Genomic DNA, 55,797 nt, shown 5'->3' on the forward strand with positions numbered 1-55,797 from the left:
ACCACGATCCAGGACCGCGACTATGTGCGGAAAGACAAGAACCGGCTCATCCCCGAGGACAAGGGCCGGCTCGTCACCGCGTTCCTGACGAACTTCTTCCGCCGCTACGTCGAATACGACTTCACCGCCGATCTCGAGAACGAGCTTGACGAGATCTCAGCCGGAGACCGGGATTACAAGGAGGTGCTTGCCCGCTTCTGGCGCGACTTTACCGCCGCCATCGCAGAGACCGCCGATCTCAGGATCGGCGAGGTGCTCGAGAAGATCGACGAGTTCCTCGCCCCGCACCTCTATCCCCCGCGCGCCGATGGATCGGACCCGCGCGTCTGCCCGACCTGCGGCGAGGGGCGGCTCAACCTCAAGACCGCGCGCTCCGGCGGCGCCTTCATCGGCTGCTCGAACTACCCGAACTGCCGCTACACCCGCGCGCTTTCGGCGGTGAACGGCGAGACCGAGGCGGGCGGCGACCGGGTACTCGGCGAGGACGTGAACGGCGAACCGGTCTCGCTTCGCATCGGCCGCTTCGGACCTTATGTCCAGCGCGGCGAGGCGACCGAGGAGACACCGAAACCGCCGCGCGCGAGCCTGCCGAAGGGCTGGTCGGCCGAAACGCTCGACCTCGAGCGGGCGCTGATGCTTCTTGACCTGCCGCGCCCGATCGGACCGCATCCCGAGGACGGCGAACTGGTCGAGGCCGGGATCGGCCGCTACGGGCCTTACGTCAAGCACGGCAAGGTCTATGCCAACCTGCCCGATGTCGAGGAGGTCTTCACCGTCGGCATGAACCGCGCGGTGGAAGTTCTGGCCCAGAAGGCCAGCCGCGGCCGCGGAAGCTCCGCCCCCGCCCCGCTGCGCGAGCTTGGCGACCACCCCGACGGCGGCGCGATCCAGGTCATGTCGGGCCGCTACGGGCCTTACGTGAAATGGGAGAAGGTCAACGCCACCCTGCCGAAGGAGATGGTGCCTGAAGCCGTCACCTTCGACGAGGCGCTAGCGCTGATCGCCGAGAAGGCCGCCAAGAAGGGCGGCGGGCGCAAGAAGGCGGCACCGAAGAAGGCGGCGACGGCGCGAAAAGCACCCGCGAAGAAGTCCTCCGCCAAGGCGACGACCACGAAGAAGAAGGCGGGCGCGGCGAAAGCCGGCTGAGGCCCGGCTCGCGCCGTCCGCGCGTCCGGGCGACCGGCGACCCCGTATCGATTCAAGACTATGTGATTTGTCGAACCTGCCCGGCTCTGGCACCAAGTCGCCGGAGCAGGCCATCGGGAAAGACAAACACATGACAACAAAGACGATTTCGCGGCGCCAGCTTCTCGGTTGCGCTGGCGCCGCCCTGATCGTTCCGGCCGTGGCAAGAGCCGAGCCGGACAGCGCCCGGCGCAACGTCTCGAGCTTCGTGCGGCAGGACTGGCGCGACCATTTCGACGATCTTGGGAAAGCGATCATCGTCGCCGACACGGTCTCCCGCAGCCTCCACTTCTGGAGCGGGGACGGCACCGATTACCGGATCTATCCGACCTCGGTCCCGCGCAGCGACGAACTGACGCGGCGCGGCTACACGAAGATCGTGCGCAAAAAGGTCGGCCCGGACTGGACCCCGACGCCTTCGCAACTCGAACGGTTCCCCGACTGGCGCTACATGCCGCCGGGGCCGGAAAACCCGCTGGGCACGCACGCGATGTATCTCGACTGGCCCGCCTATCTGATCCATGGTACGCACGACACCCGCAAGATCGGCCGGCGATCGTCAGACGGTTGCATCGGGCTTTACAACCCGAGCATCGCCGAACTGTTCGAGATCACGCCGGTCGGAACCCAGGTGCGTCTGATCTGAGCAATCCGGCGCGGCCAGATCCGCCGCTTCTGCGCCCTTGCTGCGGCGCGGCGATTGACAGCGCCGCGCCCGCGCGCCACAACTTCGGCAACGAAAGTTCGGGGAGCGACCATGAAGAAAGTCTATGGCACAGCGAAGGAGGCCCTCGACGGGCTTCTCTTCGACGGCATGTTCATCGCGTCGGGCGGCTTCGGCCTCTGCGGCATTCCGGAGCTTCTGATCGACGCGCTGGTCGAGAGCGGCGTGAAGGACATCACCATCGCCTCGAACAACTGTGGCGTGGACGGCTTCGGGCTCGGCAAGCTGCTCGAGACGCGGCAGATCAGGAAGATGATCTCGTCCTATGTGGGCGAGAACGCGGAGTTCATGCGCCAGTACCTCTCGGGCGAGCTGGAGCTGGAGTTCAACCCGCAAGGCACGCTCGCCGAGCGCATGCGCGCGGGCGGCGCGGGCATTCCGGGCTTCTACACCAAGACCGGCGTCGGCACCGTGATCGCCGAGGGCAAGGAGCACAAGGACTTCGACGGCCAGACCTACATCCTCGAGAAGGGCATCGTCGCCGACCTCTCGATCGTCAAGGCCTGGAAGGCCGACGACACCGGCAACCTCGTCTTCAGGAAGACCGCGCGCAACTTCAACCCGCCGGCGGCGACCTGCGGAAAGATCTGCGTCGCCGAGGTGGAGGAGATCGTGCCGCGCGGCTCGCTCGACCCCGACTGCATCCACCTGCCGGGCATCTATGTGCACCGGATCATCCAGGGCGAGCACGAGAAACGCATTGAACAGCGCACCGTGCGCAAACGGGAGGCCGTGTGATGGCTTGGGACCGCAACCAGATGGCCGCCCGGGCGGCGCAGGAGCTGCAGGACGGCTGGTACGTCAACCTCGGCATCGGCATTCCGACGCTGGTGTCGAACTACATCCCCGAAGGCGTCGAGGTGACGCTGCAATCGGAAAACGGCATGCTCGGCATGGGCCCCTTTCCTTTCGAGGGCGAGGAGGATCCCGACCTGATCAATGCCGGCAAGCAGACGATCACCGAGCTCGCCCGCACCTCCTATTTCGACAGCGCCCAGAGCTTCGCGATGATCCGCGGCGGCAAGATCGCGATGGCGATCCTCGGCGCGATGGAAGTGGCCGAGAACGGCGATCTCGCGAACTGGATGATCCCCGGCAAGCTCGTGAAGGGCATGGGCGGGGCGATGGACCTCGTCGCGGGCGTCGGCCGCGTCGTCGTGGTGATGGACCACACCTCCAAGCACGGCGAATCGAAGGTGCTGAAGGCATGCACCCTGCCCCTGACGGGCAAGGGCGTCGTGGACCGGATCATCACCAATCTCGGCGTTCTCGACGTCGTTCCCGGTGGTCTGAAGATCGTCGAGATGGCCGAAGGCGTGAGCGAGGCTGACCTGCGCGCCGCGACCGAGGCGACCATCGTCGGCTGAGACCCCATCGCACGGCCGGGCGCAAGGCCCGGCCGTCCGGTTCCGTCAGTCCTCCGCCCGGCCCGCGAGGGCCGCGAGCATCGCCTCGGCGGCCTTTGCGGGTGTCGCACGGCCCTCCTCGACGGCGCGGCCAAGCTCGGCCATCCGCCCCCGCGCAGCGGGATCGGCGGTCAGCCGCGCAAGAAGCCCCTGCTGCACCTCCTCCTCGAACCAGTGCCGGGCCTGCTCGGCGCGACGGCGGTCGAAATGGCCATGCAGGCGCCGCCATTCGACGAGCACCTGCATCTCGTCCCAGGCGGCCTCCAGCCCCTCCTCCTCCATCGCCGAGACGCACATCGCCTTTGGGAAGCCCTCCGGGTCGCGGGCCCGCTTGCGCATGAGCCGGAGCGCCCCGGCATAATCCGCGCAGGTCCGCCGCGCCGCCGATTTCAGCTCGCCATCGGCTTTGTTCACGAGGATGAGGTCGGCCATCTCCATGATCCCGCGCTTCACGCCCTGCAACTCGTCGCCACCCGCGGGGGCGAGGAGAAGGATGAAGAGATCGGCCATCTCCGCGACCAGCGTCTCGGACTGGCCGACGCCCACGGTCTCGATCAGCACCACGTCGAAGCCCGCCGCCTCGCAGAGCGCGGCCGCCTCGCGGGTGCGGCGGGCGACGCCGCCAAGATGGGTCTGGCTCGGCGAGGGCCGGATGAAGGCAAGGGGGTCGCGCGACAGCCGCTCCATCCGCGTCTTGTCGCCGAGGATCGAGCCGCCGGAGCGCGACGACGAGGGATCGACCGCCAGAACCGCGACCTTGAGCCCCTGCCCGGTCAGCATCGTGCCGAACGCCTCGATGAAGCTCGACTTGCCGACGCCCGGCGTGCCCGAAAGCCCGATCCGGAGCGCCTGCCGCCCGCTGCCGAGCGCGTCCAGAAGTGCGGCCGCCGCGGCGCGGTGATCGGCGCGGCCGCTCTCCACCAGCGTGATCGCGCGCGCCAGCGCCCTCCGGTCGCCCTGGGCCAGCCGGCCCGCAAGTTCGGTAATGTCCATGTTACGGTTCCGGCGGCCTTTTGCTGATCCAACGCGGTCGTGAATTGACCTCTCGGTGGTTTTCTTGCCTGCTTGGCGGCGCCGATGTCCAGTGGCTCGGCGCGAAAAAACGACGAGCGGTGCCATGAGGATCCTTCTCCGTTGCCTAGCCGGGGCCGCGCTCGCGGTGGCTCTGGCGCCCGGCCTTGGTCATGCCGGGCCGAAGGAGAGCGCCATCTTCGACCTCACTCTCCGCGGCCTCCCGGCCGGGTCGCTCTCGGTCAGCGGCACGATCACGGGCGCGCGCTACGCCGCCTCGGGCGTGCTGCAATCGGGCGGCTTCCTCGCGCTGGTGAAGCGGATGCGCTACGACGCCCGCGCGAAGGGCATGGTGCGCGACGGCGTGTTCACGCCCACGCGCTACGAGGAGGATGCCGACACCGGAAAGCGCCAGTCGCAATCGGTGATGCGCTACGAGAACGGCGTGCCGCAGGTGAAGGTCCACAAGCCGCCGAAACCGCCGCGCCCGGACGACATCGACCCTGCGACCCAAGGCGGCACGGTCGATCCGCTGACCGCGCTCTATGCCGCTTTGCGCGACGTACCGGCGGCCGAGGCCTGCAAGCTGAAGCTCTTCCTCTTCGACGGGCGCCGGCGCAGCCGGGTCATGCTGACCGATCCCCGTCCCGTCGAAGGCGGCCTCGCCTGCACCGGGGAATACCGCCGCCTTGAAGGCTTTTCCGAAAAGGAGCTGGCCGAGAAGGTCCGGTTCCCCTTCACGCTCCACTACGCCCCCCTTGGCAACGGGCATCTCCGTGTCGTCGAGATTTCGATGGACACGCTCTATGGCAAAGGCCGGCTGAAACGGCGATAAGCGCGATGTGCGCGACCGGCTCCCCATAGACGCGGCCCTGCCCGGGCTTGTCACCGCCCTTGGGGCGGAGGGCCGCGCCGTGCTGATGGCGCCCCCCGGCGCCGGCAAGACGACGCGGGTACCGCTCGCGCTTCTCGAGGCCGGTCTGACCGCAGGCCGGATCGTCATGCTGGAGCCGCGCCGGCTCGCCGCCCGCGCCGCTGCCGAGCGCATGGCCGAGACACTCGGCGAACGCGTCGGCGAGACCGTGGGCTACCGCATCCGCGGCGAGGCCAAGATTTCCGCCAAGACCCGGATCGAGGTTGTGACCGAGGGTATCCTGACCCGGATGATCCAGTCCGACCCCGAGCTTGCCGGCATCGGCGCGGTGATCTTCGACGAGTTCCACGAACGCTCGCTCAACGCCGATCTCGGCCTGGCACTCACCTGGGAGGTGCGCGGCGCGCTCCGGCCCGACCTGATCCTCGTGGTGATGTCGGCGACGCTCGACGCCGGCCCGGTCGCCGCCCTTCTCGACGATGCGCCGACCGTGACCTCCGAGGGCCGCGCCTTCCCGGTCGAGACGCGCTGGCTCGCCCGCCCGGTGGACAAGTCCATGCGCTTCGAGGCCGCCGTCGCGGGCCTTGTGACGGAAGCCGCCGCCGAGACCTCGGGCGGCATCCTCGTCTTCCTGCCCGGCGAGGGCGAGATCCGCCGGGTCGAGGCCGCACTCGCGGGCCGCCTGCCGGGCGACTGCGTGGTGCGGCCGCTCTTCGGCGCGATGGAGTTCGCCGCCCAGCGCACCGCGATCGCGCCCGCCGCGACGGGCCGCAAGGTGGTGCTCGCGACCGCGATCGCCGAGACCTCGCTGACGATCGAGGATGTCCGCGCCGTGGTCGATGCCGGCCGCGCGCGGCGGGCGCGGTTCGATCCCGGCTCGGGCATGTCGCGGCTCGTCACCGAACGGGTGACCAGGGCCGAGGCCGAGCAGCGCCGCGGCCGCGCCGGCCGGGTCGCCGAGGGCACCTGCTACCGGATGTGGACCAGGGGCGAGGAAGGCGGCCTCGCCGCCTTCCCGCCGGCCGAGATCGAGGCGGCCGACCTTTCCGCGCTCGCGCTCGAACTGGCGCTCTGGGGTTCGGACGGGGCGGACCTCGCCTTCCTCACCCCGCCCCCCGCCCCCGCGCTCGCCGAGGCGCGCGCCCTTCTGGCCGCCCTCGGCGCGCTCGACGACGCCGGCCGGATCACCGCCCACGGCCGGGCGCTCGCGGCGCTGCCGCTGCATCCCCGGCTTGGCCACATGCTGATCACCGCCGGGCCGGAGGCGGCGGTGCTCGCCGCCCTTCTCGCCGAGCGCGATCCCCTGCGCGGCGCCCCGGCCGACCTCGCGCTGAGGCTCGCCGCGATCCGCGATCCGAAGGGCTACGAGGCCGACCACCCGCACCGGGTCGACCGCGGCACCGTGGAACGCATCCGCGCCGAGGCGAAGCGGCTTGCCCGCATGGTCGCGCCCGTCGCGGAAGGCTTCAGCCCGGCCGAGATGGCGGCCCTCGCCTATCCCGACCGGATCGGGCTCCGGCGCAAGGGCGACCAGCCGCGCTATGTGCTCTCCGGCGGCAAGGGCGCGATCGCAACGGAGGGCGATCCGCTCGGCGCCGAACGGCTTCTGGTCGCGACCGATCTCGACGGCGACCCGCGCGAGGCGCGGATCCGCCAGGGCATCGCGATCCGCGAGGCCGCTTTGCGCCGCCTCATCGCCGAGCGGATCGGCTGGCATGATGTCTGCGAATGGTCCCGCCGCGAGGGCCGCGTCACCGCCCGGCGGCAGGAGCGGATCGGCGCGCTCGTCCTCGACGACCGCCACTGGCCCGACGCACCCGCCGAGGCCACCGCCCGCGCCGCACTCGACGGCCTCCGCCAGATCGGGCTGCCGTGGAGCGAACCGGCCCGCCGCTTCCGCGCGCGGGTGGAGCTTCTGCGCCGCGAGGGCGCAGAGCTGCCCGACTTCTCCGACGCGGGCCTCCTTGACCGGGCCGAGGACTGGCTCCTCCCGCACCTCAAGGGCAAGCGCACGGAAAACGACCTGCGCAACCTCGACCTGACGGAGCCGCTGCGCCACGCGCTCGGCTGGGACGGGCTGCAACTCCTCGACCGGCTCGCCCCGGCGCAGTTCGAGACGCCGCTCGGCCGGCATGTGCCCATCGACTACGAGGGCGATCATCCCTCGATCTCGATCCGGCTTCAGGAGATGTTCGGCGTGACCCGGCACCCGACCGTCGGCCCGAAGCGCCTGCCCCTGCGCATCACGCTGCTCTCTCCCGCCCAGCGCCCGGTCCAGACCACGCTCGACCTGCCGGGCTTCTGGGCCACCTCCTATGCCGATGTGCGCAAGGACATGCGCGGCCAGTATCCCAAGCACCCCTGGCCCGAGGATCCGACCGAGGCCGAGCCCACGCTCCGCACAAAGCCGCGCCGGGGCTGACCGCTATCGGGCTCAGGCCGGACCGAGCCGCCGCCGGTTCAGCGCGTGCCAGAGCAGGCCGAGGAGAACGAGGTTGGCGACACCGGCAATCGCCGCATTGGCGAAGGGCACGGTATAGGCGCCGGTGAGGTCGTAGAAGAGCCCGCCCTGATAGCCCCCGACCCCGTGGCCGAGCCAGGCGAAGGCGAGGATGACGCTCATCGCGGTCGCCCGCCGCGCGGCCGGCGTGAGGAGCCGCGTCGTCGTCAGCACCCCGGTCATCACGCCGCCATAGCCGAAGCCGTAGACCGGCGCGAAGACGAGGAACGTGTAGAGATCGCCGATCTGGACGAAGCCGAAGACCAGCGCCGTCTGCCAGGCCGAAGCGGCCATATAGGCGCCGAGCGCGCCGATCATGTCGGCGAGGCGGCCGAAGGCGACCCGGCCCAGGGTCGCCGCCACCAGCGTGAGGAAGAGCACCCCGCCCGCCTCGGGTGCGGAGATGCCGCAGCCCTGGATATAGGGCACGAGATGCATGAGCGGCACCGACATCAGCGTACAGCAGAAGAGGGCGGCGGCGCTCAGCCACGGCACGACGACGAAGAGCGGCAGCGGCATGTTCTCCGCCGCCTCGGCCTGCCCGGGCAACCGGGCGGGCGGCGCGCGCAGGAGCGCCGCGAGCGGGAGGAGGATCGCGAGCGATATTGCCCCCGAAGCGGCGAGCGCGCCGCGCCAGCCGAGCCCCTCGATCAGGTAGACTGTGAGGAACGGCACCACGCCCTGCCCCACGCCCTGCCCCGCCGCGACGATGCCGATCGCAAGGCCGGAACCGACCGCGAACCAGTTGCCGGTGAGCGCGACGAGGGGCCCGGCCAGCGCACCGCCGCCGAACGCCCCGGCGAGGAAGAAGACGACGTAAAACTGCCAGAGCGCCGAAGCCTGCGCCGCCAGAAGCATCGCCCCGCCGACCGCCACCGCGCCGACAAGGGCGACCCGCCGCACGCCGACCCGGTCGGCGAGCGGCCCCATCAGGAGCCCGCCGAGGCCGATCCCCACGACGCAGGCCGAGTTGATCAGCGCGATCGACCCGCGCGCCCAGCCGAACTCCGTCTCCAGCGGGATGACGAAGACCGAGAGCCCGTTGGCGAGCTGCCCGACGGCGACGGCAAGCATCGCGGCCGAGGCGGCTGCGATCACCCAGCGATAGACGGGCTGCGGCGGCGACTTGGCGGACAAGGGCATTCCTCCCTCGCGACCCAAGGGGCGAAGCTTTCATGTTACCAGCGGACCAGCCGGTTGTCACAATGCGGCGACGGTTCCACGATGGGCGCGCGCCCAACGGAGCCGTTGAATACGGATTTCAGAATGATAAGTTGGCGTGCCAGGCGATGCGGGCTCGGGGAATCATGCAACTCTATCTGCCGATCGCTGAAGTCTCGGTGAACTCGTTCCTTCTCTTCTCGATCGGCGGAGTCGTCGGGCTTCTCTCGGGCATGTTCGGCGTCGGGGGCGGCTTTCTGATCACGCCGCTTCTCTTTTTCATCGGCGTGCCGCCGGCGGTCGCGGTGGCGACCTCGGCCAACCAGATCGTCGCCTCCTCGGTCTCGGCGATCCTTGCCCATATCCGGCGCAAGACCGTCGACTTCCGCATGGGCTGGACGCTGCTCGTCGGCGGCCTCGCGGGCTCGGGCCTCGGCATGGTGGTGTTCAACCACCTGAAGGCCCTCGGTCAGGTCGATCTTCTGGTGCGGATCTTCTACGTCGTGTTCCTTGGCGCCATCGGCGCGCTGATGTTTGTCGAGAGCCTGCGGGCCATCCGCCGCGCGAACAAGCCCGGCGCGCTGCCGACGCGCAAGAAGCACAACTGGGTCCACAGCCTGCCCCTTAAGATAAAGTACCGCACCTCGGGTCTCTACATCTCGGTGATCCCGCCGCTCGGCGTCGGCGCGGCGGTGGGCTTTCTCGCCGCGATCATGGGCGTCGGCGGCGGCTTCATCATGGTGCCGGCGATGATCTACCTTCTGAACATGCCGACGCGGGTCGTGGTCGGCACCTCACTCCTGCAGATCATCTTCGTCTCGGCCTTCACCGCCCTCATGCACGCGACGACGAACCACACCGTCGACATGGTGCTCGCGGTGATCCTTCTCGTCGGCGGCGTGATCGGCGCGCAGATCGGCGCCGGAATCGGGCTGAAGCTGAAGGCCGAGCAGCTCAGGATCCTGCTCGCGGTTCTGGTGCTCGCGGTCTGCGTCAAGATCGGGCTCGAACTCGTGATGAGACCCGACGAGCTCTATTCGATGACCTGGAGCGCGAGCGACTGAGCCTTCCGCCGGAACCGCGTTCAGCGTCCGAGTTTTTGCCGCCGGATCTTCATCCTCTCATGCGCTTCGGATGTGCCGTCGTGGAACGAGCCGAACCACTTGTCCCACGGCATCTCAAGATTGCCGTAGTTCACCTCGAAATAGCGGTGGTGCATCTGATGGTGAAACGTCCCGAGCGCAAGACGCTTGCGGTCCCTGACGAGCAGGTTCTCGAATCCGGTATGAGAGGTCGCCGCCGTCAGCGACTGGTGCTGCATGTGAAACAGGATGTGCAGAGGATGCGCCGGGATCAGGAAATGGATCAGGATCGAAGAAAAGAAGATCAGATGCTCGACCGGGTGCATCGACAGGCCCGACCAGGGGCCGACATTGACATTGCGGTGATGCAAGCTGTGGGCGATCCGGTAGAGCGGTCCCCAGTGCAACGCCCGGTGGACCCAGTAGAAGTGAAACGAGATCCAGACCGGGGTCAGGAGAAAGAGCGCAACGAACCACAAGGGATGCGCTGACCAGGCCAGCACCGGCGCCCAGCCGTTGGCCATCGCCCAGAACATCAGCACCTCGTAGGCGGTCCAGAAGCCGACGCCGCTCGTCAGGGTCCAGAACATGTTGTCGCGGACCTGCCCGCCGAAGCTGAACTGCCGCCCGGACCGAGCAAGCTCGCGCGGGTCGAACTTCAGGCGATCGCCCTGCCGACGGAGGGTGAAGAAGAACAGGTGAAGCCCCCCCGCCACGAGCGCGATCAGGACGAAGTTGCGCAGCCAGATTCCGGCGATCCAGCCCGGTGCCAGTGTCCGCGCGACCTCGAGCGACGGCTGGAACCAGGCCCAGGAAACCAGCGCCACGCCGACAAGGATCGAGTTTTCGGCAAGCGCCAGCCAGCGCACCGCAAGCCAGCGCAGCATCCGCCCCGGATCGGGCGGCAAGGTGAAGAACGGCGAGACCCGGATCGGCACTTCGGGCACATGGTGCCAGCCCTTGAGGGCGGATCCGGAAGGATCTGTTCGCTCTGACATCGGCAACTCCCTGTTACGCGGACCGATCATGCGTCCAAACGATTCCCTTTAAAAACAGCTTTAATCTGCCATATAATTCTGAAAATCAGAGGATACGGCATGCAAGGAGACCTTCGGCTGTCGCTGCGCCTGCTGCGCGCCTATCTCGCCGCGACTGAGCATGGCAGCATCACCGGGGCAGCGGCGGCGCTGCATGTCGCGCCCTCGGCGGTCGCGACCGCCATCGACAAGGTCGAAGCCGAGTTCGGCACGGTTCTCGTCACCCGCAACCGTGCGAAGGGCATCGCGCCGACCACCGCCGGGCGGGCACTGGCGGCGCGGATCAAGGCCCTTCTGGACGAATACGACGCAGTGATGTCGGAGGGTCACGCGCTCGGCGCCTCGCTCGCGGGCGACCTCCGGATCGGCTACTACGCCCCGGTCGCCCCAGCTTTCCTGCCGGAAATCCTGCAGCCGCTCATGGCCGCGAGCACCGGCCTGAGGGTCGATCTGCGGGACTGCGACAATGACAGCGCGCAAGCCGGGCTGATCGAGGGACGGCTCGACGTGATCCTGTTCGCCGGTGGCGAGGTCCGGCCCGGCATCGAGACCGAGGCGCTTCTCGACATACCGCCCTACATCCTCGCGCCGGTCGCTCATCCGCTGGCGCTGCGGGGCGAGGCGACGCTTGCCGACCTGAACGGCGCGGATCTGGTGCTGCTCGACCTGCCGCTTGCCGGAGCATATACGCGGCGGCTCCTCGAGACGGGCGGGATTGCCCCCCGGATCGTCGCGACGTCATCCTCGACGGAAATGATCCGCAGCCTTGTCGGCGCGGGGACCGGACTCGCGGTTCTCAACATGCGGCCGAGGACAAGGTCCAGCTATGGCGGCGCCGAGCTCGCGGAGGTGCCGTTGCGGCCGCCGCTGCCGGGTCTGACGCTGATGGCGGGGCGGCTGGCAGGCCGCCCGCGCCGCGCCGTCACCGTGTTCCTGGACGCCGTCCGCGCCTGGTTCGCCGGTCCGCAGGCGGCAGAGCTCGTGGTGCGCGAGGCCGGCGCTCAGGCCCCGAGGCAGTAGCGCAGGATCGCCTTCTGGGCGTGAAGCCGGTTCTCGCTCTCGTCGAAGATCACCGATTGCGGGCCGTCCATCACCTCGCTCGTCGCCTCCTCGTTGCGGTGCGCCGGCAGGCAATGCATGAAGAGCGCGTCGGGCTTGCCCTCTCCCATCATCCGCGCGTTGACCTGGTAGGGGCGAAGCTGGTTGTGCCGACGCTCACGGGCGCTTTCGGGATCGTGCATCGAGACCCACGTATCGGTGACGATCGCATCGGCACCCTCGGCCGCGACAAGCGGGTCGCGGTGGATCTCGACGGTCGAGCCCCTGGAGCGGGCGAAGGCGACCGCCTTCGGATCGGGATCGAGCGTCTCGGGGCCGGTGAAGGTGAGGTCGAAGCCGAACTGGCCGGCGGCGTGGAGCCAGCTCGAGCAGACGTTGTTGCCGTCGCCCGACCAGACGAACTTGCGGCCGGCGATCGGCCCGCGGTGTTCTTCGTAGGTGACGATGTCGGCCATGATCTGGCAGGGATGCGACGAGTCGGTGAGCCCGTTGATCACCGGCACGGTCGCGTGTTCGGCCATCTCCAGAAGCGTCGCCTCCTCGAAGGTGCGCAGCATGATCAGGTCGACATAGCGTGACAGGACCCGCGCGGTATCGGCGATCGATTCGCCGTGGCCGAGCTGCATCTCCTTGCCCGAGAGCACCATCGTCTCGGCCCCCATCTGGCGGGCGCCGACATCGAAGGAAACGCGGGTCCGGGTCGAGGGCTTCTCGAAGATCAGCGCGATCATGCGCCCCGAAAGCGGCGTCGCGTCATCGGCCATGCCCTTGGGGCGGTTGTTGCGCGCGTCCTTCATCGCGCGGGCCTGGTCGATCATCGCCCGCAAGTCGGATGGCGAGGTCTTGTGGATGTCGAGGAAATGGTTCATCGGCGTCGTCCTTTGTGGCGAGCGCCGGGGGCTGCCTGCCCCCGGACCCCCGGGGGTATTTTCACAATGAAGAAGCGGCAGGCGCGGTTTCCAGTTCCGCCGCCGCGGCGTCGAGGCGGGTGACGGCCTCGGCGATCTCCTCGTCGGTGATCGTCAGCGGCGGCAGGAGCCGCAGCGTCTCGTCGGCGGCGGGCACGGTCAGGATCTGCCTTGCGTAGCCCGCCTTGACCACCTCGGCCGGGGCGACCTTGCACTTGAGGCCGAGCATGAGGCCCTGGCCGCGCACCCCTTCGAAGATGCCGGGATGGGCGGCGACGAGTCCTTCGAGCTTCTGGCGCAGGAGTGCCGCCTTGCGGTTGACCTCGGCGAGGAAGCCGGGGTCGGTCACGATCTCCATGACCTTGGCCCCGACCGCGCAGGCGAGCGGGTTGCCGCCGTAGGTCGAGCCGTGGGTGCCCGCGGTCATGCCGCTGGCGGCGGCCTCGGTGGCGAGCACCGCGCCCAGGGGGAAGCCGCCACCGATGCCCTTGGCGACCATCATGATGTCCGGGGTCACCCCCGACCATTCGTGGGCGAAGAGCCGGCCGGTGCGGGCGACGCCGCACTGCACCTCGTCAAAGATGAGAATCGCGCCGGTCTCGTCGCAGAGCTGGCGGATCGTCTTCATGTCGGCGTCCGAGAGCGGGCGGATGCCGCCCTCGCCCTGGATCGGCTCGACCATCACGGCGCAGGTCCTGTCGCTGATCGCGGCTTTCAGCGCCGCCATGTCGGCCCAGGGCAGCTGCCGGAAGCCCGGCATCAGGGCGCCGTAGCCCTTGACCATCTTCTCCGACCCGGCGGCCGCGATGGCCCCGGTGGAGCGGCCGTGGAAGGCGCCCTCGAAGGTCAGGATCTCCTCGCGGGGGGCACCCTTCTCGTACCAGTACTTGCGCGCCATCTTGATCGCGAGTTCCGCCGCCTCGGTGCCGGAATTGGTGAAGAAGGCGGTGTCGGCGAAGGTGTTTTCCACCAGAAGGTCGGCCAGCCTTTGCTGTTCGGGGATCTGGTAGAGGTTCGAGACATGCCAGAGCCTGCCCGCCTGTTCGGTCAGCGCCGCGACGAGGTCGGGATGGGCATGGCCGAGCGCGTTGACCGCGATCCCGGCGCCGAGGTCGAGGTATCGCGTCCCGTCGGCCTCGATGAGCCAGCTGCCCTCGCCCTTCTCGAAGGAGAGGGGCGCGCGGTTGTAGGTGGGAAGGATTGACGGGATCATGGATGGACTCCGGATGGGAAGGTCAATGGGTGCCTGAGCGGGGGGCCCGAGTCAACGATGTGAAGGAGGTGTGGCGAGGCCACGGGTGACGGACGTCAGGCGCGGGTGCGGCGGCGTCGGGGACGGGCAAAGGCTTGGGTCCGGTGCGTCATGGCCCGCCGCATAGCGGCTAAACCCGCGCCTGTCCACCGAAACCTTCGGCCGCCGCGTTCCGCCCCCGTTTGTGCTACCATCGCCCGGTCAAGGGGAGAGGAACGCATGAAGGTCAGCATCGTCCAGGAGCCGCCGGTCTATCTCGATATTGAGCGATCGCTCGAGCGGGCCGTTTCGCTGATCGGCGCGGCCGCGGCCGGCGGGGCGGAGATGGTGGTCTTTCCCGAGGTCTGGCTGCCGGGCTACCCGACCTTCGTCTGGCGGCTCCTGCCCGGGCGCGGCATGGCGGCGACGGATGCGCTTTTCCGCCTGTCGCAGGCCAATTCGGTCGATCTCTCGCGCGACGGGCTGCGCCCCGTCCGAGAGGCCGCCCGCGAGCACGGCGTCGTGGTCGTGATGGGCCACCAGGAGATCGACGGCCGGTTCAGCGGCAGCACGCTCTTCAACAGCTGCGCCATCATCGACGCCGACGGCACGCTTCGCAACAACCACCGCAAGCTGATGCCGACCAATCCCGAGCGCATGTTCTGGGGCAGCGGCGACGGCCAGGGCCTGCGGGTGGTGCCGACCGCCGTCGGCCGCGTCGGCGCGCTGATCTGCTGGGAGAACTACATGCCGCTCGCGCGGTTCGCGCTCTATGCCCAGAACCTCGACATCTATGTCGCGCCGACCTGGGACAGCGGGCCGACCTGGCTGGCCACGATGCAGCACATCGCGCGCGAGGGCGGCGTCTGGGTCATCGGCTGCGCCACCGCCATCGAGGCGGCGGACATCCCCGCCGATCTGCCCCACCGCGACGAGATCTTTCCCGACCCCGGCGAGTGGATCAATCCCGGTGATGCGGTCGTCTACCAGCCCTTCGGCGGCGTGGAGGCGGGCCCGATGCATGCCGAGAAGGGTTTCCTCTCGGCCGAGATCGACTTCGCGCGCGCCCGCGCGTCACGGCGCAAGTTCGACGTGGCGGGCCATTACGCGCGTCCCGACATCTTCACGCTCTCGGTCAACCGCGCGGCGCAGCCGCCGGTGCGGTTCGGCCCGGACGACACGTCGGGCGCTTGAAACTCCCCGCCCTTGCTTGTATCTCGGCGCGTCCCGGATAGAATGGGGCGAAATTCATTCGAGGCCGGACGGCGCATCGCCCGATGAGCGCCGTCTTGTGCCTTGCCAACCCGAGGGTCAGTCATGTCCTGGACCGACGAGCGCGTCGAGACGTTGAAGAAGATGTGGGCCGAAGGCCAGTCGGCGAGCCAGATCGCCAAGGAACTCGGCGGCGTTACACGCAACGCGGTGATCGGCAAGGTCCACCGGCTCGGCCTGTCGAACCGCGTCGGCGGCGCGCCGGAGCCGAAGGCCAAGGCGCCCGAAGCCGCGCCGAAGCCCGAGCCGCGCCCCGCGGCGGCGGCGAAACCCGCCGCGCCCCGCGCCGAGCCGAAGCCCGCCGCCCAGCCCGCGCCGGCGGCGCCGCAGCGCCCCGAAGCCGCCCAGCCCGCCGCGGCCCAGCCCGCGACGCCCGCGCGCAAGCCGATCATCCCGGCCGGCCAGCCGCTGCCGCCGCAGCCCTCCGCCGGCGAGATCAGCCCCGAGGCGCTCGCCTCGGTCCGCGAGGTCGAGAAGAAGGCGCGCAAGATCGGCCTGATGGATCTGACGGAACGCACCTGCAAATGGCCGATCGGCGACCCGGCGACCGAGGATTTCTGGTTCTGCGGCCTCGCCGCCCAGCCCGGCAAACCCTATTGCGAGGCCCATGTCGGCGTCGCCTTCCAGCCGATGTCCTCGCGCCGCGACCGGCGCCGCTGATCCCGGCGGCAGGCGGCAGGAGGGTGCTTCCCTTCGCCGCCGCCTGCGCGTAGCCTCCGCCCCGCGAACAGGAGGCCCCATGCGACCGATCATCGAGGTCCGCGACCTTTCCAAAACCTATGCCAGCGGCACCCATGCCCTCTCGGGCGTGACGCTCGACATCGCCGGGGGCGAGATCCTCGCGCTCCTCGGACCGAACGGCGCCGGCAAGACCACCTTCATCTCGATCACCTGCGGCCTCGTCACCCCCACCGGCGGCTCGGTCAGCGTCGACGGGCACGACATCGTCCGCGACTACCGTGCGGCGCGGTCGCTGATCGGGCTCGTGCCGCAGGAGATCACGCTCGAATTCTTCGAGACCGTGATGAACACGGTGCGCTTCTCGCGCGGGCTCTTCGGCAAGGCACCTGACGACGCCTACCTCGAAAAGGTGCTCCGGGCGCTGGCACTCTGGGACAAGCGCGACGCGAAGCTGCGCGAGCTGTCCGGCGGCATGAAGCGCCGGGTGCTGATCGCCAAGGCGCTCGCCCACGGACCCCGCATCCTCTTTCTCGACGAGCCCACCGCCGGCGTCGACGTGAACCTCCGCCGCGAGATGTGGGAGGTCGTGCGCGGCCTGAAGAAGGAAGGCGTCACGATCATCCTGACCACGCATTACCTCGAAGAGGCCGAGGAGATGGCCGACCGCGTCGGCATCATCGACAAGGGGCGGCTGCTCCTCGTCCGCGACAAGACCGAGCTGATGCACGAATTCGGCCAGAAGATCCTCACCGTTGAGCTGACCGACCCCGTCGCCGCGCTGCCCGCCCCCCTCGCCGGCCTCGGGCTCGACCTCGGCGACGACGGGCGCACGGTCCGCTTCCGCTACGACACCCATGCCGACCGCTCCGGCATCGCCCGGCTGCTCGCGGAATTCGCCGGCCACGGGCTCGCGGTGCGCGACCTCTCCACCGAACAGACCTCGCTTGAGGAGGTCTTCCTGCGGCTCGTGAGGGACATGGCATGAACGCGCGCTCGATCCTGACGATCTTCAACTTCGAGATGGCCCGGTTCTGGCGCACGCCCTGGGAATCGCTCGCCGCTCCGGTCGTCTCGACCGTGCTCTACTTCGTCGTCTTCGGCGCAGCGATCGGCAGTCGCATCCAGTCGGTCGAGGAGATCAGCTACGGCGCCTTCATCGTGCCGGGCCTGATCATCCTAACCGTCCTGCAGCAATCGCTTGCCAATGCCGCCAACGCGATCTTCATGCGCAAGTTCGTGGGCACGATCTACGAGATCCTCTGCGCCCCGGTCTCTTTCCTCGAGGTCGTCGCCGGCTTCGTCGGCGCGGCGGCGCTGAAATCGGTGATCATCGCCATCGTCATCTACCTCACCGCGCTTTTCTTCGTCGACCTGCCGCTCGCCCATCCGGTGCTGGCGCTCCTCCTCCTGGTCCTGACCTCTTTCGGCTTTGCGCTCTGGGGCTTCCTGATCGGGATCTGGGCCAAGGACTGGCAGCAGCTGCAGTTCATCCCGATGATGGTGATCACCCCCCTCGTCTTCCTCGGCGGCGCCTTCTATTCGACCTCGATGCTGCCGCCGTTCTGGGCCGCGGTGGCGAAGCTCAACCCGGTCCTCTACCTCGTCTCGGGCTTCCGTTGGACCTTCTTCGGCCTCGCCGACGTGCCGCTTGCCGCCTCGGTCCTCGCCCTCGCGATCTTCCTCGCGCTCGGCTTCCTCGCCGTCTGGGCGATCTTCCGCACCGGCTGGCGGCTGCGCGCCTGACCCTTTCCTTGACCGCCGTGAGCGCGTATACGCCGCCGCCATGACCCAGAACCCGCCGAACCTCCGCCCCGATCTCGCGCCGAAGCCCGTCTTCGACGGTCCCGCCCGCCCCGGCCAGCCCCGGATCGGCATGGTCTCTCTCGGCTGCCCCAAGGCGCTGGTCGACAGCGAGCGGATCCTGACCCGCCTTCGCGCCGAGGGCTACGCGATCAGCCCCGACTACGCTGGCGCGGACGCCGTCATCGTCAACACCTGCGGCTTTCTCGACAGCGCCAAGGCGGAAAGCCTCGAGGCCATCGGCGAGGCGCTTACGGCCAACGGCCGGGTGATCGTCACCGGCTGTCTCGGGGCCGAGCCCGACTACATTACCGGCGCGCATCCTTCCGTCCTCGCGGTGACCGGCCCGCATCAGTACGAACAGGTGCTCGACGCGGTTCACGGCGCAGTGCCGCCCGCGCCCGATCCCTTCGTCGACCTCATGCCCGCGACCGGCGTGAAGCTCACGCCCCGGCATTACAGCTACCTCAAGATCTCCGAGGGCTGTAACCACAAGTGCCGGTTCTGCATCATCCCCGACATGCGCGGCCGCCTCGTCTCGCGCCCCGCCCATGCGGTCGTCCGCGAGGCGGAAAAGCTGGTCGAGGCCGGGGTGCGGGAACTGCTCGTCATCAGCCAGGACACCTCGGCCTACGGGCTCGACCTGAAACACGGGGTCAGCGCCGGCCGCGACGGGCGCGAGCACCGCGCCCATATCACCGACCTCGCCCGCGACCTCGGCAGCCTCGGCGCCTGGGTCCGGCTGCACTACGTCTACCCCTACCCCCATGTGCGCGACCTCATTCCGCTGATGGCCGAGGGGCTGGTGCTGCCCTATCTCGACATCCCGTTCCAGCATGCCCATCCGGAGACGCTGAAGCGCATGGCACGCCCCGCCGCCGCCGCGAAGACGCTCGACGAGATCGCGGCCTGGCGCGCCATCTGCCCCGAGATCACACTCCGCTCCACCTTCATCGTCGGCTATCCCGGCGAGACCGAGGCGGAGTTCCAGACCCTTCTCGACTGGATGGACGAGGCCCAGCTCGACCGCGTCGGCTGCTTCCAGTACGAGAACGTCGCCGGCGCGCGCTCGAACGCCCTGCCCGACCACGTCCCCGACGAGGTCAAGCAGGAGCGCTGGGACCGTTTCATGGAAAAGGCGCAAGGGATCTCGGAGGCGAAGCTCGCCGCCAAGGTCGGCACCCGGCTTGAGATCATCGTCGACGAGGTCGACGCCGAGGGCGCGACCTGCCGCACCAAGGCCGACGCGCCAGAGATCGACGGCAACCTCTTCATAGACGAGGATTTCGAGGCGCTGAATCCCGGCGACATCGTCACCGTCGAGGTCGACGAGGCCGGCGAATACGACCTCTGGGGGCGGATCGCCTGAAGGCGTGACGACACTCAGGCGATCCGGCTCTCCTTGGCGCTACGCGGGCGGCTTGTAGGCCGCAGCGATGGCCTTTGCCTTTTCCTGCGCCGCCTTGAACTCGGCGGCGGTGAAGGCCTGGACCGTCCGCATATGGCTGATCTGGCCCGAGGCGCCAACCGCCATGAGGGCCGGCAGCATGTCCTGCATCGAGGGGGCTTCCGAGATCGCCATGAAATCCCGCTCGCCCGAGGTCAGGTAGAAATGCAGCAGCTTGCCGCCCGCAGCCTCGATCAGCGCCCGCGCCGCGGCCTCGCGGTCCGACGGGCTCGCGATCATGCCCTTGATGGCGGAGCTCTCGTAGTTTCCGGTGAGAATGAATGTCGGCATGCTGTCCTCCCAAACAGTTGAACGCCCGATCAAGCGCCGGACGATGCACTTAAGTGTCTGTAGGCAAGTGCCCTTTTCTACCACACGAACGCGATTCACGCCATGCGGGACGAACGGCGGATTCAGCCGAGAAGCACCACGAGCCAGGCCACCCCGCCCGCGATCGCCGTCGCCGCCACCGCCGCCGAACCGCAGTCCTTGGCCTTGCCGGCCCGCGGATCGCGCTCCGGCGAGGCGAGATCGACGATCTCCTCGATCGCGGTGTTGAAGAGCTCCGCCGCGAGGATCAGGAGGCCGAGCGCGAGGATCATCGCCCGCTCGCCCGCGCTCAGGTCGAGCGCGAAGGCGAGCGTCGCGGAGGCGAGGTTGACCACCGTCCACTGGCGAAGCGACTTCTCGCTCGCCCAGGCCGCCGACCAGCCCTGCCAGGACCAGATGCAGGTATTGGCGAAGCGCCGGAGCTCGGCGGTTACGATGGCGCGCATGGGTCCCTCCGGTCGATCTTCCCGCGACCTTAGCGCCGTGCCGGGGCGGCTGCCAATCGCCGACCGTTGCCCGACGGAATGCCGACATTTTGCCGCCCGCGCCGCAGCGGCCTCAGCCGCACTCGGCCAGGTAGATCCGCACCGCCTCGGTGACACGTCGGAACCGGTCGCCGCCGAGCTTCACCCCGCCATACCAGCGGGTGACGACGACGATGTGGTTGACCAGCCCCTCGCGCTCGAGCATCCGCAGGATCACCGCCCCGGCGCCGGCCTCGCCGTCGTCGTTCTTCACCCCCTCGCGCCGCCCATCCTCGTCAAGGAGCAGCGCCCAGCTGTTATGGGTGGCGCGCGCGAACTTCTTCGCTCGGGTGAGTTCGACCAGAAACGCCGCCGCGGCCTCGCGGCTCGCCGCCGGGCCACCCGACACGGCGTATTTCGAACCGCGATCGCTCAGCACGTTCTCGATGATCCGCATAGCACCTCCGCCGCCGGGAATAGGACCTGCGGCGGGCGCTGCCAAGCCTGCGGCCGGGCGTTGTTCAGACGATGCCGCGCAGGCCCTCAAGCACGGCGCGGTTCGCGCACCATTCGGGCGCTACATGCGCGTGGCGGTCATGGCCGGGCTCGCGCCGCAGTTCCTGGCCTTCGTGGCAGTCGCGGCAGAGCGCGAGGATCGCGCGGAAATCGTCCAGCGTGAGGATCCCCGACTGGATCGCCTCGCCGATATCGACGCCGTGGCGCCGCGTCTCCTCCTCGGTCAGGAAATAGGGAAGCTCGGCCCCGGCCCCGCCGGACTTCGCCGCCATCGTCACGACACTACCCATCGCGCCTTCCTCCGATCCGTCGCGTTTGCGCCACCATCGCGCGATGACCATGGCCGACGCCTTGATTCAAATCAAGAGCCGTCGAAACCGCGGTCAGCGCAGCCCTGCAAGCGTGCGGCGCACCGTATCGATCCGGCTGGCATTGGGCGGATGGGTTCCTAGGAAACGGTTGCCGGGATCGGGAATGCGCATGAAAAACTCCGCGCCGCGCTCGGGGTCGTAGCCGGCCTGCCAGGCGAGGATCGTGCCGAGCGAGTCGGCCTCAAGCTCGTGATCCTTAGCGAACCGGCGGGCGCCGAACGTGCCGCCGATGTTCTGGGCGCCGCGGATCGCGCTCGAGTCGGCCCCGGTCGCGGCGGTCAGCACACCGGCGATCAGCGCGCCGGTCATCGCCTCCTGCTGCTGGCGCGGGATGTGGCCGGCGATGTGATGCGCGGCCTCGTGACCCATGACGAAGGCAAGCTCGTCGGTGTTGCGCGCTTCGGCGATCAGGGGAAGCGTGAAGGCGATGATCGGCCGCCCCGAGCGGTCGAGCGTTTGGAACGCGTTCGGCGGCTGGCCGGGCCGGTCGTCGACGACGATGCGGAAGTCGCAGTTCCCGGCACCCATGTTCCAGCATTCGCGCTCGATCACCGGCTCCATGCGGCTGACGACGCTGGTGAAGTTGCGGGCCGCGACCCGGGGAGGAACGGCGGGGCCGGGATCGACGGCCGGCCCGGTCGGATAGGGTCCCTGTGGATAGGGAGCCTGCGGATAAGGCGATTGTGGAACGGTCTCGACACAGCCCGCCAGCATGACGGTTGCGAGGATCGCCAGTTTTTTCATTCGCCTCTCCCGGGCCGCTTTGACTGCTCTGCGTAGGGTCAAGTTAGCGCTGCGCCGCGATCAGCGAAAGGCCCCGCGACCAGCGTTCACGATCCCGTGCGGACGTCCGCTTTTCGCGGCGACTCCGGCCCGTCGCAGACCGCCATTGAGCCCGGTCGCGGGCCGCGCTAGGCTGGGGCCATGTTTACAATCGAGCACGATTTCGACGCCACCGTCATCACCCTCGTCGACGAGGGAAGTCCCCACCTCGAAGAGGATGTGACCATCCAGGGCTTTGCCGAATGCGTGACGATCGAGCAATACGATCCGCGCAAGGACGAGGTCTGCAAGATCGTCATGTCGATGGCCCAGGTGCGCGAGCTTGCCGCCGCGCTGAACCTGCCCGAAGGCGTCTACCGGCTGAAGCCGAAAAGCTGACGGGTCAGACCCCGAACCACTTTCCCCACAGCCCCGCCGCCTGGAACATCAGGCCGAGCGTGACCATCAGGATGGCCAGCCCCAACTTGTCGCGCATCGCGAAGACGATCGGGTCGTAGTCCTGCTTGCCGTTCCAGCCGAGCATGACCATTCGGACGAGCCAGAGCCACATCGGCAGCATCGACAGCCACAAGACCCAGGTCGCGGGATAAAGCACGCGTCCCTGCTCGCTGATCGAAAACAGAAAGAAGACCAGGAGCGCGCCCACCGTTCCGAGCCCGGCGACGTTCAGAAGATCGCCGCGGTCCTGACGCCCGTACCCCCGCCCCGGCAGAGGTTGGTCGTCGGTGGTGAGCGTCAGCTCGGTCAGCCGCTTGACACAGCCGAGCGTGACGAAGACCGGAAGAAGGAAGATCAGCGCGTAGATCGACACCGCGACCCCTCCCGCCGCCGCGCCGGCGATCACCCGGATCGTGTAGAGCGCGGAAAGCGTCGCCACGTCGACCCATCGCATCCTCTTGAGCTTCAGCGAATAGGCGAGCGACAGGATCATGTAGAGCACGACCACGCCAAAAAACGCCCAGTTGATCGCTGCCGCCAATCCGAGCGCCAGAAGGCCGAGCACCGCGAAGGCGGCCATGCCGACCGCGATCGGGACCTCGCCGCTGGCGAAGGGGCGCCGGCATTTCGTCGGGTGCAGCCGGTCCGCCTCGAGGTCGAGAAGGTCGTTGACGATGTAGATCGCGGAGGCGGCGGCCGAGAAGGCGACGATGCCCCACAGGATCGGCACCAGCGTCGCGAGATCGAAGCGAAGCGACACGATCATCGCGAGCAGCAGGAGCAGGTTCTTGACCCAGTGATGCGGTCTGAGCGCACGGATCAGAGCGGCCGGGCTCCAGCCGCCGGGCAGTTCGACGACGTTCTGACCTTGCGCGGTCAGCGCCCGTGCCGACGGAACCCGGCCCACGACGAGTGCGTTCTCTGCGCGTTCCCACACCGGAATGTCCACGGCCGCGTCGCCGGCATAGTCGAAGCCGCGCTCGCCGAAAGCCGCAACCAGCGCCTCGGCCTTGGTCGGCCCCTTGAGGTCGATCTCTCCGTCGGAGGCGAAGACCTCCTCGCTCAGCCCATATTCCGCGGCCAGCCGTTCGACCAGGCTACGATCTGAGGCGGAGGCGAACACGACCTCGCGGCCGGCCATGCGCGAGCGCAGCGCGAGATCGGCGATCTCGGGATTGACCGGCAGGAGGTCGGTGCGCAGCGGCGCAATCGCCGCAAGCTCGGCCTTGAGCCGTTCGGGCCGGCGGAAGTTGCGTACCAGCGCGCCGAGGGTCGCGACCGGATCGCGTCCGAGCCCCGCCCAGAAAGTCTCGAGCGGCATGTCGGTCTTCAGAAACGTGCCGTCTACGTCGAGGACGAGCGGCTTCACCTCGGTCATCGCGGGCAACTCAGCCTTCGACCACGAAGACGCAACCGTCCGACACCAGCATCGGCGGCGTGCGGCAGAGGCCGCGCGCCACGGTCCAGGCCGCGAGTACCTTCGGCACATAGGCGCGGGTCTCGGAATAGGGCGGCACGCCGCCATTGTTCTTCACCGCGTTTTCGCCGGCATTGTAGGCGGCGAGCACCATCAGCGGATCGCGGTTGAATTCGCGCATCAGCCAGTCGAGATAGGCGACGCCGCCCCTGATGTTCTGGACCGGGTCCTTGCTGTTGCGCACCCCGAAGCGGTCCGCCGTTGCCGGGATGAGCTGCATCAACCCCACCGCACCGGCCGAGGAGACCGCGTCGGCCCGCCCCGCACTCTCGACCGCGATCACCGCGAGCGCGAGCGCGGGCGAAACCTCGGTGCCGATCGTCGCATTCAGGATCTCGCTGCCGTGACGCGCCGCGATGTCGCGCAAGTGCTGGAGCCGCGGAGCGGGGACGACCGTGCCGCCCGGCCCCTGGCTCAAGGTGGCGAGCGCGACGTCGAACCGTCCTGCCGAGTTGCCGAGCGATGGCGACACAGATTTCCAGTACCAGTCGTATTCGCTCGGAGAAGGCGGCCCGGACGGCACCGCCGGCTCGAGGCCGGGCGCCCGCCCGCCGCGCGGGATCGGGTTCTCCGGCGGCGGCAGCGGCGTGGACGCCAGCCGCAGCGCCTGCTCGGCGGGGTCGATCTGCACGGTTATACGCTTGGTGCCGGGGGCCGAGCCTCCCGATTTCGGCGCGCCTACCCGCTTGAAAGTGAACTCCGGATAGGGGGCCGCGGCGGTTTCCGCCTGCAGCGTGCCTGCGATCAGCGCCACGACGACGCTATAGAATAGTGCCTGTCCATACCGACGCACGGTTATGCCCGCCCTGCCTTCTTGAGGTTGTTCTTTAACTCTTTTCCCAGAATCTGCCTGCGGGAACCAGCATTTACCGCTCTCTTCCTGGCCAAATCCCACCTGATTCGGCCTTTTGGCAACAGGTCGATACGCGAAGCTGCGTCACTATCATTTTTTTATTTGCCGCCTTATCAATGACTTAAGGCAGTTCTGAAAAATACTTAACGCAACCACAAAAAGTACGATCGCCGCCCCAATCATGCCACGTTTCGAGGGCCAGATTAGCCCATGCCGCGACCGGGACGAGGCCCTGGAATACCTCGGAAGATCGGATGCGGATGGCGAAACGGGCGAAGCAAACGGAGAGAAACATGAAGTTCTTCAAACTGTTCAAGAAGTTCCACAACGAAGAAGACGGCGCCGTGACCGTGGACTGGGTCGTGCTGACCGCCGCTGTCGTCGGCCTCGCCGTCGCCGCCCTTGCCGCGGTCCAGCAGGGCAGCGACGGTCTGGCCGGAAAGATCCAGGCTTGGCTGGATGGTTCGGAGGTTCCGGCCACCATGCTCGGGGCATCCTCGACCACGCCGTAATCCGGCACTTCGGTCACGCCGACCGAACGAGAGCCGCGCCTTCAGGGCGCGGTTTTTCGTTTCCGATGCGGACGGGCGTACAGCGCAAGAAATCGGGCGCAAAAATGACCGATGCCCGCCGCTTTGGCGCCATGATGCGCGGCTCTACTGGGCCGGGGGCGAGGGCAGATCTGGCGTTCAACCGCCGCAAACATCGCACGACGATTGCGAGGCATGACATGAAAATTTTGAGAAGATCAAAACGCTTCGCTGCCGACGAGGACGGCGCCGTCACTGTCGACTGGGTGGTCCTCACTGCTGGCGCCTGCGCTCTCTCCGTAGCCACGATGCTCGGAATGAAGGGAAGCATGAACAGCGTCGGCGATGCGGTGAAGCGTTATCTCGACACTAGGACCGTCCCCGAAACCATTCAGGCCCCCTGAACCTCGACGGCCCGATAGACCGAGCCCCTGCCCAAGTGGCAATGTGCGTGGGGCCCGTCCACCGCTCGTGCGGCTCGGCACGGCATTTTCCTGCCGAGTGTTTCCCGGATGCGGGATATTCCTCCCTGCCGGCTCGCTTTGACCACCATTTCGCCGTATTCTCCGCGGATATTCCACGATAAGCAGGCGGATGGGCGCACCCAGCGAAGGAGCGGCGCCTGAGGCCTATTCGACGAAAGGAATCGACATGCGTCTGGTTTTTGGTCTGGTCCTGGTGCTCGGGGTCGCCCTTGCAGGCTTTGCCGTCTACATGGCGCAAGGGTATATCGAGCAGGCTCAGGCGGAGCGTGACATGCTCGCCGCGAGGCAGGCGCAGGCGACGAAGCTCGTGGATGTCGTCGTGACCAAGCGGCCACTGAGATATGGCGACCGGTTTACGGCCGACGATCTCGAGGTGATCAAGTGGCACGAAGGCAAGGTCCCCGAAGGCGCCTTCAATGCCATTACCGCGCCGAAGGGCGGCGACGCCTCGATCGTGCCGGTCTTCTTGGAGGGTGAAACGCGGCCCCGCGCCGCGATGCGCAGTTTCCAGCCGTTCGAGCCGATGCTCGCGTCCAAGATCACCAATCCGGGAGTGGACGCGGGAATCACGGCCACTCTCACCCCGGGCATGCGCGCCTTCGCCATCAGTGTCGACGTGACGTCCGGCGTCTCAGGCTTCCTGCGTCCCGACGACAGGGTCGACATCTACTGGAGCGGCAATATCAACGGCCAGGACACGGCGAAGCTGATCGATACCAACGTGAAGCTGATCGCGATCGACCAGTCCGCCGATGCCGACCGCTCCGAAGAGACCAGAATTGCCCGCACTGTCACCATCGAGGCGAAACCGGAACAGGTGGCGGCGCTCGCGCTTGCCCAGCAGACCGGGCGCCTGACGCTGGCCCTCGTCGGCAGCGGTGACGAAACGGTCATCGGCGCGGTCGAGATCGACCGCAACAAACTGCTCGGCATCGTCGAAGCTGCGCCGGCGCCCGCAGTCGCGCCGGAACCCGTCTGCAGCGTCCGCACCAACAAGGGCGGCGAGATCGTCGAGACGGTGATCCCCTGCACCAACTGATCCGCCCGCGCGGAAACGAGGGCGCGCCGGTCACCCTATGTGGTGGCCGGCGTTTCTTTTTTCACAACGCGTGTGGGAGTGTTGCCCCACGCCCACATAAAGAACTTTGTGCAAACACTTGATAGTTGCAAACAAACGCAGGTTCCCGCAATCTTGCTGCAAGCCGGGCAAATTCGACCCGTTCCTGAAGAAGTGACGGAGAGGCAGGTCACATGAGCACGAAGAAAATATTTGCGGCAGGATTGCTGGGCGCGACGCTCACGCTGGCCATCCCCGCTTCCGCCGGTGCGGAAACTCTGAAAATCGTCAGTGGTTCGGTTGCGAGTGCACTTGTCGTCCCCATGAACCGCGCGGTAGTGGTCGAATCAGACGTACCGTTTGCCGAGCTTTCGATCGCCAACCCCGGAATCGCTGACATCTCGACGCTCTCGGACCGGACGATCTATGTTCTCGGCAAGGCCCCGGGGCGCACGACGCTCACGCTTCTCGCGCCGGATGGCAAGCTGATCACCAATGTCGACGTCCAGGTCTCGCTTGATGTCGCGGAGTTCAAGGAGCGCCTTGAACAGATCCTTCCCGGCGAGAAGATCGAGGTCCGCACCGCGAATGACGGTATCGTTCTGTCGGGCACCGTGTCCTCGACGCAGGGGCTCGACCGGGCGCTCGATCTGGCCGAACGCTATGCGCCGGGGCGGGTTTCGAACCTGATGGGCGTCGGCGGGGTTCAGCAAGTCATGCTGAAGGTCCGATTCGCCGAAGTGCGGCGCGGCGTCGCGAAGCAGCTTCAGGCCGGCGTCGCCGCCTCGGTATCGACGTCCGACCTGGCCGGTGCCTTCGGTCTCGGGCCATCGGCCGGCCTAGCGCTCGGCGAAACGAACGATGCAACAGGGCTCGCCCCGATCAGCCCCAGTGTAATACCGAACTCCGAGAATACCGGACAGGCGCTTCTCGGCTTCTCGGCCGGTGCGTTCGAATTTGGTATCCTGCTCGAGGCGCTTGAAAGCAAGGGTCTGGTGCGCACGCTCTCCGAACCGAACCTGACGACGCTGTCGGGTCAGGAGGCCAGCTTCCTCGCCGGTGGCGAGTATCCGATCCCGGTGCGCGGCGACAACAACACGATATCTGTCGATTACAAGCCGTTCGGTGTCGAACTGGCCTTTACGCCCCGCGTGGTCGACGGCGATGTCATCAACCTGATGATCAACGCCGCGGTGTCGGGCATCGACCCGACCGTAAGCGTCACGGCCGCCGGCATCTCGGTCAACGCCTTCCGTCGCCGCGAGGCCGAGACCACGGTCGAGATGCGCGACGGCGAGAGCTTCGCGATTGCCGGCCTGCTCCAGGACGACTTCACCGACCTGAACGACCAGGTTCCGTGGCTCGGCGACATTCCCGTCCTCGGGGCGCTGTTCCGCAGCACCGACTACCAGCGCAACCAGTCCGAACTCGTGATCATCGTCACGCCGCATCTCGTCACGCCGACCCGCGGCGAGGCGCTGGCGCTGCCGACCGACCGCGTCCGGCCGCCGAGCGAGGCCGAGTTGTTCCTGTTCGGCAAGACCGCGTCGTCCGGCGGTGCCGTCGGCGAAGTCGCCAAGCAGGACTATTCCGGTTCCTACGGCTACGTGATGGAGTAAGACGATGCCAATGACAAAGAGCCTCCTCCTCCTCTCGGCCGGCTTCGTAGCACTCGCTGGCTGCTCGAAGGAAACCAACATGGGCCGGGCCTTCTATGCCGAGGCCGGATCCGAGATCGAGACCAGCGACTTCGGCAATGCGACGATGAACAACACGCTCGTGCAGACCGGCCAGAAATCCTATGCGATCGATCTAACGCGCCGCTTCGCGGCCGATGTGCCGAACACCGTGAACTTCGCCTTCGACAGTTCCCAGCTCGACGGCGAGGCGCATGCGGCGCTGCGGCAGCAGGCCCACTGGATCCGTCAGTTCCCGGAAGTGCGGTTCCGCGTCTACGGCCATACCGACCTTGTCGGATCGAACGCCTACAACAAGGCGCTCGGCTTGCGTCGCGCGCAAGCAGTCGTGGCATATCTGTCGAGCCAGGGTATCAGCCGCTCGCGGCTTGAGGCTGTCGCCTCGTTCGGCAAGACCCAGCCTCTGGTCTTCGTCCAGGCGCCGGAACGGCGCAACCGGCGTACCGTCACCGAGGTGTCCGGCTTCGTCGAAAAGCATCCGACGATCCTCAACGGCAAGTACGCCCAGGTGATCTGGCGCGAGTATGTGCGCAGCGCCGAGCCGGTTCACAGCCAAGCGCAAGTGACGGAGGGCGCCGCTGCGGCTGGCTCCGGCAGCTGATTTCTGCCGAGATTGTTTCTGTGTATGGGCGGACTTTGGCAACAAAGTCCGCCCAATTCACCTCATCGTCCACCCACAACGCATAATTACGATCTTTTAGCCCCAATATTGCCAAGATTCTCGCGGAGTTTCGAAACTCGGGAGCAATGGCGCGGCGCCCGAGTCGCGCCGGGTGAACGGAATTGGCCATATGGGATGCAGAGCGGACGCTCGACGCCCCCGGTTTGAAAGACGCACCCGCGTAGAGAAGGACATGTGTTAATGAGCAGCGTAGCAGCATTGCAGCCGGAGCCGGCGCCGATCGTCGCTTGCACAATTTCGCGCGATGTCAGCAACTTCGACCTCCTCATCGAGGATATGGAAACGGAGCTCGGCGAAAGCTGGGGTGACCTGACGTTCGACGATGCGGCGCAGTTCCTCAATCAGCCGGACGCCGATTCGCTCGAGTTCGTCGCCATCGCGGTCGACACACAGGACGAGAACGACCTTGCGCGGATCTCCGGCATCATCACGACTGCGAAGGACAAGGGCGTGAAGGTGATCCTGATCGCCGAAGAGGTCAGCCCGATCGCGCTGCACCAGCTTCTCAAGCTCGGCGCCGACGATTTCGTCCCCTACCCCCTGCCTGAGAACGCCCTGCGCGAGGCGATCGAGCGGGTGAACCGGGCGCCGGCCGTCGCCCAGGTCATGCACGAGCCGGCCCAGACGCCGGGCTTCAAACCGAAAGGCGATCGCAACGGCGTGATCCTGCCGGTCCACGGCCTCGCGGGCGGATCCGGAGCGACGACGCTGGCCGTGAACCTAGCGTGGGAACTCGCGACCGTCCAAAAAGACGACTCCCCGCGGGTCTGTCTGCTCGACCTGGACTTCCAGTACGGTTCGGTCTCGACTTATCTGGATCTGCCCCGGCGCGAGGCAGTCTACGAGATGCTCTCGGACACGGCCTCGATCGACAATGTCAGCTTCATGCAGGCGCTTCTTCCGTTCAATGACAAGATCCATGTCATGACCGCGCCGTCGGAGATGCTGCCGCTCGACATCGTGACCTCGGAGGACATCAACCGGGTGCTCGACGTGGCGAAGGCCAATTTCGACTTCGTGGTGGTCGACATGCCCTCGACGGTCGTGCAATGGACGGAAGCCGTCCTTAACCAGTCCCACGTCTATTTCGCGATGATGGAGCTCGACATGCGTTCGGCGCAGAACGCGCTGCGGATGATCCGGGCGCTCAAGGCCGAGGAACTGCCCTACGAAAAGTTGCGTTACGTTCTCAACCGGGCACCGAAATTCACCGACCTCTCCGGCAAGAGCCGGGTGAAGCGTCTGGCGGAAAGCCTTGGAATCACGATCGAGCTTCAGCTCCCGGACGGCTCGAAGCAGGTCACCGAGTCCAACGATCACGGCCTTCCGCTTGCGGACACGGCAGCGAAGAACCCGCTGCGGCGGGAGATCGCCAAGCTCGCGAAGTCGATCTACGAGCTGAACAAGGCCGCCGAAGCCGCCCTGTAACCTGGAGAGACCGCAATGTTTTCCCGTTACAAGAAATCGGCCAGCGCCGCCCCGGCGGCGACCGAACAGGCCAGACCGGCAGCGGAAGCGCCGAGCGCGCCGGCCGTCGCCGCCGTCCGGCGCCAGCCGCTCGCCGCGGCTCCGACGGCCCAGTCGATTGCGGCTGACAAGGAGAAGAAGCGCAAGGAGAAGATGAGCGAGTTGAAGGTCGAGCTGCACAAGCGGCTTCTCGACAACCTCAACCTCGCCGCGCTGGAACACGCCACGGAAGCGGACCTCCGCCAGGAGATCGTCGCGATCTCGACCGAGGCACTCGAGGAACTGAGCGTCGTCCTGAACAAGGACGAGCGCGCCAACCTGTTCCAGGAACTCTACCACGAGGTCATGGGCCTCGGCCCGCTGGAGACGCTGCTCAAGGACGACTCCGTCAACGACATCCTCGTCAACGGCCCCCGGCAGATCTTCGTCGAACGTGACGGCAGGCTCGAGCTGACCGACATCACCTTCAAGGACGAGCGCCATCTCCTGCGCATCATCGACAAGATCGTTTCGGCCGTGGGCAGGCGCGTCGATGAATCGAACCCCTATGTCGACGCCCGCCTCGCCGATGGATCGCGTTTCAACGCGATGGTGCCGCCAATCGCGGTCGACGGCTCGCTCGTCTCGATCCGGAAGTTCAAGAAGGAAAAGCTCGGGGTCGACGACCTCGTCCGCTACGGCGCCTTCACCGAGGAGATGGCGGCCTACCTTCAGGCCGCGGTATCGACGCGCCTGAACATCATCGTGTCGGGCGGTACGGGTTCCGGTAAGACGACCTCGCTGAATGCCCTGTCGTCCTTCATCGACAACTCCGAGCGGATCCTAACGATCGAGGACACCGCGGAACTCCAGCTCCAGCAGGTGCATGTGGGCCGGATGGAAAGCCGCCCGCCGAACGTCGAGGGCAAGGGCGCGGTGACCCAGCGCGACTGTCTCAGGAACGCGCTCCGGATGCGTCCCGACCGCATCATCGTCGGCGAAACCCGCGGCGAAGAAGTCATCGACATGCTGCAGGCCATGAACACCGGCCACGACGGCTCGATGACCACGATCCACGCCAACTCCGCCCGCGACGGCATCTCGCGCCTTGAGAACATGATCTCGATGGCCGGGATCGAAATGCCGATCAAGGCGGTGCGGGCCCAGATCGCCTCGGCCGTCAACCTCATCGTGCAGGTCTCGCGCCTTCAGGACGGCTCCCGCCGTATGGTCTCGATCACCGAGCTCACCGGGATGGAGGGCGACGTCATCTCGATGCAGGAGATCTTCCGCTACGAGCGGCTCGGCATTGCCCCCGACGGCAAGATCGTCGGCCGGTTCACCGCGACCGGCGTGCGCTCGGCCTATGCCGAACGCTTCCGCCAGTGGGGCTACGATCTTCCGGCCTCCATCTATGACCCCATCGCCGCGGAGTAAACGCGCATGATCATCAGCCCCACCCCGATCATCTATGCACTGATCTTCCTGGCCGTGCTTCTTCTGGTCGAGGGCATCTACCTCGTCGTCTTCGGCAAGTCGATTTCGCTGAACTCGAAGGTGAATCGGCGGCTCGATCTGCTCGATAAGGGCGGCAAGCGCGAACAGGTGCTCGATCAGCTTCGCAAGGAGGCGAGCCAGCACCTCAAGGCAAGGGGCATTCCGCTCTACTCCGTCCTCGCCAGCAAGGCACAGAAGGCCAACATCGCGTTCTCGCCGAAGGCCCTGATCGGCATGATGATCCTCCTGTCCTTCGTCGCCTTCCTGGGGCTGAAGATCGGCACCTCCGCCTCGACCCCGATCCAGATCGCCGTGGCCTTGGTGATGGGCGTCGGCGCGGTCTATCTCTGGATCGCCCGCAAGGCCAAGAAACGCATGGACCTGGTCGAGGAACAGCTTCCGGACGCGGTGGAACTCATGGTCCGCTCCCTGCGCGTCGGCCACCCCTTCTCCTCGGCGATCCAGATCGTCGCCAAGGAAGTCGCCGATCCACTCGGGTCCGAGTTCGGCATGATCGCAGACGAGAGCGCCTACGGTCGCGATATCACGGAATCCCTCAAGGATCTCGCTGAACGCATGGACATGCAGGATCTACGCTTTCTCGCAGTCGCCGTGACGATCCAGCAGCAATCCGGCGGCAACCTCGCCGAGATCCTCGACGGCCTCGCCAAGGTGATCCGCGCCCGGTTCCGGCTGTTCCGGCGCGTCCGCGCCATCACCGCCGAAGCGAAATGGTCCGGTGCGTTCCTGTCGTTGTTCCCGTTCGGCGTTCTTGCGGTGATCCAGGTCTTCAAGCCAACCTATTTCGACACCGTGAAGGACACTGCTGCCTTCATCCCGGCGGCGCTGGTCGTCTTCACAATGCTCGGAATAAACTTCATCTTCATGAAGATGATGGTCAACATCAAGGTCTGAGGGGGGCTGACCGTTATGCTCAACGCGATCAACGACTTCCTGATCGAGAGCTTTGGCCCGCTCGGCCCGCTCTTCGCGGTTGCCGTGCTCGGTGTGCTGCTGATCGCGGCCGCCCTGCCGACGATTCTGAAGAAGCGGGCCGATCCCTACGCCAAGCTGCGCGATACCGCGGGCCCGGCCGCCGGAACCGTCCGAACCCCGGAAAAGAAGACGCTGCGGGCGGCACGTGGCTCGGACAAGCTCGACAAGTTCGCGACTTTCCTCGAACCCAAGACCGCAGAGGAAATGAGCACGTCGCGGCTGAAGATGACCCGTGCCGGCTATCGCGGCCGCGACGCGGTTCGGACCTTCCACGCGATCCAGTTCATCCTCGGCATCCTCTTCCTGCTCGCAGGCGTGGTCTACGCCATCTTCGCCTCGGCAAGCGATGAGATATCTTCCGTCAAGCTGATCCTCTCCGTCATCATACCCGGAGCGGTCGGCTACTACCTGCCGCGATACTGGATCGAGCGCCGGATACAGACCCGCCAGCAGGAGATCCAGAACGGCTTTCCCGATGCGCTCGACATGCTTCTGGTCTGCGTCGAGGCAGGCCAGTCGCTTGATCAGGGTATCATCCGGGTTTCCAAGGAACTAGCCGCGGGTTATCCCGCCCTCGCCGAGGAGTTCGAGGTCGTCTCCCAGGAGATCAAGGCCGGCAAGGACAAGCCCTCGGTCCTGCGTGCCTTCGCCGAGCGGTCCGGTGTGCAGGATGTCGCCTCTTTCGTCACCGTGATGATCCAGTCGCAGACCTTCGGCACCTCGATCGCCGAGGCTCTGCGGGTCTATGCGTCGGAAATGCGCGACAAGCGGGTGATGCGGGCCGAGGAGGCTGCGAACAAGCTGCCTACCAAGATGACTCTCGGTACGATGCTCTTCACCGTGCCGCCGCTCCTGATCATCCTTGTGGGGCCCTCGCTCTACGACATGCTCCAGCTGTTCGCGAATTTCGGTCCCTGACTTCATGACATTGCGCATTCTTGGACTTGTGGCCGCGATCGGCCTCCTGGCGGGCTGCGAGTCGACCGGCGGCCAAGCCGCAATGGGCGACTCACCCTTCGCTCCATCAGGCACGGTCAAGGGCGAGGAGGCGGTTGACGGCCTCATCGTCGGTCACCGGCTGATGGAAGCCAAGGAGTACGAGATGGCGCTCAAGGCCTACATGCGCTCCGCCTCCGAACATGGCCTGACCGTCGACGTGCTATCAGCAATCGGCTCTGCCAACCTCCAGCTCGGCCGGCTCGGCCAGGCGGAGACCATTCTTCGCCGCGCAATAGAAACGGACGAGACCTTCGTGCCCGCTTGGAACAATCTCGGCGTCGTGCTGATGGAGCGCGGCGAGGTCGCCGAGGCGAGCCGCGTCTTCAAAGCCGCTTTCGCTCTCGACAGTGGCCGATCGGACGCCATACGCGATAATCTGCGTCTCTCGCTCGCCAAGCTCGAAGAACCGGCCTATGATGATTCCGACAATAGCGAATTTTCGCTGGTGCGGCGCGGGCACGGGCAATTCCTGCTCCTCACCAAACACTGAGGCACGAGGCAGCAAAGGACGCAGACAATGCGCCATCCCTTCCTGATTTCGCTCTGCATCGCCGGCGTGTCGGTTCTCCCGGCCTGTGAGAAGAACTCGGATGCCGACGTCAAGCGCGCGATCGAGAGCGTCAACGTCATCGACGAGAGCAACCTCAACGACGTCATGCTGACGGTCGCCGATCCCAACGAATCCGTGGCTTACTTCCAGAAAACGGTCGCGCAGTACCCCGACCGGATCGACCTGAAGCGCGGCCTCGCGAAGTCGCTGGTGCGGGCCAAGAAGCCGACCGAAGCCGCGATCGCCTGGCGGGCCGTCATCGACAGCGCAGAAGGCACCAATGAAGACCGCGTCGCGCTGGCCGACGCGCTGATCCGCGCCAATGATTGGAAGAAGGCCGAGGCTGAACTAGCGCAGATCCCGCCGACCCATGAGACCTACGATCGCTACCGTATCGAGGCAATGGTGGCGGATGCGAACAAGAAGTGGTCCAAGGCCGACAGCTTCTACGAAACCGCCGTCGGCCTGACCACGCGGCCGTCGGGCGTGCTCAACAACTGGGGCTACTCGAAGCTGACCCGCGGCGATTTCGCCGGCGCGGAGAAGCTGTTCTCCGAGGCGCTGACCTACGACCGGTCCTCCTTCACCACCAAGAACAACCTCGTCCTCGCTCGCTCGGCGCAGCGCAAATATGACATGCCGATCGTGCCGATGACCCAGCAGGAACGGGCGGAACTGCTCTATACCGCCGGCCTGACCGCGATCAAGCATGGCGACGTGACCATCGGACAAGGTCTTCTCGAGGATGCCGTCGAGACCAGCCCGCGCTACTTCGACCAGGCGGCCCGCGCGCTCGAGACGCTCAACGCCAGCGTGACGAAGGGTTGACCCGGTGCTCGGCCTGCCTGCCTCGCAGGCGTATCTGATCCTTCTGATCTGTGTTCTCCCGGTCTGCGCATGGGTTTGCTGGTCGGATCTTCGCTCGATGCGGATCCCCAACGTCGCGGTCTTTGCGCTGGTCGGGATCTATGCGGTCGTAGGGGTCCTCGTCCTGCCGTTCGAGTTCTGGGCGTGGCGCTGGCTCAACCTCGTGGTGGTTCTCGCGATCGGCTTCGTCCTGAACGCGGTCGCCCATTTCGGTGCTGGCGACGCCAAGTTCGCAGCCGCCGCAGCGCCATTCATCCCGGCGGCCCATGCCGCGCTGGTGCTGCCGCTGTTCGCCGCCTTCTTGCTCGGTGCCTTCAGCGCCCACCGCCTCCTCCGCGCGATCCCGGCGATTCGGCGGATGACTCCGGACTGGGTGTCCTGGACGCGCAAGGATTTCCCGATGGGCCTCGCCCTCGTCGGCACGCTCGTCGCCTACCTTGCGATCCGCGCGTTCCTGCCCGAAGCATGACTCAATCCGGGCGCAATCGCTCCGGCCTCGGTGCAGCGCGGGCCGCGGCTCCGCCAGTCCGAGTTGTGCACGGTGCTGATTCATGCCGCTACGTCACCTCCATGCGCAAACCGGTCGCGGCGAGCGCCTCCCCCGAGCGGGTTCGACCTGCGGGCAACACCCGCTGCGGCAATGACAAAGCTAGGCCAATTGCCGCCTCGATCCGGATTTGTTTCCATTTTTTGGCCACAATGCCCCGGCACATTGCCGCTGTGAATCCCGTTGCAGATCGAGGGTTGTCGCGCGTGTCACAGCCCGTGCGCTGCCGTCGACTGGCGTCCAAGGAGGCCCCGACCCGATGAACATGCAGGTACCCAACGTCGTCGCGCCCTCCCCGCCGCGCTCTCTGGCAGAGACCGGCCTTTCCGTCGTGATGTTGCGCGACTTGCTCCTCAAGACCATGTTCCGCATGAATCTGGAGCGTGCCTCGGAGATTTCGCGGATCATCGCCCTACCCCTGCCCGTCACGCAGGAACTGATCGACCTTGCGCGCGGCCAGAAACTCCTGGAGGCCACGGGCACGCTGCACGCGAATTCCGGCGGCGAGATGGGGTATCAGCTCGCCGATGCCGGCAAGGCGCGCGCGCTCGATGCGCTGAGTCAGTCGGAATACTACGGCGCGGCGCCGGTCCCGCTTGAGGTCTATCGCGAGCAGGTCCGGAAACAATCGATCCGCAATGTGCAGATGACGCGCCAGCAACTCACCGGCGCGATGGGCCACCTGATCCTGCCCGACGAGCTTCTCGACCATCTCGGGCCCGCCGTCGGCGCGGGGCGTTCGATCCTGATGTACGGGCCTCCGGGCAACGGCAAATCCTCGATCTCGAACGGCATCCGCGATGCGATCGGCGACAAGATCTACGTCCCGAAGGCGGTCGAGTATTCCGGCCAGGTGATCACGGTCTACGATCCGATCGTGCATTCCGCGGCCGAGGCGTCGGTCGACGATCCGACGAGCCTGCGCCGCACGTCGAACCGCTTCGACAACCGCTATGTGCTTTGCGAGCGTCCGACGGTGATCACCGGCGGCGAATTGTCGCTGGAGATGCTCGATCTCACCTACAATCCGACGGCCCGGACCTACACCGCGCCGCTGCAGATGAAGGCGACCGGCGGCGTCTTCATCATCGACGACCTCGGTCGCCAGCAGGAGCCGCCGCAGAAGATCGTCAACCGCTGGATCGTGCCCCTGGAAGAGAACCGCGACATCCTCGCGCTGCAGTCGGGCGAGAAGTTCGAGGTGCCGTTCGACACGCTGGTGATCTTCTCGACGAACTTCCACCCGAACGAGATCTTCGACAAGGCGGCGCTGCGCCGGATCTTCTTCAAGATCAAGATCGACGGTCCGAACCAGGAGATATTCCTCAAGATCTTCGCGATGGTCGCGAAGCGGAAGAACATTCCCCTGGACGAGCAGGCGCTTCTGCACCTCCTGAAGGTCAAGTACCCGACGATCGACAATGTCTATGCGAACTACCAGCCGGTTTTCCTGATCGACCAGATGATCGCGATCTGCACGTTCGAGGGCATCCCCAACCAGATGTCGCCCGAACTGATCGACCGGGCCTGGGCCAACATGTTCGTCCGCGACGAGAAGATCATTCACTGATGCGTGGAATTGGTATTGCAGGGTCGGCTCGCATCGCGCGACCCTTTCTCGCCCGGCTGAACGCCGCTGGAATCATGGCCGAGGCCTTCGGCCTTGCGCCGCTCGACGGCGCCGGGCACGAGGCGAGCGCCGCCGAGGCCGAGGTCTTCGCGAACGGTCTCACCTGCCTCATCATCGCGCCCCGCGGCATCGCCGAGACGGAGGCGCTGCTGTTCGAGGGGCCGGCCTTCGCCAAACGCGCGGCCAGCCTTCGGACCATCGTGATCGCGGCGACCCTGTCGCCGCGCTATGTGCGCGCGCTCCGCGGCCGCGTCGGTGACGGGATCGCGCTGATCGACGCGCCCTATACCGGCTCGCTCCGCGCGGCCGAGGAAGGCCGGCTGTCGTTCTTTATCGGCGGCGAAGAGGATGATATCAGCCGCATCGCACCGGTCTTCGACGAGCTTGGCCACCAGGCGACTCGGATGGGCGGCTTCGGTACGGCGATGGCTGCGAAGGTGATGAACGATTTTCTGGCGGCGTCTGCGACCGCGCTGACGCGGATTGCCCTCGACTGGGCCGAGGCGCAGGGTATCGACGAGGCGCGGCTTCTCGAGATGACTGGCGACACGCTCGATGGCCTCCTGTTGCCGGGCCACGACCTCGCCGATCCGGTCGCGCCCGGCGGAGGCGCGGTCGACTGCGTCACGACGCTGGTGCGAGAGGTGGAGACGGCGCTCGACACCGCGCTGAAGGGCGCGCATCTGACCCCGCCCCACAAGGTGCAGGAAATGTTCCGCAGCATGAAGTCGCGGGCGCTGCACTGAGCTTGGCGCGGGCCGGGCAACGCGCCTAGACTGGGGCCATGCAGCCCCTGCCCGCCCCTATTTCCGACTGGTTCGCGTCCCGCGGCTGGCAGATCCATCCGCACCAGCAGGCGCTTCTGGATCGCGCCGGCAACCCCGCGCTCCTCCTCGTGGCACCGACCGGCGGAGGCAAGACGCTTGCCGGTTTTCTGCCGACGCTTGTCGAATTGACGGGTGGGACGCAGGCCGGCTTGCACACGCTCTACATTTCGCCCCTGAAGGCGCTGGCGGCCGATATCCGTCGCAACCTGACGGTGCCGGCGACGGAGATGGGCCTGCCGATCCGGATCGAGGATCGCACCGGCGACACCTCGCAAGCCAGGCGACGTCGCCAGCGGGCCGATCCGCCACATATCCTCCTCACGACGCCGGAAAGCCTCGCGCTGCTCCTGAGCTACCAGGACGCGCCGCGCATCTTCGCGGGGCTTTCGCGCGTGATCGTCGACGAGGTCCACGCGCTCGCGGAATCGAAGCGGGGCGACCAGCTCATGCTGTGCCTCGCCCGGCTTTCGCGGCTGGCGCCGGGGCTGCGCCGCGTCGGGCTCTCGGCCACGGTCGAGGATCCCGACGCCATCGCCCGTTTTCTCGCGCGCCACCCGGACCCCTGCGCGATCATTCGTGCCGATCCCGGCCCCGACCCCGATATCGCGATGCTTGAGACCGACACGCCGCCGCCCTGGGCCGGCGGCGGCGGCCGCTACGCGATCCCGCAAGTGCTCGCCGAGATCCGCCGCCACCGCACGACGCTGGTCTTCCACAACACCCGCGCCCAGGCGGAGCTCTTCTTCCGCGACCTCTGGATGGCCAACGAAGAGGGCCTGCCGATCGGCATCCACCACGGCTCGCTCGCCCGCGAGGCGCGCGTGAAGGTCGAGGCGGCGATGGTCGCGGGCGAGTTGCGCGCGGTGGTCTGCACCGGATCGCTCGACCTCGGCATCGACTGGGGCGATGTGGACCTCGTGATCCAGGTCGGCGCGCCGAAGAACGTCAAGCGGCTCGTGCAGCGGATCGGCCGCGCGAACCACCGCTACAACGCGCCGTCGAAGGCGCTGCTGGTACCGGCAAACCGCTGGGAGGTGGTCGAGTGCGAGGCCGCCCTGCAAGCGGTGAAGGCGCATGACCTCGACGGCGACCCACGCGGCCCCGGGCCGCGCGACGTCCTCTGCCAGCACATCCTCATCGCCGCCTGTTCGGGCCCCTTCGACGCGGGCGATCTTTATTCGGAAGTCACCTCCGCCGGCCCCTACGCCGCGCTCACGCGGGCCGGGTTCGACGCCTGCCTCGAGTTCTGCGCCACCGGCGGCTATGCGCTGAAGGCCTATGACCGGTGGCAGCGGCTGATGCGGCGCGACGGTCTCTGGTCCCTGCGCGATCCGCGCGCGAGCCGCGACATCCGCATGAATATCGGCACGATCACCGATACCGAGATGGTCAAGGTGCGCTGGCAGAACCGGCTTGGCGGCCAGCCCCTCGGCGAGGTCGAGGAGGCTTTCGCCGCGACGCTGACACCGGGCGAGACCTTCCTCATCGGCGGCCAGGTGGTGCGCTATGTCGGATTGCGCGAGATGGCGCTGGAGGTGGCCCCGGCCCCCGGCCGGGAACCGAAGATCGCGGTCTATTCCGGCACCAAGTTCTCCACCTCGACGCAGCTTTGCGACCGCATCCTCGCGATGCTCGGGCAGGAGAGTTGGCCCGACCTGCCAGCGTCGACCGCGGAATGGCTGGCGCTTCAGCGCGAGGTCTCGCGCCTGCCCGCACCCGACCGGCTGCTGGTCGAGACCTTCCCGGCCGAGGGCCGGCCGCATCTCTGCGCCTACGGCTTCGCCGGCAAGGCGGCGCAGCAGACGCTCGGGCTGCTCCTGACCAAACGCATGGAGGAGGAAGGGCTGAACCCGCTCGGCTTCGTCGCGACCGATTACGCGACCCTGATCTGGGGGCTCGACGCGGTGCCCGATCCGGCGCCGCTCTTCGACCGGGCGGCATTGCGCGAGGGGCTGGAGGGCTGGCTTGCCGGCAACGCGGTGATGAAGCGGACCTTTCGAAACGTGGCGCTCGTCGCCGGGCTCATCGCGCGCAACCATCCCGGCGCGCGCAAATCGGGACGGCAGGCGACCTTTTCCTCCGACATCCTCTACGACACGCTGCGGCGCTACGATCCGGGCCATCTGTTGCTCGAGGTCACCCGCGAGGAGGCGATGCGCGGGCTCGTCAGCTTCGGCCGGATCGAGGCGATGCTGGACCGCGCCGGAGGCCGGATCGACCTTCTCGCCCTGCCGCGTGTGACGCCCTTCGCGGCGCCCCTGTTCCTCGAGCACGGGCGCGTCCCGGTCGAGGGGGCGGCGCGCGAGCGGCTGATGGATGCGGCGGCGGAGCGGCTGATGGCGGAGGCTGGGCTCGGCTGAGGCGATGGCCGGGGCGGCTGCGTCGACGGCCGGGGGCGCGGCCCCCGGACCCCCGGGGTACTTGGGCAATGAAGAAGACGGGATTGTTTTTTCATTGGTTGCGGGGCAGGAACGCGGGCATGAGCGCATACGCATTCACTCTTGCAGGCGCGGCGCTGACCGCGCTGCCGTCCGGGGCGCTCCATTGGGCGGACCAAGGTTGCCTGACCGTTTCCGACCTGCATCTCGGGCGTTCCGAACGCTACGCGCGTCGAGCGGGAGCGCTGCTGCCGCCCTACGAGATCGTGGAGACGCTCTCGCGGCTCGATGCCGATCTCGCGGCCACCGGCGCGGGGATGGTGATCTGTCTCGGCGACACGTTCGACGATCTTCGGGCGGCGGAGCTGGGCGAGGCGCATGCGCTCTGGCTCGCGCGGCTGATGGCCGGGCGGCGCTGGGTCTGGATCGAGGGCAACCACGATCCCGGCCCGGTGGGGCTCGGCGGTGAGCACCGGGCGGAGTTGCGGCTCGGGCCGCTAACCTTCCGGCACATCGCCGAGACGGGGGCGGCGGGCGAGGTCTCGGGCCATTACCATCCGAAGGCGCGGCTTGCGGGCCAGGCGCGGCCCTGCTTTCTTGTCGATGACGCGCGGGTAATCCTGCCCGCCTACGGCACCTATACCGGCGGGCTTTCCTGCGATGACCGGGCGCTCGCCGGGCTGATGGCGCCGGGGGCGCTCGCGGTGCTGACCGGCCGTGTCGCGCGGGCGGTACCGATGCCGCGACGGAGGGGGGACGGATGAGCGGGACGGTCGATCCCGGCCGCGAGGCCAAGGTGCGGGCAAGCTTCGCCCGCCAGAACCTGATGGCGACCTTCGGCGCCGAGATCGTCGCGCTCGGGCCCGGCGAATGCCGGATCGAGGCGCCGATCCTTCCCGCCGCGCGCCAGCAGCATGAAGTCGGTCATGCCGGTCTGACCTTTGCCCTCGGCGACAGTGCAGCGGGCTATGCCGCGCTCACGCTGATGCCGGAGGAGGCGGAGGTGATGACGGCCGAGATGAAGATCAACCTCCTCGCCCCCGCGCGCGGCGAGCGGCTCGTCGCCACCGGCCGCGTCGTGAAGGCCGGCCGGCGGCTCACCGTCGTCACCGCCGAGGTCGCGGTAGAGGCGGCGGGCGAGACCCGCCTGATCGCCGTCCTCCAGGGCACGATGGTCGCGGTCATTCCGGGCTGAGAGCGGTGCTCTCAACCATGGGTGCGCGCCTTCTCCGGATCGTGGAACGGCAGCGGTGCGACGCGGGCGGTGGTGGTGACGCCGTCCGCAATGACCTCGAGGACCGTGCCCTCGGCGATGTCCGCCCGGACATGGCCAAGCGCCAGCGACTTCGCCATCCGGTGCGACCAGCAGGGGCTGTTGATCACCCCCACCTCTTCGCCGCCGAGCGCCAGCGTGCCGGCGAGCATGTCGCCGTGATCGACAATAAGCCCGACATTGCGGATCCTCTCGTGCCCCTTCGCGGCCATCAGCGCCGCGCGCCCCCGGAACTCCGGTTTCGTCGCGCTTACCGTGAAGCCAAGCCCGACCTCCCAGGGTGTATGGGCCTCGGTCATGTCGTAGCCGTAGAAAAGGAGCCCCGCCTCGATCCTGACCTTGTCGAGCGCGGTGAAGGAGCAGGGCATCACCCCCGCCTCGACGAGCCGGTCCCAGATCGCGCCAGCCACCTCGGCGCGGGCGAAGATCTCGTAGCCGCGCTCGCCGGAATAGCCGGTGCGCGAGATCCGGCAGTCATTGCCGAAAAGCCGGGTCGGCATGTGCTGGAAATAGCCGAGCGCGCCGAGGTCATCCGGCGAGGCCGCGTCGAGGATGCCGAGCGCCTTTGGCCCCTGCACCGAGATGTCGTGGAGGTCGTCGTCGAGCGCGAAGGTCACGTCGCGCCCCGCGGCCGAGGCCGCAAGCAGCGCCATCGTGTCGCCCGAGCCGTGGACGATCATCCATTCGCCGCCGTTGTTGGACACGATCGCATCGTCGGCCATCGTGCCCGCTTCGGTCAGGACCGAGAGATAGGCCGACCGGCCGGGCTCGATCCGCGAGATGTCGCGGGTCGTGAGATGATCGAGCACCGAAGCGGCCTCCGGCCCGCGCACGAAGACCTTCTTCAGGGGCGACATGTCGAACATGCCGGCCGCCTCGCGCACCGCGTCGTGCTCAGCCTCGGGGTCGGTCGCGTAGGTCCAGGCGGTGCCCATCCCGTTCCAGTCCTCGAGCCCCGACCCGAGCGCGCGGTGGCGCTCGGCAAGGACGGAGGTTCGGCTGAGGGGTGCGGTCATGGGGATATCCTTTCGGGGTCAGTACCATTCGTCCGGCAACGCCGTCTTGCGGCGGGCCACATAGTCGTCGAGCGCCTCGGCAATGGCGGGATCCATCGGCGGCGCCTCGTAGGCCGCGAGCATCGCCTTCCAGCGGTCGTTGGCGCGTTCCTCGGCGGTGCGGCAGCCGGCCTCGACCCAGCTCTCGTAGGGGCCGGCCTCGGCGATGTCGGGCATGTGGTTGGCAGTCGCGAAATGCCGCATCGTGTGGCTGGTGGAGAGGAAATTCTGCCCCGGCCCGGCCTCATGGTAGCTCTCGCGGGTGAGCGTGTCGGCAGAGACCTCCATCCCCGAGGCGAGCGTGAGCATCGCCCCGCAATGGTCGAGATCCATGACGAATTTCTCGTAGCCCATGGTCAGCCCGCCCTCGAGCCAGCCGGCCGCGTGCCAGACCTGGTTCGCGCCGGACATGACTGTCGCCCACATCGCCGAGGCGCTGTCCTGCATCGCCTGGCCATCGGGCGAATTGGCCGCCGTGATCTGCCCGCCGCCGGAGCGCACCGGCACCCCGAGCCGCCGCGCGAGCTGGCCGAGCGCCATCGTCACGAGATTGCCCTCGGGCGTGCCGAAGGTCAGCGCGCCGGACTTGAGGCTCATCGTGTTGTGGAAGCTGCCGTAGACCACCGGGCAACCGGGCCGGACGAGTTGCGCGAGCGCGATCCCGGCCATCGCCTCGGCATGGGTCTGGGCGGCGACGGCGGCGGGCGTCACCGGCCCCATCGCGCCGCCGAAGATCGCCGGCGAGACGCAGACGCATTGCCCGGCCGCCGCATAGCTGCGCAGCGCCCCCGTCATCGTCTCGTCGAAGACCAGCGGCGAGTTGACGTTGATGTTGCCCTGCATCACCGCGTGCTCCGCGACCGTATCGGCGCCGTAGGCGATCCGCGCCATCTCGATCGAGTCCTCGGCGCGCGATACCGAGGTCACGGCGCCCATGAAGGGCTTCGCCGACAGCGTCAGATGGGCGTGCACCATGTCGAAATGGCGCTTGTTGACGGGGATGTCGGTCGGCTCGCAGACGGTGCCGCCGGAGTGATGAAGCCAGGGCGACATCCAGGCTAGCTTCACGAAGTTGCGGAAATCCTCGATCGTCGCGTAGCGCCTGCCACGGTCGAGATCGGTCACGAAAGGCGAGCCGTAGCCCGGCATCAGCACGAGGTGATCGCCGCCGAGGACTACCGAGTGGCGCGGATCGCGGGCGTGGAGCGTGAATTCTGCCGGCGCAGTGGCGCAGAGCGCGCGCGCCTGACCGGGCTGGAACCGCACCCGCTCGCCCTTCACCTCGCAACCTGCCGCCGCAAAGAGCCGCAGCGCCTCCGCGTCGCCGCGAAAGTCGATGCCGATCTCGGCGAGGATCCAGTCGGCCTGTTCCTCGAGTTGGGCGAGCGCCTCCTCGCCGAGAAGCTTGTAGGCCGGGATCCGGCGTAGAAAGAGGCCCGCCCCGGTCGCCGCGATGTTGCCCGCAGCCCGCCGGGCGCGGCCGCCGCGCCGCCGCTCGGGACCGGTATCGGAGGTTGCCGGCGCTTCATGGGTCAACACGGTTCGCCTCTTGGCTGGATCGCCGGATGCGGAATTGCCCGGATACGTCCATAGAAAAGGCCAGTTCAGCAAATCTACAAGCGAATTGATTTGCTCTTGTCGTATAGTTTTTCTATACGCAAAAGATGCGGTTCCGCCATTACGACAGCCTGCGCATTTTCGCCACCGTCGCGCGTCATGCGAGCTTCGCCGCCGCTGCCGAGGAGCTCAACCTCACCAAGGGCGCGGTGAGCCACCAGATCCGCGGGCTCGAGGACGTGCTCGGGTTCGCGCTCTTCACGCGCCTGCCGCGCGGCATCGCTCCAACGACCAAGGGGCAGGAACTGGCGGCCACGCTCAAGGCCGCCTTCGACACGGTCGAGGCGCGAATCGCCGATCTGCGCGAGGCGCCCGAAAGGCCGGTGACGGTCGGCGTGACGACCTACTTCGCCTCGCGCTGGCTCTCGCCACGGCTGATGACCTTCCTTGAGGCCCATCCGCGGGTCCGCATCCGCATCCAGCCGATGGTCGACCTGACCGAACTGCAGGGCGAGGGCATCGACCTCGCGATCCGTTGGGGCCGGGGCGACTGGAACGACGTGGCGATCCGCCCGCTCTTTCGCTGTCCTGCCTTCGCCACCGGAGCACCCGCAGCGATGGCACTCGTGCGCGAGGCGGGGCTCGCTGCCGCGCTCGGGCGGCTCACACTGCTCGCCGACCGCTCCGGCAGCGCCGCCTGGGCCGACTGGCACCGCGCCGCCGGCCTGCCCTTCGCCGCGCGGAGCGCGGTCCTGACCGTCGCCGACCCGAACGTGCGCGTCCAGGCAGTGATCGACGGCCAGGGAATCGCGCTCAACGACGCGCTGGTGCAGCCGGAGATCGACGCCGGCCGGCTCTGCCGCCTGTCGGAGCATGCCCTTGATGATTATGGCTATTTCCTCGCCTATGAGGCGGGAACGCTGGCAAATCCGGACGTCGCGGCCTTCGCAGACTGGCTGATCGCGGCGGCGGAGCGAGGATGATGTCTGTCTGGAGGGGAAGTGGTGGCGAGGGGGGGACTCGAACCCCCGACCCCGTGATTATGAGTCACGTGCTCTAACCAGCTGAGCTACCTAGCCACTGCGCGGGCTAGGTATGCCAGCCCCCGCGCCCCGTCAAGGGCGAATCTCGGCCCTCACACACCATGATAGTCGCGGTACCAGGCGACGAAGGCCGCCATCCCGGTACGGATGTCGGTTTCCGGCCCGTAGCCGGTGAGGCGCCGCATCAGGCTGTTGTCGGCCCAGGTCGCCCTCACGTCGCCCTTCTGCATCTCCATCAGGTTGCGTTTCGCCGGTTTGCCCGCCGCGGCCTCGATCGCCGCGATGAAATCTCCGAGCGCCACCTTCTCGCCGTTACCGATATTGACCACACGCCACGGCGCCACCGGCGACAGGCTGTCGCCCTCCGCGATATCTTCGGGGGCGGCGGGCCGCTCGGGCACGGCGTCGATCAGGAGCCGCACGCCGCGTACCAGATCCGTCACGTAGGTGAAGTCGCGGTACATCTGGCCGTGACCGTAGACGTCGATCGGATCGCCCGCGAGAATCGCCTTGGTGAACTTGAACGGCGCCATGTCCGGGCGCCCCCAGGGGCCGTAGACGGTGAAGAACCGGAAGCAGGTCGTCGGCAGGTTGTAGAGATGCGCCCAGGAATGGCTGAGCGCCTCGGTCGCCTTCTTGGTCGCGGCATAGAGCGACACCTGCGTATCCGCCTTGTCGGTCTCGCGGTAGGGCATCTCGGTATTGGCACCGAAGACCGAGGAGGTCGAGGCGAGAAGCAGGTGCTTCACGCCAAGGTCACGCGCGGCCTCCATCACGTTGAACGTGCCCTCGATATTGGAGGAAAGGTAGCTTCGCGGCGCCTCGAGGCTGTAGCGCACGCCGGCCTGGGCGGCGAGGTGGACGACGACATCGGGCTTGAACGCGGCCATGTCCGCCACGAGCGCCGCGCCGTCCTCAAGCATGCATTCGGTGAAGCCGAAGCCCGGTGTCTGCAGCAGGATGCCTAGACGCGCCCGCTTCAGCGCCACGTCGTAATAGTCGGTCATCCCGTCCATGCCGTGAACCCGGATCCCCTCGTCGAGCAGGAGCTTCGCGAGATGGAAGCCGATGAAGCCGGCCGCCCCGGTGATGTAGACGCGCATGCTGTCCTCCCTGCCCTCGCGCGATGAATAGCCGGTCGGCGCGCGGGGGCCAAGGCCGGGCATCGCCAAATCCCGCGCGCCGCGTTAGGGAGAGCGGGAAAGGAGCCCCGATGCAGCCCCAGATTCCGCTCACCCGCGACCTCGTCCTGATCGGCGGCGGCCATACCCACGCGCTGGTGCTACGGATGTGGGGGATGCGGCCCCTGCCCGGCGTCCGGCTGACGCTGATCAACCCGGCGCCGACCGCGGCCTATTCCGGCATGCTGCCCGGCCATATCGCCGGGCATTACCCGCGCGAGGCGCTGCAGATCGACCTGGTGCAGCTCGCCCGCCACGCCGGGGCGCGGCTCATCCTCGGCCGCGCCGCGGGGATCGACCGGGAATCAGGCCGGGTGATCGTGCCGGGGCGGCCCGACGTCGCCTACGACGTCGCCTCGATCGACATCGGCATCACCGCCGAGATGCCACGCCTGCCGGGCTTTTCCGACTTCGCAGTGCCGGCGAAGCCGCTCGACGCCTTTGCTGACCGCTGGGAGGCCTATGTGCTCCAGCTTCCCGCCGGCGCGTCGGGGGCCAGGGTCGCCGTGGTCGGCGCTGGCGTCGCCGGGGTCGAACTGGCGCTCGCCGCCCGCCACCGGCTCGGGCCGGAGGCTTCGGTCACGCTCGTTGAGCGCAATCACGCGCTCGCCGCGGTCGGCGCCGGAGCGGGCCGGGCGCTCCGGGCGCATCTCGACCGCGCCCGGATCACCCTGATCGAGCAAATGCCCGCCGCGGCGGTGGAGCCCGACGGCGTGCGGCTCGCGGACGGCCAGCTCGTCCCGGCCGATTTCGTGATCGGCACCGCCGCGGCGCGAGCCCCAGGCTGGCTCGCCACGACCGGGCTGCCGCTCAGGGACGGTTTCGTGACGGTCGATCCGATGCTGCGATCGACCGGCGACAGGTCAATTTTCGCGGCAGGCGACATCGCGCATCTGTCCCACGCGCCGCGCCCGAAGGCCGGGGTCTTCGCCGTGCGCCAGGCGCCGGTGCTCCTGCACAATCTCGACGTCGCGCTCACCGGCACCGGGCGGATGCGGCGCTACCGGCCGCAATCGGACTATCTCAAGCTCATCTCCACCGGATCGAAGCACGCGGTCGCCGACAAGTGGGGACTGCCCTTGGACGGCGCCTGGCTCTGGCGCTGGAAGGACCGGATCGACCGTCGTTTCATGGCGAAGTTCCACGATCTGCCCAAGATGACCCCGCCACCCCTGCCCGCGCGCGTCGCGGCAGGGGTGCGCGAGGAGCTTGGCCGCGGCAAGCCGCTCTGCGGCGGCTGCGGCGCCAAGGTCGGCCAGGCCGATCTCAGGGCCGCGCTCGCAGGCCTGCCCGCGCCGCACCGGCCCGACGTGATCTCGGGCCCCGGCGACGATGCGGCGGTGCTCGCCCACGGCAAGGGCCAGCAGGTGATCACCACCGACCATGTCCGCGCCTTCACCGAGGATCCCTGGCTTCTGGCGCGGATCACCGCGGTTCACGCGATGGGCGATGTCTGGTCGATGGGCGCGCGGCCGCAGGCGGCGCTGGCGCAGGTGATCCTGCCGCGCATGTCGCCGCGGCTGCAGGCCGAGACGCTGCGCGAGATCATGGCGGCGGCGGCCGAGACCTTCGGCGCCGAGGGTGCCGATGTCGTCGGCGGCCATACGAGCCTCGGCGCCGAGCTGACCGTCGGGTTCACCGTGACCGGCCTGTCTGCGGAGCCCGCGCTCGCCCAGGCCGGCGCGCGGCCCGGCGACTGGCTGATCCTGACCAAGCCGATCGGCACCGGCGTGACCCTCGCCGCTGAGATGACCCGCGCCGCGCCTGGCGGCGTGGTGGCGGGCGCGCTGGCCTCGATGGCGCGCAGTCAAGGCGCGGCGGCGCGGATCCTCGGCCCCGAGGCCCATGCGATGACCGACATCACCGGATTCGGACTCGCCGGCCACCTGATGACGATGCTCGAGGCCTCGGGCACCGCCGCGCGGATCTCGCTCCGCCATGTTCCGCTCCTGCCCGGCGCCGAGGCGCTCGCGGCGGCGGGGCACGGATCGACGCTCCTGCCCGCGAACCGCGCGGTGATGGAGCGGATGTTTCTGACCGAGAGCCCGCGTGCCGACCTGCTCTTCGATCCGCAGACCGCGGGCGGCCTTCTGGCCGCGGTGCCGGCCGGGGCGGCGATGGATCTTGTCCGCCGGCTGCGCGATGCGGGCGAACCGGCGGCGGTCATCGGCGAGCTGACCGAGGGGCCGGCCTTCCTGACCGTCGAGGGCTGATCCATCGCTTGCGCCCGTCGCCAGGGCGACGGGCACTCGGGCGGGATCAGTCCCGCGCGGACCCCGCGAGCCGCCGCGCGGCCGCGGCCACCGCGCTTGCGAGCGGCGGAAGCGCATCCGGGGCGAGGCTCGGGGTCTCGACCAGCGTCTCGCGCTCGGGTGCGAACCGGGCGCGGTGCTTTTCGTAGCGCGGATCGTAGTGGCGCTCCATCAGGTCGCGTGCGAGATCGGCGAAGGCGCCCTGCCCGGCAAGCCCGCGCCAGGTCTCGATCACCTCCGCGGCGTGGACCGGCCGGAGCCGTTCCACCACCGCGGCGAGCCGCGTGGGATCCTCGGTCACGTCGGCATAGGCCCGCGCGAGGTAGTCCGCCCGCGCCGCCAGCGGCGCCGAAATCCGCACCCGCGGCGCGGCGCACATCGCCGCCCAGAGCTGTTTTGGCACCCCGAGGTTGCCGACGCGCGAGCTTTCCGCCTCCACCACCACCAGCCGGGCCGGATCGAGGCCCGCGAGCGCCGTCGCGAGCCGCCCCTCGAACGCCTTCTGCGAGGGCTGGCCGCCGGGCATGTCGCCGAAAAGCGAACCGCGGTGGTTGGCGAGCCCCTCCAGGTCGATCACCTGCAGCCCCTCGGCCGCGAGGAGCCCGAGAACCTCGGTCTTGGCCGAGCCGGTATTGCCGTCGAGCACCACGACCGGGGCCCGGACGGGGCGCTCCTGCAGTTCCTCGACCACGAGCTTGCGCCAGGCCTTGTAGCCGCCCTCAACCAGCTCCACCCGCCAGCCGACCTGGCCGAGGATCGTCGCGAAGGAGCCCGACCTTTGGCCGCCGCGCCAGCAATAGACCAGGGGCCGCCAGCCGCCCGGCAGGTCCGCGAGCGGCCCTTCGAGATGGCGCGCCGCGTTCCGCGCCACGAGCGCGGCCCCGAGCTTGCGGGCGAGGAAGGGCGAGCCCTGCTTGTAGATCGTGCCGACGCGAGCGCGTTCGTCATCGTCGAGCACCGGCAGGTTGATCGCGCCCGGCAGGTGGTCCTCGGCGTATTCCGCGGGCGAACGCACGTCGATCACCGCGTCGAAGTCGAACGCGGCCACTTGGGCAAGGGAGGTGAGCGTCAGCGCCATGGCCCCTCATAGCGCCCCCGGCGCCGGGCCGGAAGGGGGTGCTCAGTAGACCGTCACCGGCGCGCCGAGCGCGACGCGGTCGTAAAGGTCGACGACATGGGAATTGACCATGCGGATGCAGCCGTTCGACACCGAACGCCCGATCGAGTTCGGCTCGGTCGTGCCGTGAATGCGGATCGCGGTGTCATGGCCGTTCTGGAAGAGATAGAGCGCCCGCGCACCGAGAGGGTTGTTCGGCCCGCCCGGCATGCCCTCGGCGTACTTCGCGTAAGCTGCGGGATTGCGCTCGATCATCTCCGGCGTCGGCTTCCAGCTCGGCCATTCGACCTTGCGCCCGACCACCGCCTGGCCGCGATAGACGAGCTCCGCCTTGCCGACCGCGACGCCGTAGCGGACCGCCCAGCCGGGCTTGGCGATGAAATAGAGGAAATGCTGCGACGAGAGCACGTGGATCGAGCCCGGCACGAAGCTGCGCTTGACGCGCATCACGATGGGGTAGAACTCTGGCGCGATGGTCAGGCCGGGGACCGGCTGGGCAGGCGCCGCGGGCGCCTGTCCCGTTGCGGCGCGTGCGGCCGGTGGCAGGGCGGCGAGCATCCCCGCGGCCAGGGCTCCGGTCACAAGCGCACGACGGTCAGGCATAGTCTCGTTCTCCTCTGCAGCGCCCCCGCGCGAGGCCGCATCCACCAGTCTAACCCAGATTTGTCCTTTTCGATCTGTTTTTTCCGAAGAATCTGGCCGTGTTAGGGCGCGAATATGCCATCCTCGGACCTGTGCGTGCCCGATCCGCCGGCCTTCTATTGCGCCAGATCAATGACGCGGCCCGCGTGCCGGGCGATAGGATCGCAAAGGACAAGCCATGGCCCCGCCCGTCTTCAGAACCGAGAACCTCACCAAGGTCTACGACACCGGCAAGGTGAAGGTCCACGCCCTCGCCGGCGTCGATCTGGAGCTTTACGAGGGCGAGCTGACTGTCCTGCTCGGCCCCTCCGGCTCGGGCAAGTCGACGCTTCTGAACATCCTCGGCGGGCTCGACACCGCGACCTCGGGCCGGGTCTGGTTCCGCGATCTGGAGCTCACCGGGATGGGCGACCGCCAGCTCACCGCCTACCGGCGCGACCATGTCGGCTTCGTCTTCCAGTTCTACAACCTCGTCGCCTCGCTCACCGCGCGCGAGAATGTCCAGCTCGTCACCGATGTCTCGAAGCACCCGATGCGCCCGGCCGAGGCCCTCGCGCTCGTCGGGCTCGAACCGCGGCTCGACCATTTTCCGGCCGAGCTTTCGGGTGGCGAGCAGCAGCGGGTGGCGATCGCGCGGGCCATCGCCAAGCGGCCCGAAGTGCTCCTTTGCGACGAACCGACCGGCGCATTGGACAGCAAGACCGGCGTCCAGGTGCTCGAGGCGCTTCAGCGCGTGAACGACGAGCTCGGAACCGCGACCGTGGTGATCACCCACAACGCGATGATCCGGAAGATGGCGCACCGGGTTCTCCGCTTCCAGGACGGCCGCATCTCCTCGGTCGAGACCAATGACACCCGCCTCGCGCCCTCGGAGATCGAATGGTGATGCACGCGCTCGACCGCAAGCTCCTGCGCGACTTCTTCCGCCTCTGGGCGCAGGTTCTCGCGATCTCGATGGTGCTGGCCTGCGGGGTCGCGGCGCTGTTGACCTCGTTCGGCATGTACCAGGCGCTCGGCGACAGCCGCGACGCCTATTACGGGCGCAACCGTCTCGCCGATCTTTGGGCGCCGGCGCGGCGCGCGCCGATGTCGCTCCTGCCCGAGATCGCCGCGATCCCCGGCATCCGCACCGCCGAGGCGCGGACCGAGGGCATGGTGATGCTCGACCTGCCGGGGCGCGAGGAGGTCGCGGTCGGCCAGATCCTCTCGCTGCCCGCCTCGGGGGAGCCGCTCCTCAACCTGCCGATCCTGCGCTCGGGCCGCCTGCCCGACCCCGATGCCGAGGCCGAGGTCGCGGTCAACGAGCCCTTCGCGCTCGCCAACGGCTACCGGCCCGGCGACCGCTTCTCGGCCAACCTGAACGGCGCGCGGCGCGAGCTCACGATCACCGGAACCGTGCTCTCGCCCGAATTCATATACGCGCTCGGCCCCGGCGCGCTGATGCCCGACAAGGAGGGCTTCGCGGTCATCTGGATGCCCGAACGCGCGGTGCAGGCCGCCTTCGACATGTCGGGCGCCTTCAACAGCGTGACCATCGCGCTCTATGCCGGCGCGAGCGAGGCCGAGGTGATCGACCGGCTCGACGCCCTGCTCGACCCCTATGGCGGCACCGGCGCCTATGGCCGCGACCGCCAGATCTCCGACAGTTTCGTCTCCTCCGAGATGGACCAGCTCTGGACCATGACGGTCGTGCTACCGCCGATCTTCTTCGGCGTCGCCGCCTTCCTCGTGAACATGGTGCTCGGCCGCATCGTGGCGCTCGAACGCTCAGAGATCGGGCTCCTGAAGGCTCTGGGCTATTCCAACACCGCGATCGCGATGCACTACCTGATGCTCGCCGGGCTGACGGCGGTGGTCGGCATCCTCGTCGGCTGGGGCTTCGGTGCCTGGATGGCGCACGGGCTCGCCACGCTCTACGCCGATTTCTTCAACTTCCCCTACCTGATCTTCCGCGGCTCCTGGACGGTCTACGCGATCTCCGGCCTGATCGGCCTCGGCTCGGCCGCCTTCGGCGCGCTCAGGGTGGCGCTGAAGGCCGCGCGCCTGCCGCCAGCCGTCGCGATGCAGCCACCCGCGCCGCCGCGTTTCCGCCGCGGGCTCATCGACCGGATCATGGCCCGCCTGCGCCTCTCGCAGCCGGCTATGATGATCCTGCGCAACCTCGTGCGCTGGCCTGTCCGCGCGGCGGCAAGTGCCCTCGGCCTCTCGATGGCCGTCGCCGTCCTCGCCGCGGCGAGCTTCTTCGACGACGCGCTCGACAAGATGCTCGACACCACCTTCGGCCTCGCCAACCGGCAGGACGTCGTGCTGATGTTCACCGAGGACCTGCCCGAGATCGCGCTCGACGAGTTGCGCAGTCTGCCCGGCGCCATGCAGATCGAGGGGCAATTGAGCGAGGCGGTGATCCTCCGCAACGGCCATCTCGAAAAGCACACCGGGATCGAGGCGCGCCGCCCCGATTCCGATCTCTCGCGCGTCGTCACCGACGCGGGCCGGGTCACCGCGGTGGCGCCCGGCGGGCTCGTCCTCACCGAGCGGCTGGCCGAGCAGCTCGACCTCACCATCGGCGATCCCGTCGAGGTCGAGTTCCTGTCGGGCCGCCGCGAGACAGTGTCGCTGCCACTCCACGCGACGATCCCGCAGTACATCGGCCTCGGCGCCTATGCCGATTTCGAGACGCTGAACGCGATCCGCCGCCAGGCGCCGCGCGTCTCGGTCGCCAACGTGACGATCGACGAGGCCCACAGGGCCGAATTCCACCGCGCGCTCAACGAGATGCCGGCGCTCGCCGGGACGGCCATGCTCACCGACATGCTGCGCTCGTTCAAGGACACGATCCAGAAGAACATCGACATCACCGCAACGGTCTACATCGTCATCGCCGTCTTGATCACGGTGGGCGTCACCTACAACGGCGCCCGCATCCAGCTTTCCGAACGCGCCCGCGAACTGGCGAGCCTGCGGATCCTCGGCTTCTCGCGCGGCGAGGTCTCCTTCATCCTCGTCGGAGAGACGATGGTTCTCGCGCTCCTCGCCCAACCCTTCGGCTGGCTCGCCGGCATGGGCATCGCCTGGGCCTTCACCCAGGGCGTGACGAGCGACCTCTACGAGATCCCCTTCGTGATCGTCCCCTCCACCTTCGCCCGCGCGAGCCTGATCGTGCTCGTCACCGCGCTCGTCTCGGCGCTCATCGTGCGCCGCCGCATCGACAGGCTCGACCTCGTCGCGGTCATGAAAACAAGGGAGTGACCCATGGCTCTGCAACCGCGCCACTACATCATCGGCCTCATCGGCGCCGCGACGCTGGCCGGGCTCGGCTGGATCGGTTTCCGGACCGAGCCGGTGCCGGTCGACATCGCCAAACTCGCGCGCGGGCCGATGATGGTCACCGTGAACGCCGACGGCGAAACCCGGATCCACGACGTCTTCGATGTCGCGACCCCGATCTTCGGCACCGCGCGCCGGGCGCCAGTGGAGGTCGGCGACCCTGTGATCGCGGGCGAAACGGTGGTCGCGGTGGTCGAGCCGGCGGCTCCGGCCCTCCTCGACGCGCGCTCACGCCAGCAGGCCCAGGCCGCAGTTCAGGAGGCCGAGGCGGCGCTCCGCTTCGCCGAGGCGCAGCTCCTCCAGACCGAGGAGGAACTCGCCCACGCGCAGAGCCAGTACGACCGCGCCCAGACGCTGGCCGAGCGCGGCGTCACCTCGCTGACCCAGCTCGAGGATGCGGCCCAGATCCTCTCGATCCGCCTCGCCGCGCGCGAGGCCGCGCAGTCGAATGTCGCGATGTCGACCAGCGCCCTGCGACGCGCCCGCGCCGCGCTAATCGAGCCGGGCGCGGCCTCCGGCCCCGGCGAGCAATGCTGCATCACGCTCCGTGCGCCGATCACCGGCACGGTGCTGTCGGTCGACATTGTCAGTGAGCGGCCGGTCCTCGCCGGCACGAGGCTCGTCTCGCTCGGCCGCACCGACGATCTGGAGATCGTCGCCGACCTTCTCTCGGCCGATGCGGTGGGCCTCGAACCCGGCGTCCGCGCCATCGTCGAACGCTGGGGCGGCCCGGTGCCGCTCGAGGCGACTTTGCGGCGCGTCGAACCCTCGGCCCGCACCAAGGTCTCCGCCCTCGGCATCGAGGAGCAGCGCGTCGACGCGATCTTCGACATCACCAGCCCGCCCGAGACGCGCAAGGGGCTCGGCGACGGCTTCGCGGTCTATCTGCGCATCGTCACCTGGGAAGGCGCCGACGTGCTCCAGGTGCCGCTTTCGGCGCTCTTCCGCCGGGAGGGCCAGTGGGCGGTGTTCCGCGAGATGGACGGCGGCGCCCGCCTGACCCCGGTCACGATCGGCCGCCGGAACGGCACCGCGGCCGAGGTGACCGAGGGCCTCGCCCCCGGCGACCGGGTGATCCTGCACCCCTCCGACGCCATCGCCGAGGGCACGCCGGTCACCGATCGCGGCGCACACTGAGCGGACGGTCCTGCGGCGACGCGCGCGTTTGACTTTCCCCGCTCCGCCCCACATCTATCGGCGGAAGGAGGCTCCATGACCACCCACACCACCTTCACCGTCGAGGGCATGAGCTGCGCCTCCTGCGTCGGCCGCGTCGAGCGCGCACTGAAAGCCGTGCCGGGCGTCGAGGACGCGCAGGTGAACCTCATCGCCAGCACCGCGAGCGTCGACTACGACGGCACCGATGCGGTGACGCTCGCCGCGGCGCTCAAGGTGGCGGGCTACCCGGCCACGGAGATCGAGACCCGGCTCGAGGTCGAGGGCATGACGTGTGCCTCCTGCGTCGGTCGGGTCGAACGGGCCCTGAAGTCCGTTCCGGGCGTCGCGGAGGCCGAGGTCAACCTCGCCACCCAGTCGGCCCGCATCCGCTACA

Annotated in this window: 54 protein-coding genes and 1 tRNA gene (2 of these 55 running past the window's edge); 37 read left to right on the forward strand and 18 right to left on the reverse strand. The window is 68.0% G+C overall.

The window, feature by feature from the left end:
- The 4 genes from topA to OEZ60_RS04365 form a co-directional block, all read left to right on the forward strand.
- On the forward strand, positions 1-1,146 hold the end of the coding sequence (gene topA, locus OEZ60_RS04350) for a type I DNA topoisomerase (RefSeq protein WP_263333584.1). It extends 1,443 nt beyond the left edge of the window; only the last 1,146 of its 2,589 coding nucleotides appear in the window; the start codon falls outside the window, past its left edge; the stop codon is at positions 1,144-1,146.
- Between the two features lie 130 nt (positions 1,147-1,276).
- A complete protein-coding gene (locus OEZ60_RS04355) occupies positions 1,277-1,831 on the forward strand; it encodes a L,D-transpeptidase (RefSeq protein WP_263333754.1) in 555 nt (184 codons plus the stop codon).
- Between the two features lie 111 nt (positions 1,832-1,942).
- Complete coding sequence (locus OEZ60_RS04360) at positions 1,943-2,647, forward strand: CoA transferase subunit A (protein WP_263333586.1); 705 nt, start codon at positions 1,943-1,945, stop codon at positions 2,645-2,647.
- Entirely contained in the window at positions 2,647-3,276 is a 630-nt protein-coding gene (locus OEZ60_RS04365) for a 3-oxoacid CoA-transferase subunit B (protein ID WP_263333588.1), read from the forward strand. Before OEZ60_RS04360 ends, OEZ60_RS04365 begins: the two co-directional genes overlap by 1 nt.
- Before the next feature lie 45 nt (positions 3,277-3,321).
- Here the strand turns inward: OEZ60_RS04365 and meaB are convergent, their stop codons facing one another.
- Positions 3,322-4,308, reverse strand: coding sequence for a methylmalonyl Co-A mutase-associated GTPase MeaB (gene meaB, locus OEZ60_RS04370; RefSeq protein ID WP_263333590.1), 987 nt, complete (start codon positions 4,306-4,308; stop codon positions 3,322-3,324).
- Positions 4,309-4,432: 124 nt separating this feature from the next.
- Here meaB and OEZ60_RS04375 point away from each other — a divergent pair, with 124 nt between their 5' ends.
- Complete coding sequence (locus tag OEZ60_RS04375; protein ID WP_263333592.1) at positions 4,433-5,161, forward strand: DUF3108 domain-containing protein; 729 nt, start codon at positions 4,433-4,435, stop codon at positions 5,159-5,161.
- A gap of 7 nt (positions 5,162-5,168) precedes the next feature.
- On the forward strand, positions 5,169-7,622 hold the full coding sequence (hrpB, locus tag OEZ60_RS04380) for an ATP-dependent helicase HrpB (RefSeq protein ID WP_263333594.1): 2,454 nt from the start codon (positions 5,169-5,171) through the stop codon (positions 7,620-7,622).
- 12 nt (positions 7,623-7,634) lie between these two features.
- Here the strand turns inward: hrpB and OEZ60_RS04385 are convergent, their stop codons facing one another.
- Positions 7,635-8,837 carry an MFS transporter gene (locus OEZ60_RS04385; protein ID WP_263333596.1) on the reverse strand — a complete coding sequence of 401 codons (1,203 nt, stop codon included), beginning with the start codon at positions 8,835-8,837 and terminating at the stop codon, positions 7,635-7,637.
- A gap of 170 nt (positions 8,838-9,007) precedes the next feature.
- On the opposite strand from OEZ60_RS04385, the gene OEZ60_RS04390 reads away from it, so the two are divergent.
- Entirely contained in the window at positions 9,008-9,925 is a 918-nt protein-coding gene (locus OEZ60_RS04390; RefSeq protein ID WP_263333599.1) for a sulfite exporter TauE/SafE family protein, read from the forward strand.
- A gap of 20 nt (positions 9,926-9,945) precedes the next feature.
- Here OEZ60_RS04390 and OEZ60_RS04395 read toward each other — a convergent pair whose 3' ends face one another.
- Positions 9,946-10,941, reverse strand: a complete 996-nt coding sequence (locus OEZ60_RS04395) for a sterol desaturase family protein (RefSeq protein WP_263333600.1) — start codon at positions 10,939-10,941, stop codon at positions 9,946-9,948.
- 99 nt (positions 10,942-11,040) lie between these two features.
- On the opposite strand from OEZ60_RS04395, the gene OEZ60_RS04400 reads away from it, so the two are divergent.
- Positions 11,041-12,000: a LysR family transcriptional regulator gene (locus OEZ60_RS04400; RefSeq protein WP_263333602.1), complete on the forward strand. Its 960-nt coding sequence runs from the start codon at positions 11,041-11,043 to the stop codon at positions 11,998-12,000.
- Here the strand turns inward: OEZ60_RS04400 and argF are convergent.
- Together argF and OEZ60_RS04410 are read right to left on the reverse strand one after the other, a co-directional pair.
- Positions 11,982-12,908, reverse strand: a complete 927-nt coding sequence (gene argF / locus OEZ60_RS04405) for an ornithine carbamoyltransferase (RefSeq protein WP_263333604.1) — start codon at positions 12,906-12,908, stop codon at positions 11,982-11,984. The genes OEZ60_RS04400 and argF overlap by 19 nt on opposite strands.
- Before the next feature lie 61 nt (positions 12,909-12,969).
- A complete protein-coding gene (locus tag OEZ60_RS04410) occupies positions 12,970-14,160 on the reverse strand; it encodes an aspartate aminotransferase family protein (RefSeq protein ID WP_263333606.1) in 1,191 nt (396 codons plus the stop codon).
- 258 nt (positions 14,161-14,418) lie between these two features.
- On the opposite strand from OEZ60_RS04410, the gene OEZ60_RS04415 reads away from it, so the two are divergent.
- The 5 genes from OEZ60_RS04415 (at position 14,419) to rimO (ending at position 19,300) form a co-directional block, all read left to right on the forward strand.
- Entirely contained in the window at positions 14,419-15,372 is a 954-nt protein-coding gene (locus tag OEZ60_RS04415) for a carbon-nitrogen hydrolase family protein (RefSeq protein WP_263333608.1), read from the forward strand.
- A gap of 123 nt (positions 15,373-15,495) precedes the next feature.
- Positions 15,496-16,110, forward strand: coding sequence for a GcrA family cell cycle regulator (locus OEZ60_RS04420; RefSeq protein WP_263333610.1), 615 nt, complete (start codon positions 15,496-15,498; stop codon positions 16,108-16,110).
- Positions 16,111-16,189: 79 nt separating this feature from the next.
- Entirely contained in the window at positions 16,190-17,116 is a 927-nt protein-coding gene (locus OEZ60_RS04425; protein ID WP_263333611.1) for an ABC transporter ATP-binding protein, read from the forward strand.
- Positions 17,113-17,874, forward strand: a complete 762-nt coding sequence (locus OEZ60_RS04430; RefSeq protein ID WP_263333613.1) for an ABC transporter permease — start codon at positions 17,113-17,115, stop codon at positions 17,872-17,874. Before OEZ60_RS04425 ends, OEZ60_RS04430 begins: the two co-directional genes overlap by 4 nt.
- A gap of 40 nt (positions 17,875-17,914) precedes the next feature.
- Positions 17,915-19,300, forward strand: a complete 1,386-nt coding sequence (rimO, locus tag OEZ60_RS04435) for a 30S ribosomal protein S12 methylthiotransferase RimO (RefSeq protein WP_263333614.1) — start codon at positions 17,915-17,917, stop codon at positions 19,298-19,300.
- 39 nt (positions 19,301-19,339) lie between these two features.
- On the opposite strand, the gene OEZ60_RS04440 is transcribed toward rimO, so the two are convergent.
- The 5 genes from OEZ60_RS04440 to OEZ60_RS04460 form a co-directional block, all read right to left on the reverse strand.
- Positions 19,340-19,669 carry a GYD domain-containing protein gene (locus tag OEZ60_RS04440; RefSeq protein WP_263333616.1) on the reverse strand — a complete coding sequence of 110 codons (330 nt, stop codon included), beginning with the start codon at positions 19,667-19,669 and terminating at the stop codon, positions 19,340-19,342.
- Between the two features lie 122 nt (positions 19,670-19,791).
- Positions 19,792-20,154, reverse strand: a complete 363-nt coding sequence (locus tag OEZ60_RS04445; RefSeq protein ID WP_263333618.1) for a diacylglycerol kinase — start codon at positions 20,152-20,154, stop codon at positions 19,792-19,794.
- 112 nt (positions 20,155-20,266) lie between these two features.
- Complete coding sequence (locus OEZ60_RS04450; RefSeq protein ID WP_263333620.1) at positions 20,267-20,629, reverse strand: YigZ family protein; 363 nt, start codon at positions 20,627-20,629, stop codon at positions 20,267-20,269.
- 64 nt (positions 20,630-20,693) lie between these two features.
- Complete coding sequence (locus OEZ60_RS04455; protein ID WP_263333622.1) at positions 20,694-21,029, reverse strand: DUF6455 family protein; 336 nt, start codon at positions 21,027-21,029, stop codon at positions 20,694-20,696.
- A gap of 42 nt (positions 21,030-21,071) precedes the next feature.
- Positions 21,072-21,803: a M48 family metallopeptidase gene (locus OEZ60_RS04460; protein ID WP_263333624.1), complete on the reverse strand. Its 732-nt coding sequence runs from the start codon at positions 21,801-21,803 to the stop codon at positions 21,072-21,074.
- 180 nt (positions 21,804-21,983) lie between these two features.
- On the opposite strand from OEZ60_RS04460, the gene OEZ60_RS04465 reads away from it, so the two are divergent.
- A complete protein-coding gene (locus OEZ60_RS04465) occupies positions 21,984-22,220 on the forward strand; it encodes a hypothetical protein (protein WP_263333626.1) in 237 nt (78 codons plus the stop codon).
- Positions 22,221-22,224: 4 nt separating this feature from the next.
- On the opposite strand, the gene OEZ60_RS04470 is transcribed toward OEZ60_RS04465, so the two are convergent.
- Complete coding sequence (locus OEZ60_RS04470; RefSeq protein ID WP_263333628.1) at positions 22,225-23,658, reverse strand: UbiA family prenyltransferase; 1,434 nt, start codon at positions 23,656-23,658, stop codon at positions 22,225-22,227.
- A 10-nt stretch (positions 23,659-23,668) separates the two neighbouring features.
- The gene (locus tag OEZ60_RS04475; RefSeq protein ID WP_411709781.1) at positions 23,669-24,511 is read right to left on the reverse strand and encodes a lytic transglycosylase domain-containing protein; all 843 of its coding nucleotides are present in this window, start codon (positions 24,509-24,511) and stop codon (positions 23,669-23,671) included.
- Positions 24,512-24,903: 392 nt separating this feature from the next.
- Between OEZ60_RS04475 and OEZ60_RS04480 the strand changes: the two genes are divergently transcribed.
- The 17 genes from OEZ60_RS04480 (at position 24,904) to OEZ60_RS04560 (ending at position 41,993) form a co-directional block, all read left to right on the forward strand.
- The gene (locus tag OEZ60_RS04480) at positions 24,904-25,122 is read left to right on the forward strand and encodes a hypothetical protein (RefSeq protein ID WP_263333630.1); all 219 of its coding nucleotides are present in this window, start codon (positions 24,904-24,906) and stop codon (positions 25,120-25,122) included.
- Between the two features lie 104 nt (positions 25,123-25,226).
- On the forward strand, positions 25,227-25,544 hold the full coding sequence (locus OEZ60_RS04485) for a hypothetical protein (protein ID WP_263333632.1): 318 nt from the start codon (positions 25,227-25,229) through the stop codon (positions 25,542-25,544).
- Positions 25,545-25,791: 247 nt separating this feature from the next.
- Positions 25,792-26,664: a Flp pilus assembly protein CpaB gene (gene cpaB, locus OEZ60_RS04490; RefSeq protein WP_263333634.1), complete on the forward strand. Its 873-nt coding sequence runs from the start codon at positions 25,792-25,794 to the stop codon at positions 26,662-26,664.
- A 212-nt stretch (positions 26,665-26,876) separates the two neighbouring features.
- Positions 26,877-28,301: a type II and III secretion system protein family protein gene (locus OEZ60_RS04495; protein ID WP_263333636.1), complete on the forward strand. Its 1,425-nt coding sequence runs from the start codon at positions 26,877-26,879 to the stop codon at positions 28,299-28,301.
- Between the two features lie 4 nt (positions 28,302-28,305).
- Positions 28,306-28,980 carry an OmpA family protein gene (locus OEZ60_RS04500; RefSeq protein ID WP_411709782.1) on the forward strand — a complete coding sequence of 225 codons (675 nt, stop codon included), beginning with the start codon at positions 28,306-28,308 and terminating at the stop codon, positions 28,978-28,980.
- Positions 28,981-29,241: 261 nt separating this feature from the next.
- On the forward strand, positions 29,242-30,489 hold the full coding sequence (locus OEZ60_RS04505) for an AAA family ATPase (protein WP_263333638.1): 1,248 nt from the start codon (positions 29,242-29,244) through the stop codon (positions 30,487-30,489).
- A gap of 15 nt (positions 30,490-30,504) precedes the next feature.
- Positions 30,505-31,944, forward strand: a complete 1,440-nt coding sequence (locus tag OEZ60_RS04510) for a CpaF family protein (RefSeq protein ID WP_263333640.1) — start codon at positions 30,505-30,507, stop codon at positions 31,942-31,944.
- Positions 31,945-31,950: 6 nt separating this feature from the next.
- Positions 31,951-32,919, forward strand: a complete 969-nt coding sequence (locus OEZ60_RS04515) for a type II secretion system F family protein (protein ID WP_263333641.1) — start codon at positions 31,951-31,953, stop codon at positions 32,917-32,919.
- Between the two features lie 15 nt (positions 32,920-32,934).
- Positions 32,935-33,918 (forward strand): type II secretion system F family protein, encoded by a 984-nt coding sequence (locus OEZ60_RS04520; protein ID WP_263333645.1) that lies wholly within the window; start codon positions 32,935-32,937, stop codon positions 33,916-33,918.
- Between the two features lie 4 nt (positions 33,919-33,922).
- Positions 33,923-34,489: a tetratricopeptide repeat protein gene (locus OEZ60_RS04525; protein ID WP_411709783.1), complete on the forward strand. Its 567-nt coding sequence runs from the start codon at positions 33,923-33,925 to the stop codon at positions 34,487-34,489.
- A 27-nt stretch (positions 34,490-34,516) separates the two neighbouring features.
- Positions 34,517-35,377 (forward strand): tetratricopeptide repeat protein, encoded by an 861-nt coding sequence (locus OEZ60_RS04530; protein WP_263333646.1) that lies wholly within the window; start codon positions 34,517-34,519, stop codon positions 35,375-35,377.
- 4 nt (positions 35,378-35,381) lie between these two features.
- Positions 35,382-35,885 carry a prepilin peptidase gene (locus OEZ60_RS04535; protein ID WP_263333648.1) on the forward strand — a complete coding sequence of 168 codons (504 nt, stop codon included), beginning with the start codon at positions 35,382-35,384 and terminating at the stop codon, positions 35,883-35,885.
- A gap of 337 nt (positions 35,886-36,222) precedes the next feature.
- The gene (locus OEZ60_RS04540) at positions 36,223-37,533 is read left to right on the forward strand and encodes an ATPase (protein WP_263333650.1); all 1,311 of its coding nucleotides are present in this window, start codon (positions 36,223-36,225) and stop codon (positions 37,531-37,533) included.
- Positions 37,533-38,339: an NAD(P)-binding domain-containing protein gene (locus tag OEZ60_RS04545; RefSeq protein WP_263333653.1), complete on the forward strand. Its 807-nt coding sequence runs from the start codon at positions 37,533-37,535 to the stop codon at positions 38,337-38,339. Before OEZ60_RS04540 ends, OEZ60_RS04545 begins: the two co-directional genes overlap by 1 nt.
- Before the next feature lie 38 nt (positions 38,340-38,377).
- Complete coding sequence (locus OEZ60_RS04550; protein ID WP_263333655.1) at positions 38,378-40,780, forward strand: ligase-associated DNA damage response DEXH box helicase; 2,403 nt, start codon at positions 38,378-38,380, stop codon at positions 40,778-40,780.
- A 119-nt stretch (positions 40,781-40,899) separates the two neighbouring features.
- Positions 40,900-41,562, forward strand: a complete 663-nt coding sequence (pdeM, locus tag OEZ60_RS04555) for a ligase-associated DNA damage response endonuclease PdeM (RefSeq protein ID WP_263333657.1) — start codon at positions 40,900-40,902, stop codon at positions 41,560-41,562.
- On the forward strand, positions 41,559-41,993 hold the full coding sequence (locus OEZ60_RS04560; RefSeq protein ID WP_263333659.1) for a PaaI family thioesterase: 435 nt from the start codon (positions 41,559-41,561) through the stop codon (positions 41,991-41,993). The genes pdeM and OEZ60_RS04560 overlap by 4 nt, the downstream gene beginning before the upstream one ends.
- Positions 41,994-42,004: 11 nt before the next feature.
- Here OEZ60_RS04560 and OEZ60_RS04565 read toward each other — a convergent pair whose 3' ends face one another.
- Positions 42,005-43,087, reverse strand: a complete 1,083-nt coding sequence (locus tag OEZ60_RS04565; RefSeq protein WP_263333661.1) for an aminomethyltransferase family protein — start codon at positions 43,085-43,087, stop codon at positions 42,005-42,007.
- 18 nt (positions 43,088-43,105) lie between these two features.
- Positions 43,106-44,662: a trimethylamine methyltransferase family protein gene (locus OEZ60_RS04570; protein ID WP_264772956.1), complete on the reverse strand. Its 1,557-nt coding sequence runs from the start codon at positions 44,660-44,662 to the stop codon at positions 43,106-43,108.
- A gap of 128 nt (positions 44,663-44,790) precedes the next feature.
- On the opposite strand from OEZ60_RS04570, the gene OEZ60_RS04575 reads away from it, so the two are divergent.
- Positions 44,791-45,666 (forward strand): LysR substrate-binding domain-containing protein, encoded by an 876-nt coding sequence (locus OEZ60_RS04575; protein ID WP_263333665.1) that lies wholly within the window; start codon positions 44,791-44,793, stop codon positions 45,664-45,666.
- Positions 45,667-45,685: 19 nt separating this feature from the next.
- Here the strand turns inward: OEZ60_RS04575 and OEZ60_RS04580 are convergent.
- A tRNA-Met gene (locus OEZ60_RS04580) sits at positions 45,686-45,762 on the reverse strand.
- Positions 45,763-45,818: 56 nt separating this feature from the next.
- Entirely contained in the window at positions 45,819-46,829 is a 1,011-nt protein-coding gene (locus tag OEZ60_RS04585; protein WP_263333667.1) for an NAD-dependent epimerase/dehydratase family protein, read from the reverse strand.
- A 110-nt stretch (positions 46,830-46,939) separates the two neighbouring features.
- Between OEZ60_RS04585 and selD the strand changes: the two genes are divergently transcribed.
- Positions 46,940-49,120 (forward strand): selenide, water dikinase SelD, encoded by a 2,181-nt coding sequence (gene selD, locus OEZ60_RS04590; RefSeq protein WP_263333669.1) that lies wholly within the window; start codon positions 46,940-46,942, stop codon positions 49,118-49,120.
- Between the two features lie 46 nt (positions 49,121-49,166).
- On the opposite strand, the gene mnmH is transcribed toward selD, so the two are convergent.
- Positions 49,167-50,237: a tRNA 2-selenouridine(34) synthase MnmH gene (mnmH, locus tag OEZ60_RS04595; RefSeq protein WP_263333671.1), complete on the reverse strand. Its 1,071-nt coding sequence runs from the start codon at positions 50,235-50,237 to the stop codon at positions 49,167-49,169.
- A gap of 42 nt (positions 50,238-50,279) precedes the next feature.
- On the reverse strand, positions 50,280-50,879 hold the full coding sequence (locus OEZ60_RS04600; protein WP_263333673.1) for a L,D-transpeptidase: 600 nt from the start codon (positions 50,877-50,879) through the stop codon (positions 50,280-50,282).
- A gap of 217 nt (positions 50,880-51,096) precedes the next feature.
- On the opposite strand from OEZ60_RS04600, the gene OEZ60_RS04605 reads away from it, so the two are divergent.
- The 4 genes from OEZ60_RS04605 to OEZ60_RS04620 all read left to right on the forward strand — a co-directional run.
- Positions 51,097-51,804, forward strand: coding sequence for an ABC transporter ATP-binding protein (locus tag OEZ60_RS04605; RefSeq protein WP_263333674.1), 708 nt, complete (start codon positions 51,097-51,099; stop codon positions 51,802-51,804).
- Positions 51,798-54,167, forward strand: a complete 2,370-nt coding sequence (locus OEZ60_RS04610) for an ABC transporter permease (RefSeq protein WP_263333676.1) — start codon at positions 51,798-51,800, stop codon at positions 54,165-54,167. Before OEZ60_RS04605 ends, OEZ60_RS04610 begins: the two co-directional genes overlap by 7 nt.
- A gap of 3 nt (positions 54,168-54,170) precedes the next feature.
- Positions 54,171-55,382 (forward strand): efflux RND transporter periplasmic adaptor subunit, encoded by a 1,212-nt coding sequence (locus tag OEZ60_RS04615; protein WP_263333678.1) that lies wholly within the window; start codon positions 54,171-54,173, stop codon positions 55,380-55,382.
- Between the two features lie 75 nt (positions 55,383-55,457).
- Positions 55,458-55,797, forward strand: partial view of a heavy metal translocating P-type ATPase gene (locus OEZ60_RS04620; RefSeq protein ID WP_263333680.1) — the 5' end (the start) only. Its footprint extends 2,108 nt past the window's final position; 340 of the gene's 2,448 nt are visible here — the first part of the coding sequence; the start codon lies at positions 55,458-55,460; its stop codon lies beyond the right edge, outside the window.

This window comes from Albidovulum salinarum, assembly GCF_025673475.1.
In the GTDB taxonomy this organism is placed as follows: domain Bacteria; phylum Pseudomonadota; class Alphaproteobacteria; order Rhodobacterales; family Rhodobacteraceae; genus Albidovulum; species Albidovulum salinarum.

Coding starts and splice junctions, on each gene's coding strand:
- OEZ60_RS04355 (WP_263333754.1), top strand. CDS start 1,277: ATGACAACAAAGACGATTTCGCGGCGCCAGCTTCTCGGTTGCGCTGGC.
- OEZ60_RS04360 (WP_263333586.1), top strand. CDS start 1,943: ATGAAGAAAGTCTATGGCACAGCGAAGGAGGCCCTCGACGGGCTTCTC.
- OEZ60_RS04365 (WP_263333588.1), top strand. CDS start 2,647: ATGGCTTGGGACCGCAACCAGATGGCCGCCCGGGCGGCGCAGGAGCTG.
- meaB (WP_263333590.1), bottom strand. CDS start 4,308: ATGGACATTACCGAACTTGCGGGCCGGCTGGCCCAGGGCGACCGGAGG.
- OEZ60_RS04375 (WP_263333592.1), top strand. CDS start 4,433: ATGAGGATCCTTCTCCGTTGCCTAGCCGGGGCCGCGCTCGCGGTGGCT.
- OEZ60_RS04390 (WP_263333599.1), top strand. CDS start 9,008: ATGCAACTCTATCTGCCGATCGCTGAAGTCTCGGTGAACTCGTTCCTT.
- OEZ60_RS04395 (WP_263333600.1), bottom strand. CDS start 10,941: ATGTCAGAGCGAACAGATCCTTCCGGATCCGCCCTCAAGGGCTGGCAC.
- OEZ60_RS04400 (WP_263333602.1), top strand. CDS start 11,041: ATGCAAGGAGACCTTCGGCTGTCGCTGCGCCTGCTGCGCGCCTATCTC.
- argF (WP_263333604.1), bottom strand. CDS start 12,908: ATGAACCATTTCCTCGACATCCACAAGACCTCGCCATCCGACTTGCGG.
- OEZ60_RS04410 (WP_263333606.1), bottom strand. CDS start 14,160: ATGATCCCGTCAATCCTTCCCACCTACAACCGCGCGCCCCTCTCCTTC.
- OEZ60_RS04415 (WP_263333608.1), top strand. CDS start 14,419: ATGAAGGTCAGCATCGTCCAGGAGCCGCCGGTCTATCTCGATATTGAG.
- OEZ60_RS04420 (WP_263333610.1), top strand. CDS start 15,496: ATGTCCTGGACCGACGAGCGCGTCGAGACGTTGAAGAAGATGTGGGCC.
- OEZ60_RS04425 (WP_263333611.1), top strand. CDS start 16,190: ATGCGACCGATCATCGAGGTCCGCGACCTTTCCAAAACCTATGCCAGC.
- OEZ60_RS04430 (WP_263333613.1), top strand. CDS start 17,113: ATGAACGCGCGCTCGATCCTGACGATCTTCAACTTCGAGATGGCCCGG.
- rimO (WP_263333614.1), top strand. CDS start 17,915: ATGACCCAGAACCCGCCGAACCTCCGCCCCGATCTCGCGCCGAAGCCC.
- OEZ60_RS04440 (WP_263333616.1), bottom strand. CDS start 19,669: ATGCCGACATTCATTCTCACCGGAAACTACGAGAGCTCCGCCATCAAG.
- OEZ60_RS04445 (WP_263333618.1), bottom strand. CDS start 20,154: ATGCGCGCCATCGTAACCGCCGAGCTCCGGCGCTTCGCCAATACCTGC.
- OEZ60_RS04450 (WP_263333620.1), bottom strand. CDS start 20,629: ATGCGGATCATCGAGAACGTGCTGAGCGATCGCGGTTCGAAATACGCC.
- OEZ60_RS04455 (WP_263333622.1), bottom strand. CDS start 21,029: ATGGTCATCGCGCGATGGTGGCGCAAACGCGACGGATCGGAGGAAGGC.
- OEZ60_RS04460 (WP_263333624.1), bottom strand. CDS start 21,803: ATGAAAAAACTGGCGATCCTCGCAACCGTCATGCTGGCGGGCTGTGTC.
- OEZ60_RS04465 (WP_263333626.1), top strand. CDS start 21,984: ATGTTTACAATCGAGCACGATTTCGACGCCACCGTCATCACCCTCGTC.
- OEZ60_RS04470 (WP_263333628.1), bottom strand. CDS start 23,658: ATGACCGAGGTGAAGCCGCTCGTCCTCGACGTAGACGGCACGTTTCTG.
- OEZ60_RS04480 (WP_263333630.1), top strand. CDS start 24,904: ATGAAGTTCTTCAAACTGTTCAAGAAGTTCCACAACGAAGAAGACGGC.
- OEZ60_RS04485 (WP_263333632.1), top strand. CDS start 25,227: ATGACCGATGCCCGCCGCTTTGGCGCCATGATGCGCGGCTCTACTGGG.
- cpaB (WP_263333634.1), top strand. CDS start 25,792: ATGCGTCTGGTTTTTGGTCTGGTCCTGGTGCTCGGGGTCGCCCTTGCA.
- OEZ60_RS04495 (WP_263333636.1), top strand. CDS start 26,877: ATGAGCACGAAGAAAATATTTGCGGCAGGATTGCTGGGCGCGACGCTC.
- OEZ60_RS04500 (WP_411709782.1), top strand. CDS start 28,306: ATGCCAATGACAAAGAGCCTCCTCCTCCTCTCGGCCGGCTTCGTAGCA.
- OEZ60_RS04505 (WP_263333638.1), top strand. CDS start 29,242: ATGAGCAGCGTAGCAGCATTGCAGCCGGAGCCGGCGCCGATCGTCGCT.
- OEZ60_RS04510 (WP_263333640.1), top strand. CDS start 30,505: ATGTTTTCCCGTTACAAGAAATCGGCCAGCGCCGCCCCGGCGGCGACC.
- OEZ60_RS04515 (WP_263333641.1), top strand. CDS start 31,951: ATGATCATCAGCCCCACCCCGATCATCTATGCACTGATCTTCCTGGCC.
- OEZ60_RS04520 (WP_263333645.1), top strand. CDS start 32,935: ATGCTCAACGCGATCAACGACTTCCTGATCGAGAGCTTTGGCCCGCTC.
- OEZ60_RS04525 (WP_411709783.1), top strand. CDS start 33,923: ATGACATTGCGCATTCTTGGACTTGTGGCCGCGATCGGCCTCCTGGCG.
- OEZ60_RS04530 (WP_263333646.1), top strand. CDS start 34,517: ATGCGCCATCCCTTCCTGATTTCGCTCTGCATCGCCGGCGTGTCGGTT.
- OEZ60_RS04540 (WP_263333650.1), top strand. CDS start 36,223: ATGAACATGCAGGTACCCAACGTCGTCGCGCCCTCCCCGCCGCGCTCT.
- OEZ60_RS04545 (WP_263333653.1), top strand. CDS start 37,533: ATGCGTGGAATTGGTATTGCAGGGTCGGCTCGCATCGCGCGACCCTTT.
- OEZ60_RS04550 (WP_263333655.1), top strand. CDS start 38,378: ATGCAGCCCCTGCCCGCCCCTATTTCCGACTGGTTCGCGTCCCGCGGC.
- pdeM (WP_263333657.1), top strand. CDS start 40,900: ATGAGCGCATACGCATTCACTCTTGCAGGCGCGGCGCTGACCGCGCTG.
- OEZ60_RS04560 (WP_263333659.1), top strand. CDS start 41,559: ATGAGCGGGACGGTCGATCCCGGCCGCGAGGCCAAGGTGCGGGCAAGC.
- OEZ60_RS04565 (WP_263333661.1), bottom strand. CDS start 43,087: ATGACCGCACCCCTCAGCCGAACCTCCGTCCTTGCCGAGCGCCACCGC.
- OEZ60_RS04575 (WP_263333665.1), top strand. CDS start 44,791: ATGCGGTTCCGCCATTACGACAGCCTGCGCATTTTCGCCACCGTCGCG.
- OEZ60_RS04585 (WP_263333667.1), bottom strand. CDS start 46,829: ATGCGCGTCTACATCACCGGGGCGGCCGGCTTCATCGGCTTCCATCTC.
- selD (WP_263333669.1), top strand. CDS start 46,940: ATGCAGCCCCAGATTCCGCTCACCCGCGACCTCGTCCTGATCGGCGGC.
- mnmH (WP_263333671.1), bottom strand. CDS start 50,237: ATGGCGCTGACGCTCACCTCCCTTGCCCAAGTGGCCGCGTTCGACTTC.
- OEZ60_RS04600 (WP_263333673.1), bottom strand. CDS start 50,879: ATGCCTGACCGTCGTGCGCTTGTGACCGGAGCCCTGGCCGCGGGGATG.
- OEZ60_RS04605 (WP_263333674.1), top strand. CDS start 51,097: ATGGCCCCGCCCGTCTTCAGAACCGAGAACCTCACCAAGGTCTACGAC.
- OEZ60_RS04610 (WP_263333676.1), top strand. CDS start 51,798: ATGGTGATGCACGCGCTCGACCGCAAGCTCCTGCGCGACTTCTTCCGC.
- OEZ60_RS04615 (WP_263333678.1), top strand. CDS start 54,171: ATGGCTCTGCAACCGCGCCACTACATCATCGGCCTCATCGGCGCCGCG.